Origin of the sequence: Tenacibaculum adriaticum, from assembly GCF_008124875.1 — a bacterium.
GTDB lineage: Bacteria > Bacteroidota > Bacteroidia > Flavobacteriales > Flavobacteriaceae > Polaribacter > Polaribacter adriaticus.
Genome location: NZ_VNIA01000003.1, coordinates 288356 through 346026 on the forward strand (window position 1 = coordinate 288356; position 57671 = coordinate 346026).

Annotated in this window: 50 protein-coding genes (2 of these 50 running past the window's edge); 24 read left to right on the forward strand and 26 right to left on the reverse strand. The window is 31.0% G+C overall.

All coding sequences use genetic code 11. From position 1 onward, the window contains the following. The 3 genes in view from C7447_RS10370 to C7447_RS10380 are tightly spaced (at most 15 nt apart) and all read left to right on the forward strand, a layout consistent with a single transcriptional unit that may run on beyond the window. A protein-coding gene (locus C7447_RS10370) for an o-succinylbenzoate synthase (protein ID WP_148870442.1) crosses the window boundary here: on the forward strand, nt 1-784 show its 3' portion. The gene continues 263 nt to the left of window position 1, outside the view; the window shows 784 of its 1047 coding nt (coding positions 264-1047); its start codon lies beyond the left edge, outside the window; it ends in the stop codon at nt 782-784. A 2-nt stretch (nt 785-786) separates the two neighbouring features. Then, nucleotides 787-1767, forward strand: a complete 981-nt coding sequence (locus C7447_RS10375; protein ID WP_148870443.1) for a CPBP family intramembrane glutamic endopeptidase — start codon at nt 787-789, stop codon at nt 1765-1767. A 15-nt stretch (nt 1768-1782) separates the two neighbouring features. Then, nucleotides 1783-2820: an AMP-binding protein gene (locus C7447_RS10380; protein WP_148870444.1), complete on the forward strand. Its 1038-nt coding sequence runs from the start codon at nt 1783-1785 to the stop codon at nt 2818-2820. Between the two features lie 10 nt (nt 2821-2830). Here C7447_RS10380 and C7447_RS10385 read toward each other — a convergent pair whose 3' ends face one another. From C7447_RS10385 to C7447_RS10400, 4 genes are all read right to left on the reverse strand, one after another. Then, the gene (locus C7447_RS10385) at nt 2831-3433 is read right to left on the reverse strand and encodes a hypothetical protein (protein WP_148870445.1); all 603 of its coding nucleotides are present in this window, start codon (nt 3431-3433) and stop codon (nt 2831-2833) included. 97 nt (nt 3434-3530) lie between these two features. Continuing rightward, nucleotides 3531-4247: a YebC/PmpR family DNA-binding transcriptional regulator gene (locus C7447_RS10390; RefSeq protein ID WP_148870446.1), complete on the reverse strand. Its 717-nt coding sequence runs from the start codon at nt 4245-4247 to the stop codon at nt 3531-3533. Between the two features lie 40 nt (nt 4248-4287). Next, complete coding sequence (locus C7447_RS10395) at nt 4288-5931, reverse strand: acyl-CoA carboxylase subunit beta (protein WP_148870447.1); 1644 nt, start codon at nt 5929-5931, stop codon at nt 4288-4290. Between the two features lie 55 nt (nt 5932-5986). Continuing rightward, nucleotides 5987-7468: a helix-turn-helix domain-containing protein gene (locus C7447_RS10400; protein ID WP_148870448.1), complete on the reverse strand. Its 1482-nt coding sequence runs from the start codon at nt 7466-7468 to the stop codon at nt 5987-5989. Nucleotides 7469-7595: 127 nt separating this feature from the next. Between C7447_RS10400 and aceB the strand changes: the two genes are divergently transcribed. From aceB to C7447_RS10445, 9 genes are all read left to right on the forward strand, one after another. After that, complete coding sequence (gene aceB, locus C7447_RS10405) at nt 7596-9191, forward strand: malate synthase A (RefSeq protein ID WP_148870449.1); 1596 nt, start codon at nt 7596-7598, stop codon at nt 9189-9191. Nucleotides 9192-9271: 80 nt separating this feature from the next. Next, nucleotides 9272-10906: an isocitrate lyase gene (locus C7447_RS10410; RefSeq protein ID WP_148870450.1), complete on the forward strand. Its 1635-nt coding sequence runs from the start codon at nt 9272-9274 to the stop codon at nt 10904-10906. A 242-nt stretch (nt 10907-11148) separates the two neighbouring features. Further along, nucleotides 11149-12492 (forward strand): coiled-coil domain-containing protein, encoded by a 1344-nt coding sequence (locus C7447_RS10415; protein ID WP_148870451.1) that lies wholly within the window; start codon nt 11149-11151, stop codon nt 12490-12492. Nucleotides 12493-12674: 182 nt separating this feature from the next. Then, complete coding sequence (locus C7447_RS10420; protein ID WP_148870452.1) at nt 12675-13733, forward strand: hypothetical protein; 1059 nt, start codon at nt 12675-12677, stop codon at nt 13731-13733. A gap of 6 nt (nt 13734-13739) precedes the next feature. Continuing rightward, nucleotides 13740-15704: an AAA family ATPase gene (locus tag C7447_RS10425; RefSeq protein WP_148870453.1), complete on the forward strand. Its 1965-nt coding sequence runs from the start codon at nt 13740-13742 to the stop codon at nt 15702-15704. A 15-nt stretch (nt 15705-15719) separates the two neighbouring features. Continuing rightward, entirely contained in the window at nt 15720-16355 is a 636-nt protein-coding gene (locus C7447_RS10430) for a hypothetical protein (RefSeq protein WP_148870454.1), read from the forward strand. A gap of 26 nt (nt 16356-16381) precedes the next feature. Continuing rightward, nucleotides 16382-17617: a DUF6638 family protein gene (locus C7447_RS10435; RefSeq protein ID WP_148870455.1), complete on the forward strand. Its 1236-nt coding sequence runs from the start codon at nt 16382-16384 to the stop codon at nt 17615-17617. A 3-nt stretch (nt 17618-17620) separates the two neighbouring features. Continuing rightward, nucleotides 17621-18142 carry a hypothetical protein gene (locus C7447_RS10440; protein WP_148870456.1) on the forward strand — a complete coding sequence of 174 codons (522 nt, stop codon included), beginning with the start codon at nt 17621-17623 and terminating at the stop codon, nt 18140-18142. Between the two features lie 64 nt (nt 18143-18206). After that, the gene (locus tag C7447_RS10445) at nt 18207-19898 is read left to right on the forward strand and encodes a DUF4199 domain-containing protein (protein ID WP_148870457.1); all 1692 of its coding nucleotides are present in this window, start codon (nt 18207-18209) and stop codon (nt 19896-19898) included. 62 nt (nt 19899-19960) lie between these two features. Here the strand turns inward: C7447_RS10445 and C7447_RS10450 are convergent, their stop codons facing one another. The 3 genes from C7447_RS10450 to C7447_RS15050 all read right to left on the reverse strand — a co-directional run bounded on the left by C7447_RS10450 (nt 19961) and on the right by C7447_RS15050 (nt 25222). Continuing rightward, nucleotides 19961-23818: a T9SS type B sorting domain-containing protein gene (locus C7447_RS10450; RefSeq protein ID WP_148870458.1), complete on the reverse strand. Its 3858-nt coding sequence runs from the start codon at nt 23816-23818 to the stop codon at nt 19961-19963. Next, nucleotides 23815-24171 (reverse strand): hypothetical protein, encoded by a 357-nt coding sequence (locus C7447_RS10455; RefSeq protein ID WP_148870459.1) that lies wholly within the window; start codon nt 24169-24171, stop codon nt 23815-23817. The genes C7447_RS10450 and C7447_RS10455 overlap by 4 nt, the downstream gene beginning before the upstream one ends. 94 nt (nt 24172-24265) lie before the next feature. After that, nucleotides 24266-25222 (reverse strand): bifunctional helix-turn-helix transcriptional regulator/GNAT family N-acetyltransferase, encoded by a 957-nt coding sequence (locus C7447_RS15050; RefSeq protein ID WP_148870460.1) that lies wholly within the window; start codon nt 25220-25222, stop codon nt 24266-24268. Between the two features lie 156 nt (nt 25223-25378). Here C7447_RS15050 and C7447_RS10465 point away from each other — a divergent pair, with 156 nt between their 5' ends. The 7 genes from C7447_RS10465 (at nt 25379) to C7447_RS10490 (ending at nt 31908) form a co-directional block, all read left to right on the forward strand. Further along, a complete protein-coding gene (locus C7447_RS10465; RefSeq protein ID WP_148870461.1) occupies nt 25379-25909 on the forward strand; it encodes an NADPH-dependent FMN reductase in 531 nt (176 codons plus the stop codon). 12 nt (nt 25910-25921) lie between these two features. Further along, nucleotides 25922-26359, forward strand: coding sequence for a MarR family winged helix-turn-helix transcriptional regulator (locus tag C7447_RS10470; protein WP_148870462.1), 438 nt, complete (start codon nt 25922-25924; stop codon nt 26357-26359). A gap of 1 nt (nt 26360) precedes the next feature. Then, a complete protein-coding gene (locus C7447_RS10475) occupies nt 26361-27083 on the forward strand; it encodes a pirin family protein (protein ID WP_148870463.1) in 723 nt (240 codons plus the stop codon). A gap of 103 nt (nt 27084-27186) precedes the next feature. Then, nucleotides 27187-29214 carry an NADPH-dependent 2,4-dienoyl-CoA reductase gene (locus tag C7447_RS10480; RefSeq protein WP_148870464.1) on the forward strand — a complete coding sequence of 676 codons (2028 nt, stop codon included), beginning with the start codon at nt 27187-27189 and terminating at the stop codon, nt 29212-29214. A gap of 210 nt (nt 29215-29424) precedes the next feature. Continuing rightward, nucleotides 29425-29601 carry a CAL67264 family membrane protein gene (locus C7447_RS14805; protein ID WP_170245985.1) on the forward strand — a complete coding sequence of 59 codons (177 nt, stop codon included), beginning with the start codon at nt 29425-29427 and terminating at the stop codon, nt 29599-29601. Between the two features lie 22 nt (nt 29602-29623). Further along, nucleotides 29624-31315 (forward strand): energy-dependent translational throttle protein EttA, encoded by a 1692-nt coding sequence (gene ettA / locus C7447_RS10485; protein ID WP_148870465.1) that lies wholly within the window; start codon nt 29624-29626, stop codon nt 31313-31315. 230 nt (nt 31316-31545) lie between these two features. Then, complete coding sequence (locus C7447_RS10490) at nt 31546-31908, forward strand: hypothetical protein (protein WP_148870466.1); 363 nt, start codon at nt 31546-31548, stop codon at nt 31906-31908. A 131-nt stretch (nt 31909-32039) separates the two neighbouring features. Here C7447_RS10490 and C7447_RS10495 read toward each other — a convergent pair whose 3' ends face one another. Continuing rightward, nucleotides 32040-33284, reverse strand: a complete 1245-nt coding sequence (locus tag C7447_RS10495; RefSeq protein ID WP_148870467.1) for an OmpP1/FadL family transporter — start codon at nt 33282-33284, stop codon at nt 32040-32042. A 5-nt stretch (nt 33285-33289) separates the two neighbouring features. Continuing rightward, nucleotides 33290-34612, reverse strand: a complete 1323-nt coding sequence (locus C7447_RS10500) for a DUF4270 family protein (RefSeq protein ID WP_148870468.1) — start codon at nt 34610-34612, stop codon at nt 33290-33292. Between the two features lie 286 nt (nt 34613-34898). On the opposite strand from C7447_RS10500, the gene C7447_RS10505 reads away from it, so the two are divergent. The 3 genes from C7447_RS10505 to C7447_RS10515 all read left to right on the forward strand — a co-directional run bounded on the left by C7447_RS10505 (nt 34899) and on the right by C7447_RS10515 (nt 37838). Continuing rightward, nucleotides 34899-35894 carry a Kelch repeat-containing protein gene (locus C7447_RS10505; RefSeq protein ID WP_148870469.1) on the forward strand — a complete coding sequence of 332 codons (996 nt, stop codon included), beginning with the start codon at nt 34899-34901 and terminating at the stop codon, nt 35892-35894. A gap of 154 nt (nt 35895-36048) precedes the next feature. Further along, nucleotides 36049-37134 carry a sensor histidine kinase gene (locus tag C7447_RS10510; protein WP_148870470.1) on the forward strand — a complete coding sequence of 362 codons (1086 nt, stop codon included), beginning with the start codon at nt 36049-36051 and terminating at the stop codon, nt 37132-37134. Beyond that, on the forward strand, nt 37131-37838 hold the full coding sequence (locus tag C7447_RS10515) for a LytR/AlgR family response regulator transcription factor (RefSeq protein WP_148870471.1): 708 nt from the start codon (nt 37131-37133) through the stop codon (nt 37836-37838). Before C7447_RS10510 ends, C7447_RS10515 begins: the two co-directional genes overlap by 4 nt. Nucleotides 37839-37845: 7 nt before the next feature. On the opposite strand, the gene C7447_RS10520 is transcribed toward C7447_RS10515, so the two are convergent. The 5 genes from C7447_RS10520 to C7447_RS10540 form a co-directional block, all read right to left on the reverse strand. Beyond that, nucleotides 37846-39399, reverse strand: a complete 1554-nt coding sequence (locus tag C7447_RS10520) for a PepSY-associated TM helix domain-containing protein (protein ID WP_148870472.1) — start codon at nt 39397-39399, stop codon at nt 37846-37848. A 2-nt stretch (nt 39400-39401) separates the two neighbouring features. Continuing rightward, nucleotides 39402-39701 (reverse strand): hypothetical protein, encoded by a 300-nt coding sequence (locus C7447_RS10525; protein ID WP_148870473.1) that lies wholly within the window; start codon nt 39699-39701, stop codon nt 39402-39404. A 2-nt stretch (nt 39702-39703) separates the two neighbouring features. Further along, a complete protein-coding gene (locus C7447_RS10530) occupies nt 39704-40036 on the reverse strand; it encodes a hypothetical protein (protein WP_148870474.1) in 333 nt (110 codons plus the stop codon). A gap of 78 nt (nt 40037-40114) precedes the next feature. Further along, nucleotides 40115-40834 (reverse strand): DUF4198 domain-containing protein, encoded by a 720-nt coding sequence (locus C7447_RS10535; protein WP_148870475.1) that lies wholly within the window; start codon nt 40832-40834, stop codon nt 40115-40117. Between the two features lie 58 nt (nt 40835-40892). Next, nucleotides 40893-43256, reverse strand: coding sequence for a TonB-dependent receptor (locus C7447_RS10540; protein ID WP_148870476.1), 2364 nt, complete (start codon nt 43254-43256; stop codon nt 40893-40895). Nucleotides 43257-43334: 78 nt separating this feature from the next. On the opposite strand from C7447_RS10540, the gene C7447_RS10545 reads away from it, so the two are divergent. Further along, a complete protein-coding gene (locus tag C7447_RS10545; RefSeq protein ID WP_148870477.1) occupies nt 43335-44324 on the forward strand; it encodes a helix-turn-helix domain-containing protein in 990 nt (329 codons plus the stop codon). Between the two features lie 87 nt (nt 44325-44411). Here the strand turns inward: C7447_RS10545 and C7447_RS10550 are convergent, their stop codons facing one another. The 9 genes from C7447_RS10550 to C7447_RS10590 all read right to left on the reverse strand — a co-directional run bounded on the left by C7447_RS10550 (nt 44412) and on the right by C7447_RS10590 (nt 54489). Continuing rightward, nucleotides 44412-44999, reverse strand: a complete 588-nt coding sequence (locus C7447_RS10550; protein ID WP_148870478.1) for a TetR/AcrR family transcriptional regulator — start codon at nt 44997-44999, stop codon at nt 44412-44414. 24 nt (nt 45000-45023) lie between these two features. Then, nucleotides 45024-46421, reverse strand: a complete 1398-nt coding sequence (locus C7447_RS10555; RefSeq protein WP_148870479.1) for an efflux transporter outer membrane subunit — start codon at nt 46419-46421, stop codon at nt 45024-45026. Nucleotides 46422-46425: 4 nt separating this feature from the next. After that, nucleotides 46426-49581, reverse strand: coding sequence for an efflux RND transporter permease subunit (locus C7447_RS10560; RefSeq protein ID WP_148870480.1), 3156 nt, complete (start codon nt 49579-49581; stop codon nt 46426-46428). Between the two features lie 13 nt (nt 49582-49594). Continuing rightward, the gene (locus C7447_RS10565) at nt 49595-50725 is read right to left on the reverse strand and encodes an efflux RND transporter periplasmic adaptor subunit (protein WP_394343760.1); all 1131 of its coding nucleotides are present in this window, start codon (nt 50723-50725) and stop codon (nt 49595-49597) included. Nucleotides 50726-50737: 12 nt separating this feature from the next. Then, nucleotides 50738-51238 carry a GbsR/MarR family transcriptional regulator gene (locus C7447_RS10570; RefSeq protein ID WP_148870482.1) on the reverse strand — a complete coding sequence of 167 codons (501 nt, stop codon included), beginning with the start codon at nt 51236-51238 and terminating at the stop codon, nt 50738-50740. 149 nt (nt 51239-51387) lie between these two features. Continuing rightward, complete coding sequence (ygiD, locus tag C7447_RS10575; protein ID WP_148870662.1) at nt 51388-52218, reverse strand: 4,5-DOPA-extradiol-dioxygenase; 831 nt, start codon at nt 52216-52218, stop codon at nt 51388-51390. Between the two features lie 157 nt (nt 52219-52375). Next, entirely contained in the window at nt 52376-52951 is a 576-nt protein-coding gene (locus C7447_RS10580; protein ID WP_148870483.1) for a YceI family protein, read from the reverse strand. Between the two features lie 14 nt (nt 52952-52965). Further along, on the reverse strand, nt 52966-53850 hold the full coding sequence (locus C7447_RS10585; RefSeq protein WP_148870484.1) for an SDR family oxidoreductase: 885 nt from the start codon (nt 53848-53850) through the stop codon (nt 52966-52968). A 6-nt stretch (nt 53851-53856) separates the two neighbouring features. Next, a complete protein-coding gene (locus tag C7447_RS10590; RefSeq protein ID WP_148870485.1) occupies nt 53857-54489 on the reverse strand; it encodes a nitroreductase family protein in 633 nt (210 codons plus the stop codon). A 110-nt stretch (nt 54490-54599) separates the two neighbouring features. Here C7447_RS10590 and C7447_RS10595 point away from each other — a divergent pair, with 110 nt between their 5' ends. Beyond that, a complete protein-coding gene (locus C7447_RS10595; protein ID WP_148870486.1) occupies nt 54600-54959 on the forward strand; it encodes a winged helix-turn-helix transcriptional regulator in 360 nt (119 codons plus the stop codon). A gap of 217 nt (nt 54960-55176) precedes the next feature. Here the strand turns inward: C7447_RS10595 and C7447_RS10600 are convergent, their stop codons facing one another. The 3 genes from C7447_RS10600 to C7447_RS10610 all read right to left on the reverse strand — a co-directional run. Beyond that, nucleotides 55177-55407 carry a hypothetical protein gene (locus C7447_RS10600; protein ID WP_148870487.1) on the reverse strand — a complete coding sequence of 77 codons (231 nt, stop codon included), beginning with the start codon at nt 55405-55407 and terminating at the stop codon, nt 55177-55179. 178 nt (nt 55408-55585) lie between these two features. Further along, nucleotides 55586-56395, reverse strand: coding sequence for a DUF4249 family protein (locus C7447_RS10605; RefSeq protein WP_148870488.1), 810 nt, complete (start codon nt 56393-56395; stop codon nt 55586-55588). Between the two features lie 12 nt (nt 56396-56407). Continuing rightward, on the reverse strand, nt 56408-57671 hold the final stretch of the coding sequence (locus tag C7447_RS10610; RefSeq protein ID WP_246143059.1) for a TonB-dependent receptor. It continues 1421 nt past the right edge of the window; the window shows 1264 of its 2685 coding nt (coding positions 1422-2685); its start codon lies beyond the right edge, outside the window — the gene reads right to left on this strand; the stop codon is at nt 56408-56410.

Below are 57671 nucleotides of genomic sequence, written 5' to 3' on the forward strand. Positions count from 1 at the left end.
ATTTGGTTTAGAACAAGCTTTTTTATCATTAAAAAGTAAAGATCAATTTTTATTATTTCCTTCAAATTTTACCTCAGGAAAAGATTCAATTTCTATCAATGGATTAATTTGGATGGGAGATCGAGATTTTATGAAATCTCAGATTAAACAAAAAATTAAAGAGGGGTTTTCATGCATAAAGATGAAAATAGGAGCGATTGATTTTGAGGAAGAAATTAATTTACTAAAATACATTCGGAACGAATTTTCATCAAAAGACATTGAGTTAAGAGTAGATGCAAATGGAGCTTTTCATCCATCAACAGCTTTAGGGAAACTATCTCGTTTATCAGAATTCGATTTACACTCTATAGAGCAACCTATAAAACAAGGTCAATGGCAAGAAATGGCTTTTTTATGTGAAAAAACACCGTTGCCAATTGCTTTAGATGAAGAATTAATTGGGGTTTTTTCTGTAACAAAAAAACAAGATTTACTACAAACAATACAACCACAATATATTATTTTGAAACCAAGTTTAGTAGGCGGTTTTAAGGGAAGTAGCGAGTGGATTCAATTAGCAGAACAGCAAAGTATTGGATGGTGGATTACATCGGCATTAGAAAGTAATGTTGGGTTGAATGCTATTGCACAATGGACGTATACATTGCAAAGTAAGATGCCGCAAGGACTCGGAACAGGAGGTTTGTTTACAAATAACTTCGAGAGTCCGTTAGAAGTTCAAAACGGTTGTTTGCAATATAGCACAACTAAAAAATGGAGTTTTAATTTAAATCAGAATTAAGAATGAATTTTATTCAACAAGCATATAAAGGAAGAAACGATTGGTATCATTATTTCGTAACAATTCTTATTGTTTTTGTAGGATGGCAAATAATAGGTGTTGTACCCTTAATTGTTACAGCAGTAATGCACTCTAAAGATACCAATGATTTTTTAAGAGCTGCTTCCGATAATTTTATGAGCTTAGGAATTGATAAAAATCTTTTTTTGTTTTTAATGATTCTAACTTTTGTTGGTGGATTATTGGCCTTATTTTTATCGGTAAAATATATTCATAAAAGAAGTGTTAAAACACTCATAACAAGTAGAAAAAAAGTAGATTGGAGTCGTTTTTGGACTGGATTTTTACTTTGGGGAGTAGTCGCTATTGTAGTTACATTGGCTGGGGTTTATTTTACTCCTGAAACCTATACTTGGAATTTTAAACCTGTTCCGTTTTTTACGCTTTTAGTAGTTTCATTATTGTTTTTGCCACTGCAAACAAGTTTTGAAGAATTATTATTTAGAGGATATTTTATGCAAGGTTTTGGTACTTGGTTTAAAAATAGATGGTTGCCGTTAATTTTAACTTCAGTAATTTTTGGCTTGTTGCATGGTGCAAATCCAGAAGTAGAAAAATTAGGATACATTTCTATGGTTTTTTACATAGGGACGGGTTTGTTTTATGGTATTGTTACGTTAATGGATGAAGGAACCGAATTAGCTTTAGGGTTGCATGCAATAAATAATATTGTAGCAGCCATTTTTGTAACTACTGATTGGACAGCTTTTCAAACGGATGCGTTGTATATAGACAGCGCAGATCCTTCTGTAGGTTTTGAAATGTTTTTTCCTGTTTTGGTTTTATATCCGCTGATGCTTTTGTTTTTTTCTAAGAAATATGGTTGGAAAAATTGGCAAGAAAAATTGTTAGGGAGAATTGAAAAACCTAAACTAGAATCTTCTTCAGATGATAGATTTAATCTTATCGAGGATAGTTACTAGAATTTGAAAAATCTGATGAGTAAGAACTTTCATAAAAATTTTCGTCTTAATGAGGTATCATTTTCTTCCTCAAAAGAAATAATAGAATTTGCATCGTCAATTTCTATTTCTGCTCAGAATTTTTTAACCGATTGGTTTACAGAAGATGAGTTTATAGTTGTTCAGACTTCTGGTTCTACTGGAAAACCGAAACCTATTCAGCTTAAAAAAGAGTTCATGAAAAACTCTGCGTTGGCTACAGGTGAGTTTTTCAATTTACCTGAAAAAACAACTGCACTTTTATGTTTGTCTATAGACTATATAGCAGGGAAAATGATGTTGGTTCGAGCGTTTACTTTAGGTTGGGATTTAGATGTTGTTGAACCAGTTTCTAACCCACTTTCATCTGTAGAGAAGCAATATGATTTTTGTGCAATGGTACCTATGCAGTTGCAAAATTCTTTATATGATTTAGATAAGGTAAAAAAACTCATTGTAGGTGGAGGAGTGGTTTCTAATGATCTTATCAATAAAATTCAAGATGTAAAAACCGAAATTTTTGCCACCTATGGTATGACCGAAACCATCACGCATATTGCGGTTAAAAAGCTAAATAACTTCGATTTTGCTCCTGTTTTTTATCAAACTTTACCTGATGTAACGATTTATAAAGATCAAAGAAATTGTTTACTTATTAAAGCTCCAAAAGTGGCAGATGAATTAATAATAACAAACGATGTAGTTGAATTAATTTCTGACACAGAATTTGAATGGTTAGGACGTTTTGATAATGTAATTAATTCAGGAGGGATAAAATTACACCCTGAAAAAATTGAAGAAAAATTATCCAAAATAATCAACAGTCGATTTTTTGTGGCAGGAGTTTCGGATGCTGTTTTGGGAGAAAAATTAATTTTGGTTATTGAGGGGGTTGAAACAAAAATTAACTTTTCAACTATTGATGATTTAACTAAATATGAAATCCCAAAAGCAATTTATTTTGTGGATGAATTTGTTGAAACAGAAACAAAAAAAATCCAACGTTTTTTTACGTTGGATTTGTTAAATTTATAAATGTTGATTTTTATCTATCAACTTCTAAGAACTTTTTATCGTCAAAAGCTTGTTGGTATTCTAGTAAAGAAATTCCGTATCTTTCAGCATTATAGTTAACTTCTTTATCAATTTTATAAAGCTTACTTTTTCTTTTAATTTCCATTGAATTTGCTATAACAAAAACAGAATCTGCGGTTACTTTGGTTATTTTTAGTGTAGAATATCCTTTTTCAGATGATTTATACTCTATAATATCATTAACTTTAGGTGAATTAATATAGCTAACTACATCTTTATCATGTTTTTTGGCAGAGTAAATTCCAAATGCAATTAATGCACCTATAACTAGAGACCCTATCCAATGTGTAATAGGAGTTTTGGTAGTTCTTTTTACATTATCATGAGCTAATTTAAGTTGTTCACTCATCTCTTTACGTTCGTAAGTGACTTTACAATGATTACATTCTGAAACCCCTTTTTTACCTAACGGAAAAATAGGGATCCAATAAATATAAAAATATCTCCCAAAAATACTTATGGTGTGAGAAGTTTGCTGTTCGCAGTGGTTACATTTTACTCCACTTACTTTATCGCTTTTTAAATGAGTGCCTTTAGTTCCGTAAAAAATCATAGTTTTAAATTCTTGGGTTAGTTATTGAAAGTTAAATGTATAAAAAAAATCCAAAGCACTAAAGCATTGGATTTAATTGATTTTATTAAATGAAAAATTACATTTCCATAGAATGATACACGTTTTGCACGTCATCATCTTCTTCTAATTTTTCCAATAGTTTTTCAACTTCTTCTTGCTGTTCTTCAGTAAGTTTAGTTGTTGTTGTAGGGATGCGTTCAAAACCAGAAGAAAGAATTTCTAAGTCATTTTCTTCTAAATATTTTTGAATGGCACCATATTGCTCAAACGGAGCATAAATCATTATTCCGTCTTCGTCTTTAAATACCTCTTCAACTTCAAACTCGATCATTTCTAATTCGAATTCTTCTAAATCCATCTTTAAAGTTTCTTCGTTAATTCTGAAGTTACAGGTATGGTCGAACATAAAAACTACCGAACCAGAGGTTCCTAAGTTTCCATTACACTTGTTAAAAGCAGCTCGAACATTAGCAACAGTCCTGTTGTTGTTATCGGTTGCAGTTTCTACAACAACGGCAATACCGTGAGGAGCATATCCTTCAAAAAGTGTTTCTTTATAGTTAGCAGTGTCTTTATCGGATGCTTTTTTTATGGCGCGTTCAACATTGTCTTTTGGCATGTTTGCGGCCTTTGCATTTTGTATTACCGCACGTAAACGTGCATTAGTTTCTGGGCTAGGTCCGCCTTCTTTTACAGCCATCACTATATCTTTACCAATTCTGGTAAAGGTTTTTGCCATTGCAGACCAACGTTTCATTTTTCTTGCTTTCCTAAATTCGAATGCTCTTCCCATTTCCTGAAATATGTTTTTTAAAAATTGATGTCAAAAATAATTAAACTTGAATAACTCCCAAATTAAATTGCTTTTCAATTGGAGCGTGATTTGCAGCTTCAATTCCCATAGAAATCCATGTTCTGGTATCTAACGGGTTGATAACTCCGTCTGTCCAAATTCTTGCGGCGGCGTAATATGGGGAAATTTGCTCGTCGTAACGAGACTTTATCTTGTTAAATAATTCTTCTTCTTTTTCTTTGGTAATTTCTTCGCCTTTCTTTTTTAAAGAAGCAGTTTCAATTTGTAGTAGTACTTTTGCTGCTGATGCTCCACTCATAACAGCTAACTCTGCACTTGGCCACGCGGCAATTAAACGGGGATCATATGCTTTACCACACATTGCATAGTTCCCTGCCCCATAAGAATTACCAATTACAATGGTAAATTTTGGTACAACAGAGTTGCTCACAGCATTCACCATTTTAGCTCCGTCTTTAATAATTCCTCCGTGTTCAGATTTACTTCCAACCATAAAACCTGTAACATCTTGTAAAAAGACTAACGGAATTTTCTTTTGGTTACAATTAGCTATAAAACGAGTAGCTTTATCAGCAGAATCAGAATAGATAACACCACCAAACTGCATTTCACTAGGTTTGGTTTTGGCTTTGGTAGTTTTTACAATTTTACGTTGATTAGCTACAATACCAACTGCCCAACCGTCAATACGAGCATAACCCGTAATAATAGTTTGTCCGTAGCCCGCTTTATATTCATCTAATTCAGAATTATCAACCATACGCTCTATGATTTCCATCATGTCATACTGTTCATTGCGAGCTTTTGGGAGTATGCCAAAAATCTCGTTCTCGTCCTTTTTGGGAGGCAATGCACTTGCCCGGTTATAACCAGCTTTGTCAAAATCACCGATTTTATCCATGACGCTTTTAATTCTGTCTAAAGCATCTTTATCGTCTTTTGCTTTATAATCAGTAACACCAGAGACTTCGCAATGTGTAGTTGCGCCACCTAACGTTTCATTGTCAATACTTTCTCCGATAGCGGCTTTTACTAAATAGCTTCCTGCTAAAAAAATACTTCCAGTTTTGTCAACAATTAAAGCTTCATCGCTCATAATTGGCAAATAGGCTCCACCTGCAACACAACTTCCCATCACAGCAGCAATTTGGGTAATTCCCATACTGCTCATCACTGCATTGTTTCTGAAAATTCTTCCGAAGTGTTCTTTATCTGGAAAAATTTCATCTTGCATTGGAAGGTAAACTCCAGCAGAATCCACTAAATAGATAATAGGTAATTTATTTTCAATCGCGATTTCTTGCGCGCGTAAATTCTTTTTTCCTGTGATAGGGAACCAAGCTCCAGCTTTTACAGTAGCATCGTTAGCAACAATAATACATTGTTTTCCTTTTACGTAACCTATTTTTACAACAACTCCGCCAGATGGACAACCTCCATGCTCTTTGTACATACCTTCGCCAGCAAAAGCACCGATTTCAATGGATTTTGATTTGCGATCTAATAAATAATCAATACGCTCACGAGCAGTCATTTTACCTTTCTCATGGTGTTTTTTAATCCGATTTTCACCACCTCCTAGTTTAACTTTTGCTAATTTTTGACGTAGTTCTGATAAAAGTAATTTATTATGATCTTCGTTTTTGTTGAAGTTAATATCCATGGTTGTTTGTTTGCGTTGGCTAAAATAAGAAATTAGCTTAAAATCTTCAATACTATTAGGTGTAGGTATTTATAATTTTATCAACTGAATTGGCAATTGATTCGTTTTGTTGTTCCTTTTGTATTCGCCAAGGTTCTGCAGCTCTATCGGAACAATTTTTCACAGAGCAGGTTTCGCAAGTGACCCCGACTATTTTTTTAGGAATATTTTTATCCTTAACAAACTGCAATCTCTTTTTTAAATTTGGAGAAATTAATAAGCCAATACTAACACTTCTATTTTGGTCTCTTTTAAAAGGATCAGATGTTGCAGAGGATAGCACTATATATTCATTATCAGAATTTTCATACGATGAAATCTGAATTCCGAAAGCAGATTCTTTTTTTAATTGCTCTAATTCTGTTATCGAATTCAGGGACACCCAACGTCTGCAATAATGTTCGTTACTTCTATTGCCATGTGGGGCTTGTTGCTGTGTAATATGCAACTCTTTGGTTAGCTTGTACTGTTCTGAGTTTAATTTATGAGTAAACCGTAAAAAAAACAAGTTTTTAATATAAAACTGCTTCGGAAGTATGTTGGTTAATCGTTGGTAAAAAGTTTCGGCCGAACAATTGTATTTATCAATTATATTTTGAAAAGTTGATGAATTCCATTTTTCTTGATCGAAGAATGTTTTAAGTTCTTCAACTAGGTTTTGTTTAGGAATAATAAGTGCTCCTGCAAAATAAGAGGCAATAAAATTGTTTAAAACTTGGTCAAAGCTTTCAAATTTTATCCAAGGAAATGTATATAATCTGTCTTCAATAGTTAAAAAATTATAAGCAATTTCTTTAGCATAAATAAATGTTTTTTGTGCTTCGGTAATATCTTTACTAATTAATAAGGTATTTTTCTTCGGAATAAAAATATTACGAAGCTCATTAAGGTTGTTGTGTTTTGCTAGTTCTTCAGTATCTATTTTATAATTAAATTCTTCAACTAAAATTTCTTCTAGGTCTGTTGAAGTTATTTTTTTGTTTAAATCTAGGTGATAAGCATTTGCAAACTTTTCAACATCCTCTTCAATGTCTTCAAAATAGTTGTTATGAGCTTCTTGGTAAGATCTAAGTGATGCTAAAAAGAAGCTTTCTCTTGTTAAATTATAATTCTGTGCAATTTTAATTATGGTACTTATAAATGCATTTACTTTTGCAGGAGCATTAGCTATAATGTCTATTAAGTTGTTTTCTTGAATTCCGAATAGGTCTAAAGGAATTTCTTTTAATATTTTTGATTGTAAAATTTCACCAATAGGGGCAAGGTTTTTATCAAGCTTAAGAGAAACCATATGATCATACGGAACTTCTAAACCTTCTGAAAGAAGAATAATTTTATCTGTCTTTGGATATTTTTTTCCTTTTTCAATTTCGTTCAAATACGATTTTGATAAACCTGTAAGTTTCGCTAAGCCAAATAAAGAAAGCTTCTTCTCGGTGCGTATTTGCTTCAATTTTAACCCGAAAATTAAGCGGATGTATTCGTCTTCTATCAACATAAATCAAATGTATAAATAATAAGCGAACAATAAAAAAATAATATTTTTACAAAAAATAGCGAACGTTCGCTTGTGGCGTTCAAAAATATTTTATACTATTGTAGTATAATTTTTAAAAATGATAATTATGGAAACAAATGTAATTTCAAAAAAAATAATATTTAAGAGCTTTGAACCAGCAATTTATGGTGAAGTTTTAACAAAAGAAGCTACATCCTTTTTAAATGCATTACATGAAAAGTTTGATGCTAAAAGATTATCATTATTAGAAGAAAGGAAAGTTTCACAAGCTTATTTTGATGCTGGTAATTTTCCGAATTTTCCAGCAGAAACTAAAGAGGTTCGAGAATCTAATTGGGTTTGTAAACCAATTCCACAAGATTTATTAGATAGAAGGGTGGAAATTACGGGTCCGGTTGAACGGAAAATGATTATTAATGCGTTGAATTCTGGAGCTAAAACGTTTATGGCGGATTTTGAAGATAGTAACTCGCCAACAATTCAAAATGTTTTAGACGGACAAGTAAATTTAAAAGACGCTGTAACGAAATCGATTTCGTTTTATAATGAACAGAAAGATAAAACATATCAATTGAATGAAAAAACAGCTGTTTTGTTGGTTCGACCTAGAGGCTTGCATTTAAATGAGAAACATTTTTTAATAGACGGAAGAGAAATGTCTGCTTCTTTAGTTGACTTTGGTTTGTATTTCTTTCATAACATTAAACCTTTACTAGAACAAGGTTCTGCAACTTATTTTTACTTGCCAAAATTAGAGCATTATTTCGAAGCACGTTGGTGGAATGATGTTTTTGTTTTTGCGCAAGACTATTTAAAAGTTCCTCAAAACACTATAAAAGCTACAGTTTTAATCGAGACGATTACAGCAAGTTTTCAATTAGATGAAATTATTTATGAATTAAGAAATCATATGGCAGGTTTAAATTGTGGCCGTTGGGATTATATTTTCTCATATATCAAAAAATTTAGAAATCATAAAAACTTTGTGGTTCCAAATCGAGATCAGGTTACGATGAGTTCACCTTTTATGAAAGCCTATTCGTTACTGGTAATTCAGCGTTGTCATAAACGAGGAGTTCATGCAATGGGAGGAATGGCTGCTCAAATTCCTGTTAAAAATGATGAAGAAGCAAATAAGATAGCATTTGCAAAAGTTTATAACGACAAATTACAAGAAGTAAAAAATGGTCATGACGGAACATGGGTGGCGCATCCTGGTTTGGTTAAAGTAGCAATAGATGTTTTTAATGAACACATGCCAAATGCAAATCAGATTAATAATAAAAGAGAAGAGCTTTCTATTACAGAAGAACAATTGGTTGAAGTGCCAAAAGGAACAATTACTGAAGAAGGGATTAGAAAAAACATCAATGTTGGAATTTTATATATAGAAAGCTGGTTATCTGGTAATGGAGCAGCAGCTTTGTACAATTTGATGGAAGATGCGGCAACAGCAGAGATTTCTAGAACTCAAATATGGCAGTGGTTAAAGAATATTGTAATGCTTGAAGACGGAAGAACTTTTACACAGTCAATGTACGAGGGCTATAAAAGTTCAGAAATAAACAAAATAAAGAATTTGGTAGGTGAAACTGCATATAAGAATGGAAAGTTTGAGTTAGCGATTCAATTATTTGATGATTTAGTTTTATCAGAAGGTTTCACTGAATTTTTAACCTTACCAGCATATAAATATCTATAAAAAAAGCCCTCTAAAATGCGGCAACATTTTAAAGGGCGAGTTATCAAAATACATTAATAACCTTTATCAATTACAAAATTATGAAAAATTTAACACAAGGTAATTATAGTTCTGCATTAGAAACTGTAAAAATGCTTAAAGAAAAGTATGGGAGCACATGGGGTGCTATAAATCCTCAAAATGCAGCTAGAATGGTGGCGCAAAATCGTTTTAAAACCGGTTTAGATATCGCTAAATATACAGCTTCTATTATGAGAAAAGACATGGCTGCGTATGATGCAGATTCTTCTCAATATACACAATCATTAGGCTGTTGGCATGGATTTGTAGCGCAACAAAAAATGATTTCTGTAAAAAAGCACTACAAAACCACCAATAAAAAATATTTGTATTTATCAGGTTGGATGGTTGCTGCGTTGCGTTCTGAGTTTGGACCGCTTCCAGATCAATCTATGCATGAAAAAACAGCTGTTCCTTCACTTATTGAAGAAATTTACGATTTCTTGCGTCAAGCAGATGCCATTGAGTTAAATGATTTATTCAGAAGACTTGAAAATGGAGAAGATGTGCAAGAAGAGATTGATAATTTTGAGACACATGTAGTACCAATTATTGCGGATATAGATGCAGGTTTTGGTAATGAAGAAGCTACGTACTTATTGGCTAAAAAAATGATTCAAGCAGGGGCTTGTGCTATTCAAATAGAAAATCAAGTGTCTGATGCAAAACAATGTGGACATCAAGACGGAAAAGTAACGGTACCACACGAAGATTTCATAGCAAAATTAAATGCAGTTAGATATGCCTTTTTAGAATTAGGAATAGATGATGGGATTATCGTAGCAAGAACAGATTCAGAAGGAGCGGGTCTTACTCAAAAATTACCTGTAAGTCAAGAACCGGGAGATTTGGCTTCTCAATATTTAAATTTTGTGGAGTGTGAAGAAGTTACTATAGAAAATGTTGCTGATAATGAAGTGTTGCTTAAAAGAGAAGGTAAATTAGTGCGACCTGTAAGATTAGCGAACGGTTTGTACAAATTCAATGAAGGATCTAATATTGATAGAGTCGTGTTAGATTGTGTTACAAGTCTACAAAACGGAGCTGATTTATTATGGATTGAAACTCCGACACCAAATGTAGATCAAATTGCTCATATGGTAAATAGAATAAGGCAGGTAATTCCTAATGCGAAGCTTGTTTATAATAATTCTCCATCTTTTAACTGGACCCTTAATTTCCGTAAACAAATGTATGATACAATGCTTGAGGCTGGAGAAGATGTGTCTGCTTATAATCGAGAAAATTTAATGGATGTTATGTATGATGGTTCTGAACTGTGTAACCGTGCCGATGAAAAAATTAGAACTTTCCAAGTAGATGGAGCAAGAGATGCGGGTATTTTTCATCATTTAATTACGCTTCCTACGTATCATACAACTGCGCTTCATATGAATGATCTTACAAAAGGTTATTTTGGAGAGGAAGGTATGCTGGCTTATGTAGAAGGTATACAAAGACAAGAGATTCGCAAAGGTGTGTCTTGTGTTAAACATCAAAGAATGGCGGGGTCTGACTTGGGAGATGATCACAAGACGTTCTTTGCAGGAGATAAAGCGCTAAAAGCAGGTGGGGGTAAAAACACTTCTAATCAATTTGTTATTAATGATAAAAATATTGAAGAAGAATTAGAAGAAAACTCAGTAGTAATTTAAAGTATACTAAAACTGTGCAGTTTTAGTTAGTTGTTTGTACATATTTTCTTTTTTGAAAAAGCCTCTACTGATTTTCCAGTAGAGGTTTTTAATTTTAAAAACATCAATCAAATAAAATGAAAAACTTGTAACAAAAGCAGTTTAAATGCTACATATATTTAAGAGATTCTTGTTTTAAATTAAAAATTTTTAACGAAATTGCCTATCCAAAAATTGTTCAACTAAAAAAAACACAAAACAATATGTCTGATGATTTTGATTTATTAGAAACTAGTTCTAACAAAAAAGCTGAAAAAGTAGATGTTAATTGGGGAAAAGCCATCGATACGATGAAATCCAAATTAGCACAAGAAGATGATCCAGAAACACGTCAAAAAATATTAAATGCAACATTAGACGATGTTGTACAGATGGCAGAAAAAGATAGAACTACGCTTTTAGATGCTATTAAAGACTTAACGGATTATCAAGATGAAGTTGGAATTATTTTCGAGAAATTTTCGACACTAAATGCTGAAGAGCAAAAAGTAATAGACGATGCACAAAAAGCTTTAGAGCGTGCAAAGATTGAATTAGAAGACGCTCAAAATAAACCAGATACTTGGTGGAATAATTTATGGGGAAGAAAAAGTAAAATTGGTAAAGCAGAAGAAGCATTAAAAGAAGCAGAGAAAGTTCGTAGCGGAGCAGATAACAAAGCAAAAGCGATGTTTCAAGAGCGAATAGAAAGTGCTGATATTCAGACTTTATTAGGGGAACTTTCATACAAGTCTCAAGCGGCAGTTACACGTTTAAAGAATCGTGAGGTAGAAATCAAAGAAGTTGAAGATAAATTACAAACGGCAATTGTAGAAGCAACTAAAAATCATACAAAAGCTTTAGAGAAAAAGAAAGAAGTAGAAAATAGTTTAGAAGAGCAATACGCATTGTTAAAGCAAGCGCGTCAAGAACTAGAAGAAATTGTAGATAAGCAATCTGCAGAATATGCTCAAGCGGTAGGTAAAGTAACTACGTTAGAACAAAAAGTTGAAGAATTAGAAGGGTTGAAAAATGCCTATACAACTTTGGCTGCAAGTAAAGATAGTTTTGTGCACAAACACAATTTAACAATTAAGGTATTAACCTCTTTACGTAGTAATTTACAGACCCACCGTGCAAAATTAAAGTCAGATACAGAAGAACGTTTAAAGTATTATGATGGTTATGTGGTTGCTTTAAAAGCGAGAACAGATCAAGAATTTGCGGCAATTTTAGAACATTTAGGTGTAAAAACTGACGAGCATATTGGTGAAACGTTAGCCTCTATGCATACAGCAAGTGCAAAAGCTCGTCAAGAAATGATGGATAACATTCCTGTCCATGAAAAAGTAATGAAAGGTGTTTATAGTACCTATGCAGAAGCTTTACAGGAAATAAGAGAAAAAGATATCGATATTCAAAAGAATTTTGCCGATCGTTACGGTATTGATATGAAAGAGATTTTTGAAGATTATTACAAAGCAGATGCAAATAAATCATCTGGTGATGATTCAGAACCTTCAAACAATCCAAAACCAGCAACAAACGAAGACGATTTATTGTCTTAAAATAACGAGGGCGTTACCTTCTTTCGAGAAAAACAAAAGAAGGTCAGGCTTTCGGTAGTCGCTCTCTTCGAGGAGCTCCAACAATACCTCAATCCTTAACGTGAGTGTATTTGTTGATGTTAGTAATAAAGCAAACAAAAATTACAGTTTACAAACTATTGTAAATTGAAGACAATTTTAAAATGTCCATAAATCAGATTGTAACACCTTTAGATTCGGCTGTTCTAGATTCAAAAGAGCAATATGTATTTTACCATAAAATGGTAGATTTTGTCTTAAAAGAATTGATAGTTAAAGTGCAACAACAGCAGTTGTGTAATCATCAAGAACTTACTTTTTTTAAGCAATACTGTGATTTACTTTTGTACTCTATTGAGGCAATGCGTATAAAATATATGTACGACGAAGAGGATAATATGAAAGTAGATTTAACCGATTCTGGTTTTCCAAATTACTTGGAATTTAGGTATTTGCACAACGACTTAGAATTGCGTAATGAATATATAGACAGGCTTCAAGACACTCATTCTTTAAAAGTAGAATTTCTGGATACTTTATTACGTAAAAAAGAGCCTGTTAAAAAGAGTAGATTATTTCAAGCATCTTCAGTTGTATATTATTCGTCAGTAAATCAGCAATACATATTCAACAGGTTTGTGCAAGGTAAAATTATAGAAGCGCCAGAAAATAGTAATGCTAACTTAATGACAAGTTGGAGTTTTTATGATGTAAGTAATAACCGACCTTACGTTTGTTATATGTATTTTGATTATGATGGTAAACGTATTGAAGATCAAAAAGAAGAATTATATCAGGTTTTAAAAGAAAGTGCAGATAGAGAAATGCCATTAGCTACAATGGCCTATAATATTGATAGAAAACTAACAAAAATTTTCCCAAAGCATATAAAAAGGATCGATTTGGGTCCGTTGCATAATGTGTTTGCAAAAGATGAAAATGAAATAACACATGCTGTTTTAAGCGGAATTGGGAAAAAAGAAATTCCATTAGAATCGTATGCTTTATCTCTTAAAATTGATGCCATTTTTTCTGGGGATACTTTTAAAGAAGGAGGTTTTTTTTCTAAACAGACGATGCAAAAATGGAGTGATGTAATTCCTCAAAAATATGTTTTTGCACCACATAGAATTATACAATTACTACACAATAAAACACCTGAGGTATTAAATAAATTAGCAAAACCACCAATACAAGTAGCAGATTTAAAAATTGATATTTAAAAAGATATGGAACACAACTCAACTTTTCCTATAAAGCAAAATGAATTAGATATGCTTCGTGATGAAGCTAGCGGATATTTAAAAAGCATTCAATGGGAACAAGGACAAAGAGCTAAGAATAAAGATAAAAATGCGAAAGATGAATCTATTTTGTTGTATTTGTCACGCGCAAATAATGGAGGAGGATCATCAGAAGTTACCTCAGTTTCTAAAACTATTTTAGCCTTAAAAAAACGATTATTACCTGATTCCATAGCTATTCCGGTGTATTTAAATCAAACTTTGTACGCAGTTCAAGAAGGGCTAACTTTAGGAATTTGGATTAAAGATAGTTTTTACGATGCGTCAGGTTTATCTGGTTTAAACGAACGTAAATCAGCATTAGATTCGAATGGGAAACGTGAGTTTGAAAGTAAAATGCAAACAGCTACTGCGTTTCAATTATTTGCTGCCTCCTATAAAATTTTACACGATTTAAAACCATATTCATCTGATGATTTATCTGTAATGAAGCAGAAGTTTGCAGGAATTCCAGAAGTGTCATTTATATCGCCATTAAAAGGAATAGCTTGTATTTTGTTTTATTATGATAAATATTTAGGACATCCAGATATTATAAAGTCAGATAAAGATGTTATTGATTTCACGGTTGTGTATTTTGAAGCGTTAATTGATGAAATTCAGTTGCGTAAAAGTAGTTTAGAGTATACCGAAACAATTTTAGATAGAACTTATAAATTAGAAAAAAGTGATTTTGCTGTTTCTGGTTGGGATAATGTTTTTGCAGGAACTGCAAAAAGTGTAGAATTTAATAAAATACAATTTGAGCAAATTGTAGGTAACCGAGATGCAAAGCATTTTGCACGTCGTTTAACAGAACGTATGTTAAGCTACGATTTTGAGGCAAAGAAAAATCCGTTTCAAGAATTAGGTGGGTTTATGCCTGTGTTTATGGGGTATGGAATTCCAGGAACAGGAAAAAGTATGTTGATTGCTGCGATTGCAACTCGATTAAAAGAGCATTGCGATAATTTAGATATTCCGTTTTTATTTCATCCAATGCCTGATACATTAATCTCTACATTTCAAGGAGGTTCTGCTGAAAAAATGGTAGAGTGGATGAAACCCATGCAAGATCCAACGAAACTAATTTTTGCACCGATTGATGATGCAGAAAACAATTTACAAGAGCGAACAACTCAAGGAGTTTCAGCAGGTGTAAAAGAAGTGATTGGAGTTTTCCTTCGATATACGGAAGGAGCGTACGCAGTAAATTACGGAAATAGTTCTATCGGATTATTCACCAACTTACCAGAAATGTTAGATAAGGCAGTGATTTCTCGTGTACAAGGTCGTTTTAAAATTGACGGAGCGAGAACGGAACACGATTTCTTAGACCAAGATCATTTATGGTGGCGAAAGTTAGATAAAACAATGCCTGATTTTGTAAATATGGCAAGTCCAGTAGACTATGAGTTTTTGAAAGATCAAGGTTTAGCTAAAAATATGGGAGACATTTTAAGTAGTGTTAATAAACCAACTGAAGAACGTGTTTTAGAAGCATATGATAAGGCAGAAAAACAACATAAAACCAATGATCATCTGTTCTATGCAGCCTTATATAAAGAAATTCAGAAAGTTTTTCCATTTTTCTCATCAAGAGATGTACGTAACATTCAGTCAGCTATTTCATTGCGTTTAACAGATTTCGATTTAGAGGAAGATTGGTTTGATAAACCAGAAATATATTTTAAACAGAATTACGAAACGAAGTTTAACATGTTGCAAGAATTGATGAAATCAAACATGAAAGGTTTAGATTTTTCTGAAATTAGACGACAGGAAGTAGTGCGTTACTTAGATAATGTGGCTACCATTGCCGATACTGTTTTTAAACGTAAAGTAGATGCGAGAGTAAGTCAATTAAATATTGATATGGAGGCTAGAGAACAGTTTGAGAAAAGAGATTAATTTTTTAAATTAAAAATGAAAGAGGTTCTACTTAAATATTATTTTCCTGTTTTTGGGTTAGCTTTAACAATGATTGCTCCAATTGCAATCTTAAATTATAAGTCTGAAGACCTTTTAGATATGATTATTGGTTTATCTATACTATTAACTCTTATAACTCTATTTGTAGGGACATTAAATTATAAGTTTGGAGATAAATTTAAAATAAAAGCACAAAAGAGTGCTTTAAAGAAAGAGTTGTTTAAACAATTTATTTATAATGGGTTTGAAGATAATGGAGTTTCAGTTTTTGGTTATATTGATGATTATTCAATAACTATTTCAGCAGAACAAGATTATCAACCGAGAAAATGGATAAAAATTATAATTTTGTTTAATCCTAAACTAGAAAATCAGTTTATTCCAAGATATGTTTTTAACAAACTATATAAAGAAGGTAAGAGAAATTATTCTTGGAACTCAAATAGTTTAATTATCGAAAAAGTTTATGGCTTTAAAATGCCAAAGTATACAAGTCTAAAAGATATAATTGAAGATGCTATTGGTATTTTAAAACAAAATAATATTTCTCCAATAAAAGTAGAAGATTGGAATTTATCAATAGAAGAAAGTGTAAAACATTACAATCAAATTTCAAGGTTAAAAAATTAGTGATAATTAGAGAAATTAGTGTCTAAATGCAAAAACTACAGCAAGCCAATTTATATAGAAGTGACTTAATTCCAATTAGTGGAAAACTTGTAGAACGTTACAATAAATGCTTGGTAAAATTGGGCTTTACGGAAACAAAACTACAATCATTTTCTATTGATGGAATTGGTTGGAGCCCAGAAATATCTGAAGAAAAAAACGATCCTCACTATTTAAACAATGGTGAAGCCAATCCACATTGTATTATTATAACTCCGCTTCAAAAAGGTTTACCAGTGTACAATCCGTTTCATTCTTATGATAGAGAATTGATGAAATTGGTGTTTAAGACGTATGAAGACAAAATTCAAGATATTACACGAGATTCAGCAATTTGTATTGATTTTGATCAAAATATAGATGTTTTTTACGATCCTTTAGATGTTTTAAAATACACAGATGTTGAGGTTAGTTTTCGTTTAATTGATGATTTAGACAAGGCAAAAGAGGAACAATTAAAGCTAATTGAAATTTTTAATAAAGAGAATAATTTCATAGATGAAAAGATTCATCAGCAATTGTTAGCTTCTGCTAAAAAGTATGGAGATTTAAGAGATAGAGATTTAGATTTAAAACCAATAATTTTCACTACAGATTCTTTTTATACAAAAGCATTTGGAGGTATTTATTTATTGCGTAACTTTCTAACACCCATCTTGGTTTTTGAAGATGAAAACACCTATAAAGATGCTATAGAGGATACAATTCATGATGTTTTAATGTATCAGGTGTCACATCCAGAATTAATGGCTAAATTAAAAGACCACTTAATTGTTGAATGTAATTTAAAAGATGAAATAACTTTAAAACGTTACGAGCGTATCAAAAAATATGTATTTTCTAAATATTTAAAAGAGGTAAATCATTCAATAAAAGATATTTTAGAAGACAAGATGTTGTTTAAGAGTTATTTAAATAAGATCGATATTAATGCTCGTAAACAAGTAATGAGTGTTGATCGTTATTTAGAAAAATCGAAAATTGATAGTCAAACTAAAATTAAAGATATTGTAGATAATGAAGTGTATTTCTCTTTACACAATCCGCATTCATCATTAAGAGCAAATCATCAGGATTTAATTTGGAAGTTATTGGTAAATGTAGCTCCGCAAGATGTGTTGTTTTTGTATTGGTACGATAAAGAAGAGTTTTACAAACAATACAAAACCTGGAATGACTCCATGAAAGATTGGGTTATTGAAACGATTAATAAAAATATTTAAACTATGACACTAGAACTTATGCTGTTTATTGCAGCTATACTATTTGGAATTTTACTGTATTGGAGAGAATCGACCGGAAATGTTTCTTATCGATTTTTTAATAAATTATTAAATTCTAAAGAATTACAGATGAAAGCGACTGATAAAAAAGGATTTGTTTATCAGCAGTCATTCTTATTACGTTTGGTGTTTATTTCAATACTATTTTTAGTTGGAATGGTAATTTTCCAATTTTTAATTCCAATAGAGATAGGAACCATTTCTCTTTTTGCTTCTATGATTGCTGGAACATTAATTGGAACCTATATAGCTGGCTTAATTTTTAAATCTAGTAAACTCATAGATGAACAAGCCGATTCTTTAGAAAACATTGTTCAAGATACTATAGAAAAAGGAAAAGATTTCATTGAAGATTTAAAAACAAATGATGTTGAGGTTAGAGAAAATAGTAAAAAGGTAGAAGAAGCCCCAAAAGAACAAGAAAAAAGTGCAAGAGAAAGATTAAAAGATAAGGGACTTTTATAACATCAAATTACACTTGATTCAGAATTTTAATACAACTATTTTAAGGAAATCAGAAATATAAAATATGATTAAAAGATATTGGCAAAAAGGAGCGAAGCAAAAAATCAGAGTAATTATTATTGCCATTGCTCTACTGGTTACATTACTTGTTCTAAGAGATGATTATCAACCAGGGTTATTATTTATTAGGAAGTATATTTTTATAATCTTGTTAAGTTTTTTAGTATTGTTTCTTGCAATAAGAAATTTTAGAAAAACAGCAAGTGCAGGAAAAAGGATAGGAATTTTTGTGTCACTAATAGTTTTCTTTGGTCTTTTATATGTTGTTGGTTGGCATTATAAGATGTACGATTATATGAAAACATTTAATGTTTATAATAATCTAAATCGCATTGAAATTAGTGAATTACCTTTAACGCAAAACGAAAGGATTCAACCGATGCGTAATATTTTTTCTATGGCAAATGAGTCTGTAGGAGAAACCAAAGATGTTTCCTTACCACATTTAGTGAGAGTAGATTCTGTAAATAAATGGACGATGGCCATTCAACCTACAGAAAAATATGTTTGGCAAGGAATTAACGACAATATAGAAGAAATTTTTGCAGTTTCTAGTACCACTCCCTTCCCAAGATTTTCTAGTGAAAATAGAATCCCTGTAACATTTTCTATCGGAGAGTCTTTAAAATTTAGTCGTAATACTTATAATGCAGTTGTACAACGTTTTAATATTTTTCAATTATTCACTTTGGAGCCGAGTGATACATTTTATATGAAAAATGATAAAGGAGCTTGGGTGGAAGTGGTGAGTTTAATAAAATGGAAAGGTTTTTTATTTCCATATCCAACTTTTGGAGGAGTGATGGTTGTTGAAAATGGAGAGCATGATTTTAATGATTATGTAGAACGTATATTAATAGGGAAAGGAACCTATATTTCTCCTGAAGAAATGAAAAATCATCCATATTTAACTAAGCAAAATACATTGTCTGAAAAAGTATCTCGTTTGCAAGCAGAATCATTGAAATTTATCGGAGGGTTTAGTGATCCGTTGCCATGGAATATGAAGACAGCAGTTAAAATTCCGAATTTACCAGATGATCAAAACCAGCAACCATTTGTTACTGATTTTGATTTTACTGATACGAATTTAGATGCGTATAGTGGTTTATATCACTGGTTTGGTTTAGAACCTGTTGGCGATGAAAGAACGAGTTTAACGTATAGTGTGTTCATTCCTGCTGATGGAACTGATAGGCTGTACTTTTATGATCATGGATCAAAAAAGCAAGGTTATGCAGGTGTTTCCGCTATGCCTTTAAAGATAATTGAATCTCGCAAAGAGTTTGATTGGAGTGTTAACAAGCCCGTAGAGTTTAGACCCTATATTAAAAATATTGCTGGTAGAAAGCGTATGTTCTTTTTAGGGACTATTTCGGCAGTTCGGGAAGGATCCGACAAGTTTGACGGGGCAGCGACACCTGATTTAGCTTTAATAGATAGTGAATATAGAGATGTGGTTTGGATAGATGCTAAACACCCAAGTCGATGGAATGATTTTGTATACGAACAATTGGGAGAAGCCTGGAAAGAAAGTGAAACAACAAATGATTATTTTAAAAAGAATCATTTTTCAATTATAGAAAAAAATAAAGTTCTATTAGATTCTATTCAGCTGTTAACTAAACAAAAAAAAGATATTGAAAAAATTAACAAACTTCAAAAACAAATAGACTCAATCAAAGGATTAGATTAATTGGGATGTATTCTCCTAAATAAAAACGACACCCAATTGGGTGTCGTTTTTATTTTATGAATCTATTTTCTGAGTAAAGAGAAATGGCCTTTTCTATTTCTGGTAATACCATTTCTATCGGTTATTTGGATGTTAAACCAATAATCGCTAGAAGGTAGGGCTTTACTTTTGTAAAGTCCGTTCCATCCTTCCCCATCCAAAGGTATTTCGGCAACTACTTTACCAAAACGGTTAAAAATATGGATTTTACTTTGTGGGTAAAATGTTGAATTAGCACCTTTAATTGTCCAAGTATCATTATAGCCGTCGTTGTTGGGGGTAAAGAACTTAGGGAATTCAATAATAGAGATGTCTATTTGAGCAACCCCACAGTCGTTTTTGTCGCGGACAAGAATTGTATAAACGCCACCTTCTAAGCCTTCGAAATTTGGTTCATCTTGGTAATTTCTAACAATAAAACCTTCTTCATTTAATAAAGCAAATTCATAGTTGCCAATGCCTAAATTATTGTCTTGATTGTTGATCGTGATAGTATTATTTTCAGAATCGTCTACTATGCTAATATCCTCTTCAATAATGGTTGCGATAATAGATTCTTCTACTATAATAGTTCTTGTACGAGTACACAAAGTGGTTGTATTTGTTGCGGTAACATGATAGTTTCCTCCTTGACTTACAATTAATTCAGATGTATTGCTTACCACTGTAGGATTAGTATCTTTTGTCCATTGGTAAGTATATACGCCATCTGGATTTTCAACTTCGAGAGTTATAGGGTCTAAATTTAAACATAGAATTTGAGGAGATGTTACTTGAAAACCAGGTAATGGGTTAATGATGATATCAAAGTACGTATCGTCATTTATACATCCTGTATCCTTGTTTTCTACACGAACAAAAATTCGTTGAGGGTTATTGATGTTTGTATAAGCCATTTTTTCAGTATCAGAAATAATATCAGTATTATTGATAGCTCCGTTTTGCGTAGTATGATAGGTGATGGTAAAATCATCATGTTGAGCAGCGGGATAATTGGTTAAAATATCAGGTTCTTGAATGGTAAGATCAATAGTTTGGATGATTCCATTAGTATCATCACTATCATCATCATTATCACAAGCAGATAAATTAGAGATATCAGTAACTAAGATATTAGGTTCTGGGTGAATTCTAATTAATAAGCTATTTAATCCGTATCTACATCCTGTAGTAGTATTTAACAGGCTAATCCATAAAGTTTCTTCTCCTAGGTTGTTTATAATTGTTGTTGTTGCAGGATTGTTGTCGTAACTAGTTTTATTAACAGCATTTACACCATCTAATGCGTCTTGTTGAGTTCTATGATAGCTTACTTCGAATTGAGCAGGATCTCTACTGTCTAAAATTTCGGCATCTTTCACACTTAAATCAATTTGTTGTTCGAGTCCGTTACGAGTATCATTATCTACCGCACCAGTATCGCAAACTTCTAAAGGCTCAATAGTATTGTTTATTATAGGTAATGGATTTATGACAACATTGAAAGATAAATGATCATTAAAACATGAAGTTGTGTTATTTTCAACGCGAACATAAATGGTTTGTGTACTTACATCTCCAGTGGTAAAACCAGATTGTGCAGTGTTTCTAAAATTAGTGTCGTTGGTAATTGGATTTGTACCTGCGTTAGCACCAGCAGCAGATGTGTAAAAAGTAACGGAATAGTCTGCTGGATTTTGAGTTCCCAAAATAGTTGGATTTTGAGTTGTTAAATCGATATTTAGATTCTCTCCATCCGTAAAACTGCCACTATCAAAATCATCACATAAAGTTATATCAGTAACCGTATTGGCTTCGGGTACTGTTTGTGTTAAAATATATAATTGTCCGATACCAGAACAATCGTTATTAATAGTATTAATAATTTTAATGTAAATAGGTTGTTGGGTAGTTGCAGGAACGTTCGTATTTCTATAGTTAACTAAATCTGTTATTTGATTGGTTACTGCATCTCTATCGGCCAATGTTTCAAAGAATAAAACATCTAAGTTAGGGCGAACCGCAATAGGAAACAATGCTTTTACTTCATCTTCAGCGTCACTAACATCAAAATTAGCAATGCCGTCGGTATCGTTATTATTAGCTGTGTCATTACCATCAGCATCAAGGAAATCATCACAGGTTTCAAACAATCGATCATAAGCAACATCTCCTGCAAAGGAAATAATAATATCTAATTGAGAAATACGGTAGCATCCTTTAGAAGAAATGGTTCTTACCCAAACAGAATCACCATCAGCGGCAGGATGGGAAATGGTATTGGTAATTTCATTAGTATCAGCAGTAGCATCTGCTAGAGTAGGGTAGTATTGAAATGTTTCGTTAGCATTATTTGCAGAGATATTGATTTCAGCTTGAGTTAAGTTAATATTTGTGTTAAGATCCGCATCGGTATCACATTGTGTTAACTGTGCAGGATTGTTAGAGATAATAGGTAGTGGGTTAACAATTAGGTTAAAGGGTTCAAAATTGGTTCCGTTTTCAGAAACAGCATTACAATCAACATTATCAACATTTTCAACACGAATGTAAATGGTTTGTTGATTTGCAATTGCGTTACGATAAGGGTTGTTTTTATCAATTACATCGGTAAGAGCATCTGTTTGTGCACCAGCCAGTGTGGTGTGATAGGATACGGAATATTGCGTAGGCGATAAGTTTCCTAAAATTTCATTGTCTTTACTTGATAAAATAAAGTTATTAAAAAAACCATCTGTATCTCCTCCACTAACAGTGTCATCACATTCAGGGTAATCTAATGGTTGAGAAGGTTCAGGAAACCCTGTTATAGAAAGTTTAAATTGAGTAGTGTCGAAACAAGCATTTGGTGCATCAATATTATGAATACGAACAAAAATGTCTTGTGAACTAAAGGCTGTTGGATTGGTATATGGATTTGATAAAGCGTTTGCGGTAGTATTATTATCAGCATCCGCTTGCGTTAAGAAATATACCACTTCAAACTGAGTAGGATCTTGAGTTCCTAATACTTGTGGGGTAACATCGGCTTGTAGATCGAAACTGTTGAAACCGTCGTTATCAACATCGCAAAATAAAAGATCATTAACAGTGTTCGCTATAGGAACTGGAAAATATGTGATAACGACTTCGTCGCTACCAGTATTGTTATTTACATCAGTAATAATTACTTTGTATATACCAGATAAATCATCATTAATTTCTAAAGTTGCATTTGTTTCACCAATAATTGTGTTAAAGCCAGAACCTGTATCTATTTGCCATTCGAAAGAAATGGCTGTTCCAGTTGTTGGTGTTGCATCTAAAGTTACAATAGTACCATTACAAACGTCTTGGTCTAATCCTAATTCTCCGGCAACAATAGAACAATCAGTAGAACCGCTAAATGGACCGCTTGGATCAGTGTTTTCCATTTTTATAAAACCTGTTGAGTTAGCATAATTTGTAATCAATAAAAGATAGTATTCTCCAGATTGTGCGCCATTTATTGAAAAATTTTCAATAGAATCAGTAGAATAACTACAGGCAATAGTATTAACAGCTGTTAAATTTCCACATACACCTGTGTTTATTTCGGTTTCTGTGAATGGTCCATAACATATAAAATCAACATCTAAGCCTGTTCCTGTAAAATCTGCACTAGAATTTTGTTCAATCCTTAGATCCAAATTACCAGATTGATCAATTTTAATATAATACCAAGCTGGATTTGGCTGTGTATCAAGGCAGCCATAATCAGGACCAAATTCTGATGATGCAACTCCGGTAGTGTTTTGAAAGTTTATTCCTGTATCTGAACAGAAAGGTTGTGCAATGTCACATGAAGTTCCTTGTGAATAGCTATTTGTATGATAAATAAATAATACAAGAAAGAAGGTCTTTATAAAATTTTTAAAAATCATATTTTATAATTTTTATAAGGTTCTATTTCTTTCTTTAATCTTTTATATTTATTTAATTGCTCTTTATTTAACAGATTATAAATTTTAATAAATTCCTCTTTTACGATTTTATTAAACTTAGATTCACCCTCTTTTGTTAAAGGCGTCTCAAATATAGAAAGCTCTTTATTGCTCACTAAAATAATTTTTTCAAAATTTTGATGCTGATTTTTTGTTAATTCTAGCTGTTTTGAGTAATTAATAAGAATGTTTTTTATATGATTTGGTTCAGAATATTTTTTATAACTTTCTTGTGCTTTTATTGATTTTATACTTAGTATAAAAAGAATTATAAGGAGTACTTTTTTTAGCATAATAAATTTTTACGCAATCTACATATTAAATGAAAAATATACACAAAATTATTTGTTTTTTACATGAACTAGCTCATAAAAATCAATAAAATTGTTATTGTATTTTCAGTTTCATTTTAATATCGCCACGTTTGTAAGGAGAATTTTTTTCCATAGGGATTTCAATAAAACCATATTTTCTGTATATATAAATGGCATTTTCTAAAATTTTGTTAGAGTATAGGATTAGTTTATCATAGTTTTTTTCTCTTGCAAAATCTATACAGTTTTGCATTAATTGTTGACCAATTTTATGACCTCTATGTTTTGGAGATACAGCCATTTTAGTTAATTCAAATTCATTGTTTTTATCCATAGGCATTAATGCTACGGTTCCAACAATTTCGTTGTTAAGCTTCGCAAAGAAGATATGTCCATCTTTATTTATTATATATTTATCTGGGTTACTTAAAACTTCTTCATCATAAGGTTCTACATAAAAATAGGTTTTTAACCACTCTATGTTTAAATCATAAAAATTCTTAGCATAAGAATCTTGATATGTTACAATTTCTAAGTTGTTTTTTTCTGTATTCATTTTTATATGTTCTATAATAGCGTCACTAAATCTTTTTTGATTAAACTTTTCTTCTAAGATGTTTAAATGTTCTATTAACGAATTTGAGGTTATTGTTGTGTATTCTTTTATTATCTGCTCTATACTATTCCAAATGGGAGAAATATTTTTTACAAGATCTTTTCCTTTTTTTGATAGGTAAACAATTTTCTTCCTTTTATCAGTTTTATCTTCTTTTAAAATAATCAGTTCTTTTTTTAATAATTTATTAATTACCTGGGTTGTTGCTGGTTGAGATGTTTTTAAACTGTTGTTTATTTCTGTGTTAGTAACTCCGTTTTTGTTTTTTATAATTTTAAATGTTGGAAATAGGTATGGGTCAAAATCAATATTAAACTCATCATAAACTAATTGACTTTCTCTCATCATATGTTCACTTAACCTTTTTAGTCGCGATCCCATACCAAGCTCTCCAAATCCTTGTAATGCATCCATAATTAAAATAAATATTTATATAAGTGCTTATGTAAAATTACTAACAACAAATTACTAAAACAAATTTAAATAGATTAAAAATGTTACCTAGAATGTATTTTCCATGGAAAATAAAATTATTTTTTATATCTTTGTATGGAATTTAAAAGATATATAATGAAAAAAATAGCTGTTTTTGGAGGGAGTACCAGTAAAACATCAATCAATAAAAAGTTAGCCACATTTGCCGGAAATTTATTGCAAGACACAGCTTTTATTGTATTAGATTTAAACAATTATGAAGTTCCTGTTTTTAGTGTAGATTTAGAGGAAGAAGAAGAATATCCTATTGGTGCAAAAAAGTTTAATGAACAATTAGATATCTACGATGGTTTTATTGTTTCGTTGGCAGAACATAATGGAACCTATACAGCTGCATTTAAAAATTTATTCGATTGGGCATCAAGAAAAAATAAAAAAGTATTTAGAGACAAGCCTGTTTTATTAATGGCTACGTCACCAGGAGCAAAAGGAGGAGCATCTGTACTAAATTTCGCTAAATTATCGTTTCCAATTTTAGGAGCAAAAATAGAATCGACTTTTTCATTACCAAGTTTTAATGAAAATTTTAAAAAGGAAGTTATTACGGATAAAGATTTTTTAAATCAATTAAAAGAAGCGGTAAAACAGTTTGAGAAATCTTTATAAAACTACAATATCATGGGGGATATAGCTAAAGACATTAATTCAAAATTTCCAAATCAAAAAGTTAAAGCGATAATTAATATAAGGTTTACAGCTAATTGGATTAATAATAAAGAAATTGTTTTTTTTAAGCAATACGGTCTTTCTCCACAGCAATATAATATTCTTAGAATTTTAAGAGGTGCTGGTGAGAAAATTAAAGTACAAATCGTTAAAGACAGAATGATTGAGCGTGCACCTAACGCAACACGTTTAATGGATAAATTGCTAGATAAGAATCTAATAGAGCGTATTCGTTGTGAGGAAGATAGAAGGGTGGTTTTTGTAAATATTACGGAAGAAGGATTACTATTATTATCAGAAATTGATAAAGCTTTTAATTTAAACTTATTAGATAATTTATCTGAAGAAGAAGCACGACAATTAAGTGATTTATTAGACAAAATTAGATAAAATGAAGTTAGAGAAACACACAGCAACCTCACGAGGGTATGCAAATCATGGTTGGTTGCAAGCAACACATTCTTTTAGTTTTGCCAATTATTACAATCCGAGTAGAATGCAATTCGGGGCATTACGTGTTTTAAATGATGATTTAATTGCTCCAAGCATGGGTTTTAGCACACATCCACATAAAGACATGGAAATTATAACCATTCCTTTAAAAGGAGAATTAAAGCATAAAGACAATATGGCGAATGATTGGTTATTTGTAAAGCCAAATGAAGTGCAAGTTATGTCTGCAGGAACTGGCGTTTTTCATTCTGAAGTAAACGGATCTTCAAATGAACATTTAAGCTTGTTTCAAATATGGATTGTGCCAAATAAAAATGGAGTAACACCAAGATATGATCAAAAGTTTTTTCCTTCGGAAGAAAGAAAAAACAAACAACAAATAGTAGTTAGTTCTTTTGATGATGAAAACGGCGGATTAAAAATTCATCAAGACGCATTAATATCAAGAATAGATGTAGACAAAGATAAAGAGTTTGTATATCATCTAAAATCCCAACATCATGGAGTTTATTTAATGAATATTGCAGGAAATATTTCTGTTGAAAATGATAATTTAAATTCTCGTGATGCCATTGCAATTTATGAAACTAATAGCTTTAATATTAAAGCAAATGAGTATTCAGAACTGTTAATGATTGAAGTTCCTTTAAAAGGACAGTAAGATTGAAAGAAACCTCGTAATTTTTACGAGGTTTTTATTTAGTAAATATTGTATCTTGCAAATTATTATGCATGCATAATAATTCTACAAAAACTAAGAAACGATGAGTAAATACAAACATATTTTTGAACCCTTAGATTTAGGTTTTACTACTTTGAAAAACAGAGTTTTAATGGGGTCTATGCATACAGGCCTTGAAGAAGAGAAAGGTGGATACGAAAAAATTGCAGCTTTTTATGCAGAACGAGCGCGCGGTGGTGTGGGCTTAATTGTTACTGGAGGAATATCTCCTAATGTGCAAGGTTGGACAGCCCCTTTCTCTGCAAGAATGAGTACTAAAAAGCATGCGCAGCATCATAAGGTAATTACAGATGCAGTACATAAAGAGGGGGGTAAAATATGTATGCAGATTTTACATGCAGGGCGTTACGGGTATCATCCGTTAAACGTTTCAGCATCAGCAATAAAATCTCCAATAACACCTTTTAAGCCATTCAAATTAAAAGAATCAGGAATTAAAAGAACTGTAAAAGATTTTGTGAATTCTGCTATACTTTCAAAGGAAGCGGGGTATGATGGTGTAGAAATTATGGGTTCTGAAGGATATTTAATCAATCAATTTATAGCAAAGAGAACCAATCATCGTGATGATGCTTGGGGAGGAAGTTATGAAAACAGAATGCGTTTGCCTATAGAATTGGTGAAACAAACCAGAGAAGCTGTTGGAAAGGATTTCATTATTATCTATCGTTTATCAATGTTAGATTTAGTAGAAAATGGAAGTTCATGGGAAGAAGTAGTTCAGTTAGGTAAGGAAATAGAAAAGGCAGGAGCAACGATTATTAATACAGGAATTGGTTGGCATGAAGCTAGAATCCCGACAATAGCAACTTCAGTACCGAGAGCAGCGTTTACTTGGGTAACACAAAAGATGAAAGAAGAAGTATCAATTCCGTTGGTAACTTCTAATAGAATTAATATGCCTGAAACTGCGGAAAAAGTGTTGGCAGATGGTCATGCAGATATGATTTCTATGGCGCGTCCGTTTTTAGCAGATCCAGAATGGGTTAACAAAGCAAAAGACGAAAAAGATGATGAAATTAATACTTGTATTGCTTGTAATCAGGCATGTTTAGACCATGTTTTTGAACAAAAAGTAGCTAGCTGTTTGGTAAACCCAAGAGCGTGTCATGAAACAGAATTAAATTACCTTCCAACAGAAAAGAAGAAAAAAATTGCAGTTGTTGGAGCTGGTCCAGCCGGATTAGCAGCTTCAACAGTAGCAGCACAAAGAGGACATATTGTTACTTTGTTTGATGGAAATAAAGAAGTAGGAGGTCAGTTTAACATAGCGAAACAAATTCCAGGGAAAGAAGAATTCTATGAAACTATTAGATACTTTAAGAAGCAATTAGAACTTCATAATGTAAAAGTGAAATTAAATACAATAGTTTCTGCAGATGAGTTGGCTATGGATAATTTTGATGAAATTATTTTAGCGACAGGAATAACCCCAAGAACTCCTAGAATTGAAGGGATAGAGAATGAAAAAGTATTAAGTTATATTGATGTTTTGAAATTAAAAAAACCAGTAGGAAAACGTGTAGCGGTCATAGGAGCTGGAGGAATTGGTTTTGATGTTTCTGAGTATTTAGCACACGAAGGCGAAAGTACTTCTCAAAATATTGATGCTTGGTTACAGGAATGGGGAATTGATAAATCTATGGAAGCAAGAAGTGGAATAGAAGGGATAAAATCGAAGATCCATCCATCACCAAGAGAAATTTTTATGTTTAAACGTAGTAAAGGAAAGTTTGGTGGAAACCTAGGAAAGACTACAGGCTGGATTCATAGAACGACTTTAAAGAAAAAAAACGTTCAGTTTATCAACGAAGTTCAATATACGAAGATAGATGATGAAGGGTTACATTATACTCAAAACGAAGAGCAAAAAGTATTGCCTGTTGATAATGTTGTAATATGTGCAGGGCAAATGCCTTTTAAAGAATTGTTTGAGCCTTTACAAGCTAAAGGACAAAATGTTCATGTAATTGGAGGTGCAGATGTTGCTGCAGAATTAGATGCTAAAAGAGCAATAGATCAAGGATGTAGGTTGGCGGCGACTTTATAAAGTCTTAAACAAAAGAATGAAAATAAAAAATCCTGTTTTTAACAGGATTTTTTTATGTGGTATTCTTAACCTTGATAAGTCTAAATAATTATCGATATTTGCAGTTCAATTTGCGCAAAGTATTGAGGCATTTTTTGGAGCTCTTAGAGTGCGATTGCCGAAAGACTGACCACCTTAGTGGGTGCGCCCAAAAACAATAATTATATGGCAATGAATAAAAATACAGTTTTAGGTTATGCAACTTTAGTAATGATCATAATGGGAGTGCTTCTTGTAGCATTAGCAGTATTTAAATACGATGAAATTGCGGGCTATGGATTTGGAGCTGTTGGATTAGGATTTTTTGCTAACGCCTGGGTTTTTAATGCGCTAAAAGGACGTGTGTAATTTTAAATAAACATAGATTAAAATGAGTGATGATAAGAAAGTAATTTTTTCCATGAATAAGGTTTCTAAAACCTATCAAAGTACTGGGAAACAGGTTTTAAAAGATATTTATTTAAGTTTTTTCTACGGAGCAAAAATTGGTATTTTAGGTCTTAACGGATCAGGTAAGTCTACCCTATTAAAGATTATTGCAGGTGTTGATAAAAATTTTCAGGGAGACGTTACTTTTTCTCCAGGATATAAAGTTGGGTATTTAGAACAAGAACCTCAATTAGATGAGAATAAAACAGTTTTAGAAGTTGTAAAAGAAGGAGCTGCAGAAACAGTTGCAATTTTAGATGAATACAACAAAATCAACGATATGTTTGGTTTAGAAGAAGTGTATTCTGATGCAGATAAAATGGATAAGTTAATGGCGCGTCAAGCTGAATTACAAGACCAAATAGATGCTTCTAATGCATGGGAATTAGACACCAAGTTAGAAATTGCCATGGATGCTTTGCGTACACCAGACTCTGAGAAAAAAATTGGTGTGCTTTCTGGAGGAGAGCGTCGTCGAGTAGCTTTATGTAGATTATTATTACAAGAACCAGAAATTTTATTATTAGATGAGCCTACTAACCATTTAGATGCTGAATCTGTACATTGGTTAGAACATCATTTAGCACAATATAAAGGAACTGTAATTGCCGTAACACACGATAGATATTTCTTAGACAATGTTGCAGGTTGGATTTTAGAGTTAGACAGAGGTGAAGGAATTCCATGGAAAGGAAACTATTCTTCTTGGTTAGACCAAAAATCTCAAAGAATGGCGCAAGAAAGCAAAACAGCATCGAAACGTCAAAAGACATTAGAACGAGAGTTAGAATGGGTGCGTCAAGGAGCGAAAGGTCGTCAAACAAAGCAAAAAGCACGTTTGAAGAACTATGACAAATTAATGAGTCAAGACCAAAAGCAAGTTGATGAAAAATTAGAAATCTATATTCCTAACGGACCTCGTTTAGGAACTAATGTTATTGAAGCAAAAGGTGTTTCGAAAGCTTTTGGAGATAAATTATTATATGAAAATTTAGAGTTTAATCTTCCGCAAGCGGGAATTGTGGGTATTATTGGTCCAAATGGTGCTGGTAAAACCACAATTTTTAAAATGATTATGGGAGAAGAAACACCTGACAGTGGAACATTTAAGGTGGGGGAAACTGCTAAAATTGCCTATGTAGATCAAAGTCATTCTAATATAGATCCTGAAAAATCTATTTGGGAAAACTTTTCAGACGGACAAGATTTAGTAATGATGGGCGGAAAGCAAGTAAATTCTCGTGCATATTTAAGTCGTTTTAATTTCTCTGGTAGCGAGCAAAATAAGAAAGTAAATACGTTGTCTGGTGGTGAACGTAACCGTTTACATTTGGCAATGACATTAAAAGAAGAAGGAAACGTTTTATTATTGGATGAGCCTACCAACGATTTAGATGTAAATACACTTCGTGCCTTAGAAGAAGGTTTAGAAAACTTTGCAGGTTGTGCAGTAGTAATTTCTCACGATAGATGGTTTTTAGATAGAATTTGTACGCACATTTTAGCTTTTGAAGGAAATAGTGAGGTGTATTTCTTTGAAGGAAGTTTCTCTGAATATGAAGAAAATAAAAAGAAACGACTTGGTGGAGATTTATTACCAAAACGTATTAAATACAAAAAATTAATAAGATAAAATTTTCAATTATAAAAAAAGGTTCACTAAATAGTGAACCTTTTTTTGTTTTCAAAATGTTAAAAATCAGTTAATTAAAAACATAAAAATAATTAGGACGTTATAATTTTGTAGAAAGGAAAAAATTGCGCAATTCATTTCTAGAATATACTACAATAGGAACTTACTTGATAAAAAAAGAAATGTATTTAAATGTAATTATTAGAAAAGAATTTTAAAAAGTAATCAAAATGAAAAACAACGTAAAAAAATTAGCTATCTTATTTATGCTTTTAAGCATAGGAAGTTTTGCTACAACATTAGAGCAAGATTTAAATGAAAATTTAAATTATAATGCAATTTTTAATCAACAACAGGATATAACTGCAACTTATAACGGTTATACGGAAAATGAAGGATATAAATTTATTTCGGAAGAAGGTAATGAAATAGTATTTCAATCGGCATCTTCTTCAATTTTAGAAGCCTTTGATTTAAGATCTGATTTACTAGCAGGTAAAAAATTTATTGTGAGATATACATCTTCTGAAGATGAAAAAGGAATAGTTTTTACCATCATTGAATTGCTTGAAGTGGATGAACCAAAAACGTAATTTAATCTAAAAAAGAACCCATAAAATATATTTTATGGGTTCTTTTTAATTAAAAATATACGCAATTTTTAGATTTTATATAATTTGTAACATGAAATATAAAATTATCTATAAAGAAATAGTTAGATATTCTAATCGATTTTTCTTTTATTAAACCAGTTACCAACAAAGTTTAAGTTTAATGTAATTTTATGAAAATTCTCTTGAATAAGATGGTTGTCAATAGTACCTTCTTTTCCATAAGAATAAGACAAGTTTAAAGTTGTTTTATTATTTTTTGCTAAAGGTAATCCTAAGCCTAATGAAAGAAAATAACTATCTATTTGTTGGTTAGAGATTTTTAAAAATCCACTATTATAATTAAAACCGGCCCTATATTTTACATTTTCCCAATAACTTAATTTTTTTTTTGATGATTTAAATTCTAGACCAAAAGCGTAAATAGATTGATTTACATAACGTTCATTGTTTTGTTGTTGATTAGTTTTATCCCAAAGTAATTTTCTATAATCTAAACTTGTTGTAAAGTTTTTATTTAGTTTAGAAGTAATTCCTAACCCGTAAGAAAAAGGAAGCTCGAAATCATCTAGGTCATTTTCAACTTCATTTTCAATACTTATTGAAGAACCTCCCGAAGAAGTTTTATAAGAAGTTCTTGTTTGTGTTCCGCTGAGCGATGTGGGTAATTCTAATGTTCCTCCAATTGTAGTTTCAGACCCTTTTATCGTAGGAAGTGTGTATTGAAAGCCTGTTTTAAACTTAACGCCACCATAATTATTTTGATCGCTAATAGAAACAAAAGAGCTTGTATATAAGTTACTTTCTTGATCTATTGAGCCAAAGAGAAAAGATAAATCTACACCAAGAGATAAGTTTTCAAGAACTTTAATTCCTGTTGATAAATAAAATTTACTCAACCCGCCAGTACCGGTTATTCTTGTAATATAGGTATCTGTAGATCCTTCAATTGGATTTTCTATATCTATAGTGTATCCTGTTTTTGTATAAGGTAAAAGACCAATTCCTACTCCCCAATCTTTTTTTATGGGAAAAGCAATAGCGATATGAGAAAAATTACCATTAGTGATATTTTCACTATTATTATTGGTTTTCAATGTTGAATATGTTCCGTTTAATCCAAATTCATATAGAAAGGATTTTTGTTCAATATTTCCTAAATTGGCAGGATTAAAAATATTTATTTCAAATTTATTTTTTTGAGCAATTCCTGTGTTTCCTAAACCTGTTAAACCACTTGTAGCTGTCTTATTTTCTACACCAAGACCAAATAAAGAATAAGGTGTGTTTGTATTGTTTTGTGCAACTAAAATATTTGCTGTACTAATTAATAGTAAAAATAATTTTTGTTTTAGCATTTTAATTAATAGTTTAAATATTTTACGGTTAATTTCACTTCGTTATTTGCATTTTTATCATTCTCAATAACCAAATCGTTAACTGTCTTATTATAATCACCAAACTGAATCATAAGGGCATAGTTTAAATCGTAATCTGAGTATAAAATTTCTTCTACATATCCACTTAAATCAATACTGTAATAGGTATTTTCATCAAATTCATCACTATTTTTGTTTAAAATGGCTGAACTAACATTACCATCTATATCTGTAAGTTCTTTTATAATTCTATTTTTATGATCTACGATATACACTAATAATGATTCTTCTAGCGGTTTGCTTTCATCGTAGCTGCCTTTTAAAGGAGTAAACGTTAATTCCGCACTTAAAACTGAACCAGTATCTGAAATATTTGAAAGTTTTTTTATTGAAGGAATTTCTATCCTAGATGAAATTCCTATTCCTGCTTGAGTAAAAATTAAATTGTTAGTATCTTCACTCAATTTAATTTCTTCTCCATTTTCAAACTCATCCACTATTGTAGTTGATAAATCTGTATCTATTGCGTTAAATTGTTTAGCGATACTAGAAATAACAAAATCCACATAATAACTATTATCTTCATCATCATCATCATGTATCGTATAATACAATCTCATACTAGAATTATTATCAGCACCTTTTGTTGAAGAAATATTAAAACCTAAAATGTGACTGTTTAATGTGGTATCTGGTATGATAGTTATACCTTTAAAATATTGAAGAAAATCATCAGAATTATTAATATCATTATCCATAATTTTGTTAAAAATATCTTCTCCTAATTCATTATTCATTGGTATGTATAAAGAATCTGTGGTTCTGTTGGGTCTTGGCGTAAAAGTAAGTTCTCCTAAAGATGCTGAATCGTAATCTAAGGTAGAAGTATTGTAAAAATCATCACCTTCTTCTGGTTTTACGGTTTCTATAATTCGATGTAATTTATAGGTTTGTATTTTTGTAGTATCACCATAATAATAAGTGTCATAATTTAAAATCATTCCAATAGAATCATAAACAGCATCAGAATCAATCGAAAAAGTAGAGGTTGTTAATTGAAGAAAAGATTTAGCTGTTAAATGCCCCAAATTTTCATCTGATAGACTTCCTAATAAAATACGGCTTGTACTAGATGTTACTAAAGAATCTAATTTAAAAGTGCCTGTTTTTATAGAAAATGTATCAATTACTCTTACTTGAATATCATTCTCTATAAAATCACTTCCAACAGAATAACTTTTAATTTCATCTGAAGAACAGGACATGCAACAAAAGGCACATAGAATGCCAAAAAATAGTAATCTCATTTTATTTTTTTTCAAAAATATCTAAGAGAGCACTTGCTTTCAATCGTAAAATATATAAACAACCTTATTTTATAGATAACCTTGTAAAAAAAATGTTAAATACTATAAAAGAAGCTTAATAAGCATTTGTCGACATTTTTAACTTGTAAATCTATATAAATAGATAGTTTGTCTATTTTGAGTTATTTTCTATTTGGGTGAAAATATATTTGACAAGCTTTAAAATAATTATGAGGTTAAATGCTTCATATGTAATTAGTTGTAATTAAATAAAACAAATAGAAAAATGAATTTAATAAAAAAAAGCAGTATTCAATTAATAATAATAATATTATTTATATCAATAACAGCATGTAATGGTGATGATGATGATGATGAATTTGGAAATTGGGTAGAAAGTTCAATTTTTGATGGTGATTCAAGGGCAAATGCCGTAAGTTTTACCATAGGAACCAATGGTTATCTTGTAACAGGTTATGATGGAGATGATTATTTGTCAGATACATGGGAGTATAATTCAGAAGATGATTATTGGACCAAAAAAGCCGATTTTCCAGGAATAGCAAGAAGTGGAGCGGTAGGGTTTTCAATAGATGGAAAAGGTTATTTAGGAACTGGATATGATGGTGAAGATGAGTTAAATGACTTTTGGGAGTATAATCCTGATACTGATAGCTGGACACAAAAAGCTGATTTTGGAGGAACAGCAAGATATGGAGCAATAGGGTTTTCGTTAAATAATGATGGATATATTGGTACCGGTTATGATGGTAGCGAGCAAAAAGATTTCTGGAAATATAATACGACTACAGATACTTGGGAACAAGTTGTTGGTTTTGGCGGTCAAAAACGTAAAGACGCTTCTGTTTTTACTATAGATAATATAGCTTATATAGGTTTAGGAATTCATAACGGTTCTTATGAGGAAGATTTTTATTCTTTTGATGGGAGTATATGGACAAGGTTGTCTGACTTAGACGACGACGATGATGATGATGACGATTATGAAATTTTATTAAGCAGTGGAGTAGGGTTTTCCATCAATGGTAAAGGATATATAACAACAGGAGTATCAGGTTCGATAACCACAGAAAGTTGGGAGTATACCCCATCAACCGATACATGGGAAGAACTACCAGCTTTTGAAGGCTCAGCAAGACAAAATGCATCAGCATTCACATTTGCTACTAGTGCATACGTTTTAATGGGTAGAAGTGGTAGTTATTATTTTGATGATGTATGGGAATTTAGACCAGATGAATTAGAAAACGAAGATGATTAATTTTTAAATATTAAGTATTATTTGTTATTTATATAAAAACAAGGTTAAGTTATTTAGGTGTCCTGAAGAATTTAAACCTTGTTTTTTTATGATAAAAACAACATTTTGTTAAGGTTCATTTAAGAACCTTCTCTTGTAATTTAGCCTTTAAATAATGAATAGATTGATTACTTTTTTTAAAAATACACCTGCTTTAATTATTCATATACTAATATGGGTAGTTTTTTCAGGAATTACTGCCACACATTTTTTTTTTAGGTTAGGTTTCGTACCTAATGATTTTTACATGAGAACCTCTATTTATATAGGAATTTTTTACATAAATTATTCTTTTTTTGTGCCAAAATTACTTCTTAATAAGAAGATTGTATCATACATTATTTTATCAATTGGTTTTATTTTAGTGTTTATTTATTTTATTGAACCATTAATTCCTCATCCCAAAGAATCTCCCTTTTTTCATAAAATACCAGATTTCAGAAAAATACCAAATACAATAGATATAGATTTAAAAAAAAGAAAACCAGGAATGGATTTTAAACTTTTTTTTCCTGCATTTCCATTATTATTATTGTTTTTTGCGTTAAGCACCAGTATTCGATTAGTCTCTGAGTGGTATAAAATGGAAAAACAAAAAGTTTTAGTTGAGTCACAAAAAATCACATCCGAATTGTCTTTTTTAAAAGCGCAACTTAATCCTCATTTTTTATTCAATTCATTAAATAGTATCTACTCCTTAGCAAATAAAAAATCAGACGATACTACTGTTGCAATTGTTACTCTTTCAGAATTAATGCGGTATATGATATATGAGGCCAATAAAAATACGGTTTCATTGCAAAGAGAAATTACACATATTAAAAACTATATTTCTCTACAGCTACTTAGGTTAAAAGACTCTAGTGGAGTAAGAGTTAACATTCATGGAGATTTAAATTATAAAATAGAACCTCTTTTATTAATATCATTTATAGAAAATGCATTTAAATACGGAACTGATTTTACAGGAAAAACCAATATAAGAATTAAGATAACTGTTGAAAACGAAAAATTAAATTTATATGTTTTTAATACTGTTTCCTACCAAAAGAAGGATGATGAAAACTCAGGAATTGGTTTAGAAAATATTAAAAACAGATTGAAATTATTATATCCAGACTCACATACATTAGAGATTCAGAGAGATAAAAAATCGTATGAAGTAAATTTAATTATAAAATTAAAAAAAGACCATGTATGAAGTGTATAATTATAGATGATGAGCCACTAGCAATTGAGTTATTAGAAGATTTTATATCTAAAATATCATTTTTAGACTTAGTAGCTTCTTGCTCTAGCGGATTTGATGCTACAACAGTACTTCAAAATCACAAAATTGATTTAATATTTACAGATATTGAAATGCCTGACTTTTCTGGAATTGATTTTATAAAATCTTTAGATTACAAGCCAATGTTTATTTTTACCACGGCCTATTCTCATTATGCAGTTGAAGGGTTTAATTTAAATGCGATAGATTATTTAGTAAAACCTATACCTTTTCACCGGTTTTTAAAAGCAACAACAAGAGCTCAAAATTTATTAAGCTTAAAACAAGAAGAACAACTTCCTGTTGTTAAAGAAGGAGTAACTCCTCAGTTTATTTTTGTTAAATCTGATTATGAAAACTTAAAAATAAATTTATCTGACATAAAATATATTGAAGGATTAAAAGATTACATCAAAATTTATACAGACAAAGACAAACCTATTTTAACCCTAAGTAGTTTGAAAAGTTTTGAAGAAAAATTAGGAAAATCAAACTTTATTAGAGTTCATAAATCGTATATAATTTCACTTAAATATATTCATTCGGTACAGCGTAATCGAATTATTATTGATAAAAAATGGATACCAATAGGATTGAATTATAAAGATGAGTTTATTAAGAAAATTGAAAGCTAGTAGAGTTTTAAACCTTATTATTATACTTTTTGGTTAACTTAAAATAAACATACAAAGTGGCTGAGGCTAAAAAAAGCCAAAATAGATCAACAAATAAAATTTGATGTTGTTGATTAGCAAATGTTTTCCAAATCCAATTTCCTGTAGTTAATCCGTTTGTGATAGGAACTAATAAGCCAAAAATGCTACCTAATAGCAAGTTGTATTTGTTCGTAAAATTATGGTCCTTTTTTAAGATAAAAAAAACAGTTAATAACAACCAACCAATAAAATAAAAACTATAAATAAATGACTGGCTCACAGGTTGAAAAACTTTTACAGCGATAAAAGATAAAGCCGTAATAGGATACATACTTAAGCAAATTGCTAAATAAATTCTTACCACCCGCTCATTAAAACGTCTTTTCCTTTCAGGAATATTCTTTTTATCTCTGGCTACCAACCAAATCATAACTCCAGAAATAATAACAAAGCAAGAAATAATACCTAATAAAAAACTAAATAATTTTAAAACATACCCACCATAATCTCCATAGTGAATTCGATATAAAATATTCTTTACACTCTCTAAATAAGAGATTTTTAGAGTTGGGTCTTTTTTAGAAACAAGTTCGCCATTACTCACTTTGTAAATAGCTTCTCCTGTTCCGTTAAATTTTGTTTTATAATTTAGATGACCGTTCACTAATACATGCATATTAGCATCTCCGTAGTTAAAAATATGTATTTCTATAACCTCAAAATCATTCCATAGGTCTTTGGTTTTATCCACAAACGAATTAACACTAAAATTAGAGGGGATTTTTTCGTTTGCAAAATCATAATGCGGATGCGTATAACCCAAATCTTCATAAAATTTTGTTTGATTTCCATCATAAAGGAATGAAACCGTTGGTGCAATTAAGATAATTTTTATCATAAAGAATGCCCCCGTAACAGCATATACAAATTGAAATGGAAGCTCAATCATACCTAATGAAGTATGTGCATCTGTCCATAACGTTTTGAGCTTAGCCATTGGTCGAAATAGATAAAAATTTGAGACTATTTTTTTCCAATGAACCAAAACTCCAGTAACAATAGCAAATAAGAAAAATAAAGCAATAAAACCAGATAAATAATATCCGATAGGATAGGGGACTTGTGCTAAAAAATGTAAACGATATAAAAATTCGCCTAATGTATATGAATTAATATATGTATGAGTTGTTAATTCTTTTGTATCTAAAGATAGGTAAGAGGAAGTATTAGATTCTTTAGGGGTCAAAGAATCTTTTGAAGCGGATAAATAAACACCAACTCGTTGTTCTATATTATATTTTTTAAGTTCTACATCTCTTCCATATAAATTATATTGCTTTCCAAGAGTATCTAAAGCACTGTCAAAGTCGAGTATCATATCGTCCGTAGTTTGTACGGTATGATTTCGCTCCCAATTCACAATTTCATCTCTAAAAAATGAAAAAGATCCGGCAAAAAAGATAATATATAATACAACACTAATAACAATTCCGCTAACAGTGTGCGTATGAAAAAGAATATTATAAGTTCTGTTTTTCATAGTTATAAGTTGATAGGATTATATAGTTTACCTAAATAAGTAATAATGGAAAATAAAATTGTTAATAAGAGGTACACCATCCAGATTTTCCAACCATTTTTTGAGAGAAAAGCGATAATCATTAATGCGATCCAAAGCATAAAACCAGTAAAAGAAGAAGTGATAATTACATTTACACGATCTATCCATATAGATAGCGCCAAGTGAAATGAAATAGTTACGAGATACGCTCCTAAAAAGCCAGCAGAAATTTTAGAAAAACGTTGCCAGTTAGATGATAAATATTTTTTGTTTGCAGGCATAATTAAAATAGTAAAAACTCGATACAAATTGATAATACAAAGAATAAAGCTAGATTTTTATAGGTAATGTATTTTAATGGAGCGAGTAAAATAATTATGCTTCCAATGGTCATTAAAGCAATAAAAAAAATGAGTGTTCCAGATGCTACTCCTAAAATTTGTATCATTAAATAAAGAGTAATTAACAAGAAAACTAAGCCTATTAATTTTGCTGTTTTTGTGTTTTGTTGAATTATATTCTCAATTCTAAAATGGGGATCAATAGTAACCTTTTTTGAAGTGCTATACAACACATAAAAGCCTAAAAATAATACAAGTAAAATTGTTGAAATCATGCTCTTTTTTTAACTGGAACAACTCTGAAGTTTTATTTCAGAGTTGTTTTTGAAAAATTCAAATTACTAATGAATTGGTTATTGATTAATGCTATAGGTTACACAATGCCAAATAAACTGATAATCTTCACCTTTATATTTTCCAGGAACTTCTTCTTTGATGGTTGTTTCAATAATATATTTTGTTTTCCAAGGGAGTTTAAAAGATACAAATCCGTTATCATCTGTATGCAATGTTTTAGACCAAAGATCTGAGATAAATACTTTAACTTCGTTTTTGGCTAAAGGTTTGTTTTTATATAAAACCTGAAGCTTAACTTCTTTAGGAGAATCAGAAACGTGCTTTACTGTAATTCCTTCATTGTTAGAAGCAACAGTATCTTGGTTTTTACCTCCAACCTGAATTTTTGTTACAGAATGATAATGAGTTTTAAAAATCCCGAAATCGTATTGGGTATAATCAACAACATCGATTTTATTGTTATTTAGAAGAACAGTGTACGTTCCTTTTTTGGTAGGCGTAAATTTTGTTGAATAATATTCTTCAAAAGCTGTTGTTTTTAACTCTGTTTTAGTGCCAGAAGGATCTACAACCCAAAGTGTGAAATCTTTCACTTTTGGAAAAGCCTCTCCATCCACTTTCTCAATAACATCATAATTATATTCACCAAAATAAACTCTAATTTCTTGCTCTCTATTTATTTTTCCTGTAGGACTGGTTTCAATCCATAAAAAATGAGCAAAAGTTTGCATGGTAGCAAACAGCGCTAATAAAATTGTTAAAATTGATTTCTTCATGATTCTTTATTTTAAAATCCTCACTGCTAATTAAAGCAGCAAGGATTTGCATTTAATATTAAAATTTATATGAAACAGATAATCTACCATTTATACCTGGTTCAGATTGCCAATATAAATAGCTACCATAATTTGCACCAGAGTATAAATATTCGTCTAAAATATTATTAATGTTAAGCCCAATTCTCCATGTGTCATTTTTCCAGTTGATTCCACCATCTAATCTAAAATAGTCTGGTAAATCGGTTTCATTGTCTGTCCCCCAAGCCCAAGAAGATCTGTCTATTTGATATTGGTATCCTAATGATAATCCAAAGCCTTTTAAAGCTGTATTTTTGTTAAAGTTGTAGTTTACCCAACCGTTTGTCATATGCTTAGCATGCCCAGCTATTTTGTTACCAATTAAATCAGGGTTAGTGTCTTCTGTAATTTCAACGTTAGTGTTTGCATAGTTTAATACTATACCTAACTCATCGGTAATTTGTCCTTGTAAGTCAAATTCAAATCCTTTTGATTGTACTTCTCCTAATTGTACTGAAAAAGGGTATGAAGTTATATTTCCATCTTCATCTGTTTGAGGATTGTCATAATCTGTGGTAGCAAGATTATTTTTGGTAATTAAATATGCTGATAAGGCTGCTTGAAGTTTACCATCAAAGAAACTTGTTTTAAAACCACCTTCATAAATAGTTCCTTCAACAGGTTTTGGAGTTTCTCCTGAAAACAAAGCCGCAGATTCAGCTAAGAATGATTGGTCATATAAACCATATACAGTAATTTGGTTTGTAATATCTGCACTTAAACCAACACGAGGAGTAAATTTATTCACAGTTTCACTGCCTTGTGGTGTTAATTGGGTATGACGACCTGCTAAAGTAAGTCTGATTTTATTATCTAAAAATTTTAACTCATCTTGTGCATAAAAAGAACGGATGTTGTTTCCGTAACCATATGATTTTCTTTGCTCTAGAGGAAGACTTCTGTCAAAAGTAGGATATACAGCGTTTCCATAAACAGGATCAAATGTGTTAAATGGAGTTATAACATCAATAGAAGCCGCCTGACTAAAATCTGCTATATATTCCTTTTCAGTAAAATCAAAACCAGCTAAAATATTATGTTCTACCCCACCTGTATTGAATTTACCATTTGTGTAGATTTGAAAATATTCTCCAGTGGAAATAGCATCCCCTATATTTATCCAACGATCTGCATTACCATTTTCATCAATAGAATAAGTCCAAGGAGTAGCTCCCTCTTGTTGGAAATTCATCGCAACATATTGAGCTTCAATAGACCAGTTTTCATTAAATTGATGTGAGAGTTTATTTAATATACTAACCTCTTTAATTTTAGTACTCGGAAAATTTTTATCAATCATGGTAAAGTTTCTATCTAAACTTGCATAACCTCTAGATACTGGAGCGAAAACATAGGCAGCCCCTTGAATCATGTCTAAGTTTTGGTATGAAAACTCAGTTAAGAAAGTTGTTTTATCGCTAATTTTATAAGATAAAGAAGGGGCTATACCGTATCTTTCTGAGTCTTCAAAGTCTCTGTGACTTCCAGTATGTTGATACATAACGTTTAAACGAGATAAAAAGCGCTTATCGTCTGTTAAGCTTCCACCTAAATCAACAGCTGCTCTATACGTATCATAGCTTCCAGCCATTAAAGAGATATTTGCTGTTTTTTGTTCAGTAGGCTTTTTAGTTACCACATTGTAAAAACCTCCAGGTTCACCTGCAGCCATCATAAATCCTGATGGACCTTTTACGAATTCAATGCGGTCAACCATAAACATATCTTCGGATAAAGGTCCCCAAGAATCTTGAATATTTACTCCGTTTCTGAAAGCTGGTAATCTAAAGCCTCTCATGTTAATTCTTGCAAAAGCTCCCCAGTGTTCAATATTACTAACTCCACTTACATTTCTAAAAGCACCTTCTAAAATATTAGTTACCATTTGATTTTCTAGTAATTCACTACTAACAATTTGTACGTTTTGTGGTAATTGTTTGATTGGTGTTTTTAAACGTAAACTTGAAGATGCTTTTTTTATAACATATGGATTTTTATGTCCATTAACCAACACTTCATTTAATTGTTCTTCATCTTCTTGTAAAGTGATTTGAGGTAAAGAAGTAGTTTCGTCAGCTTTAATTATAAAAGAAATTTCTTTTGTTAAATAACCTATAAAAGACACTTTTAAATTATAAGTTCCAGCTTTAATATTTTTAATTAAATATTCACCCGATGTGTTTGTAGTTGTTCCTTTACCTGTTTTTAAAATTGAAATATTCGCGCTTGTAATAGGTTCGTTATTTTTAGTAACAACACTTCCTTTTAAATCTCCTCTTTGTCCGAAAGTTATTCCAGAAGAGAATAATATAACTATAAATAATATTAAATTTTTAATCATTAGATTTGTTATTTGTATTTAGTCTAAATAAATTTGTTGCAAATTTAGAAAAGCTTATTACTAAAAAAATGACGTGATTTGGATAAAAAAAGACGTGATATCGAAAATTGTGGAATATTAGATTTAGCTCAGCTAAATCAGACATTTGTAGAGTGTATTTCAAAGAAAAAACAATCATCTATTGATGAAGGAGTTTTCTATAAAGAGTTTTGTTTATTACCAAAATTTGGAGAAGGAAATATAATAGAAATCACTTTTGAAGGAGTTGAGATAGCAATTTATAGATATACGCTAAGTAAAGATTATCTCGTTTATTTTAAAGGAGTAGAAGATGCAATTAAACTTTCTTTTTTATTAGAAGGAGAGAAAATCGCTTCGATGAATGAAGCAGCAGAGGACATTTTATACGAAAATCAAGAATCTTATATGGTAAGTTTAGATTCTTATAAAGGTGCTGTGAAAATTTCTGGAAATAAACCTTTAAATGAAATTCAAATTAAAATGACACGGGAATTTTTATATAAACAAGGTTTACCAGAAGATTTTAATTTTAAAAAATTTACGGATGATAGTCTTATAATACCCATTACAGATGAACTGTTATCTATTTTAAATAATTTACAAAATATTACTTTAAAAGGACTGTCTAGAAAAATATTTTTAGAAGCTAAAGTGTTAGAACTTTTAGCATTTCAAATTGATAATTATAAAAAGTTTAAAATAGACTTTGTAGAGGATTATAAAGACAAAACAATTAAAAAGCTGTATTTATTAAAACAATTTTTGAAAGACAATTTGCATGACAATTTTTCATTAAAACAATTGTCAAGAGAGTTTTTATTAAACGAACAGGTTTTGAAAAACGATTTTAAAAGAGTTTTTGGTAAAACAGTTTCTGAATATTTTTTCAACGAAAAGATGATTAAAGCAAAAGAATTATTAAGAAGTACTCAAATACCAGTATATGAAGTTGCAGAAGAAATAGGGTATAAAAATGCAACACATTTTAGTGCAGCATTTAAAAGAAGTTTTGGAGTAACACCCAAGAAATATAGGAGTATCTTATAAAAAAATTAAAACTTAAGTCAGTATGTAAATATACAAGTTATAAAAATATTTTAACTTCTAATTTTCTTCTGGTTAATTAAATAGTTGTTAAAAATAAGGGTTTGAATACTTTGAAGTTGTAATGCCTCTTAAATTATTTATTATTATATGCTGAAGTAATGTGTCTAAACTATGCTCATCAAAAAGATTTTTGTTTTGAAAGAGAACATTTTCCATTCTTAAAAAGTATAATTCACAGACCAATTTTAGATCAATGTTTTCTCTTATATATCCTATTTTCCGTGCTTCTATTAAAAATTGATGGACTGTTTCTAAAACAATTTCTGTTTTAAAATTTTCAAAAAGGGCATTGGCTTTGGGATAATATTTCTTTAAACCAAACAAAAAAGAAGGCTTAAAATATTCTAAATATTTTAAGCCTATTTTATAAATTACTATGATTTTTTCAATAGGATCTTCAATTTTATCAATTGCTTCTGTATATTCTTCTGTATAATTTTCTATTAAAAATAAAATACTATTTGAGACAAGATCTTCTTTGTTTTTAAAATATTTATAAATAGTCTTTTTAGAAATTCCCAAGTCTTTTGAAAGCTCATCCAAAGTAAAAGATTTACTTCCAAATTTTAAAAATTTAGTAATGGAGCATTCTAAAAGAAACCTTTTATTGATCATTTTTAATGTTTATAACGCTAAAAATTATTGCCAACCCCCACCTAGTGCTTTGTATAAATCCACAACAGATTTTAACTGATTGTATTTAATAGATATTAAACTTAACCTAGAGTTTAAAGCATTTTCTTGAGCAACTAAAACTTCTAAATAGTTAGCATATCCATTGTTTAATAATTCTGTTGAATATTCGCTGGCTAAATTATAAGCGTTATATTCCTTTTGTTTCACTTCAATTTTTTCGGTTACAGATTGATACGTAAACAAAGCATCTGAAACTTCTTTGCTTGCTACTAAAAAGGCTTGTTTAAATTGTAACCGCGCCTGTTCTTGCTGTGCTTGAGACACTTCGTATTGCGTTTTAATTTTTCTACCGTTAAAAATAGGCTGAGTTAAACCACCAACTAAAGTTGCAAATAGAGAATTTGTATTAAAAAAATTGTCAAAATCTAAACTTTGAAGTCCTCCTGAAGCAGATAAAGTAAGTGACGGATAAAAATTACTTCTAGCGACATTTGTTAGTTCAAAAGCTTGCATTAATTTATATTCTGCGGCCATAAGATCTGGTCTATTGCTCAATAATTGAGATGGCACACCGGTGTTTAAATCTGTTGCTATAACTTGACTTTCTAGAGTACTTCTATTTATATTTTCTGGCACTTTCCCCAACAAAATAGACATTGTGTTTTCAAGCAAACGCTCTTGAATTTTTAAATCGATTAAAATGGCCTGAGCAGTATACAATTGAGCTTCTGTTTGTTTTACACCAACTTCGGTAACATTTCCAGCATCTTTTAAAGCAGTTGTAGTCTCTAAACTTTTTTCTCTATTCCCTATGGTTTCTTCAGTGATTTTTATTTGCTCATCAGTAGAAAGTAATTGATAATAAATCGTTGATACTTGAGCTATGAGTTCAGTTTTAACTGCTTTATGTGCTGCAACAGTCTGTAAGTACGATGCATTATAAGCACGTTTATTGCTTCTTATTTTACCCCAAATATCTGCTTCCCAAGATAAATTACCTGCTAATTCGTAGGAATCTAACGAAGGGAAAGCGCTTCCAAACTGGCTGTTTTCAGAATTTTCTTGATGCGTATATTTTGCGCTTCCATTTAAAGTTGGAAAATACCCTGCTTTACCTTGTTTAAGATAAGCTTCGGCTGCTACTATTTGCTGTAAAGCGACTCTAATATCTATATTATTAGTCAATGCCTCTTCAATATAACCTTGCAATACAGGGTCTGTAAACATTTCTTTCCAAGGCACTTGAGCCATAGATAAACTGTCTTTAGAAATACTGCTTGTAAAATATTGCTCTTGATTTATTACTTCTGGTCTTACATATTCTTTTGCCGAAAAACAAGATGTTAATAGCATTGGAATACTTATAATTAGTAATAAACTATATATTTTATTTTTTTTCATTGTTCTAGTTTTCTAATGCGTTGTCTTCATTAATTATTTTTGGGACTGGAGCTCCAGTCATTTTTTCTTGTAGCCATTGGAATAGAATAAATAATATTGGAATTACAAATACTCCTAGAATAGTTCCTATTAACATTCCTCCAGCGGCACCTGTACCAATAGACCTGTTTCCTTCGGCACCAACTCCTTTTGCGAGCACAAGAGGCATTAATCCTAAAATAAAGGCAAAAGAGGTCATTAAAATAGGACGTAAACGTGCTTTTGCTCCGTCAATAGCTGCATTTACAATAGATTCACCTCTTCTACGACGTTGTGATGCGAATTCTACAATTAAAATTGCATTTTTAGCAAGCAAACCAATAAGCATAATCAGGGCAATTTGAAAATAAATATTGTTTTCCAGTCCTGAAAACTTCGTGCTTATATAGGCTCCAAAAACTCCAAAAGGAATTGAAAGCACAACTGCTAGTGGTAAAACATAACTTTCATATTGTGCACTTAATAAAAAGTAAACAAAAAGAATGCTAAGTATAAAAATAAAGGTTGTTTGGTTTCCTGCATTTACTTCCTCACGTGTTAAACCAGAATATGCAACTGTGTAGTTACTTGGTAATTTTGCGACTTCTTCTTCAATGACTCTAATGGCATCACCTGTACTAAAACCTGAATTTGTAGCACCTGTAATAGTTGTAGAATTAAATAGGTTAAAACGTGTTACCGACTGTGGACCATATACTCGTTTTAAGTTTACAAACTGTGTAATAGGTGTCATTTCCCCACTGTCTGTTCTAACATACATACTGTTTAACGCTTCTACGTCGGCTCTATCTTCTGGTAAAGATTGAATATACACACGGAATTGTTTTCCGAAGCGTGAAAAATCTGAGGCATAAACACCTCCTATATAACCTTGTAATGTAGAGAAAATACTGTTTATTGGCACTCCTTTCTCTTTCGCTAAAGGGACATTGACATCCATTTCATATTGTGGATATTTAGTGTTGAAAGAAGATTGTGCATATTGAATTTCAGGATGCTGCATTAAAGCTCCTGCAAACTCTTGATTCACTTTGTCTAAGTCTGTAAATTTACCTCCAAATTTATCCAATAAATTCACCTCAAAACCTGCAGAGTTACCAAACCCTCGAATACTTGGTGGCGAAAAGAAAATAATATTTGCTTTTGGAATAGAGCCAACAATACCAAATAACTTACCTGTAATAGCTTGAGTTGACAAAGATGGATCTTCACGATCTTTCCAATCGGCAAGTTTTATAATTCCAAAACCATAGTTTGTACCCGCACCACTAATTAAGCTTCGTCCTTTAATAAAAGATACACCTATAACTCCTGGTAAATTATTTACTTTTTCATATAACTCTTTTGTTACTTCGTTGGTTCTATCTAAAGACGCACCCACAGGTAATTCTATATTCGCAAAAATAATTCCTCTATCTTCATTAGGCACAAATCCAGTAGGAGTTGTTTTAGAAGCCCAAAAAATTCCCACAATAGCTAAAACTAATAATAAAGCTGGCACCCATTTTCTTTTGTATAAAAATTGAAGTGAGTTTCCATATTTCTCTATCGTTGCATTAAATCCGCGGTTAAAAAGTGTGTAAAAACGTTGTATTGGGCTTTTGCTTTTTAATTCCTCACCATCTGTATGTGTTTTTAACAATAATGCACATAAAGCAGGACTTAACGTTAGGGCGTTAACTGCCGATATTAAAATAGCGATAATTAAAGTAACTCCAAATTGTTTGTAAAACACACCTGTTGGCCCAGTTACAAAGGTTACTGGAATGAATACAGCAGCCATTACCAAAGTAATAGAAACAATAGCTCCTGATATTTCGCTCATTGCTTTTACCGTTGCACTTTTAGGGTTCTTTTCTCCTGCATCCATTTTGGAGTGTACTGCTTCTACAACCACAATGGCATCATCTACCACAATACCAATGGCAAGAACAAGCGCAAATAACGTTAGTAAGTTAATTGAATATCCGAATACATTTAGGAAGAAAAAGGTTCCTATGATAGAAACTGGAACTGCTATTGCAGGAATTAATGTAGAACGGAAATCTTGTAAGAAGATAAATACCACGATAAATACCAGTAAAAAGGCTTCTAATAATGTGCTAACTACTTTATCTATAGAGGCTGTTAAAAACAGACTTGTATCGTACGGAATAAAAATATCCAATCCTTTTGGTAAATCCTTTTTAACACTATCTAAAGTAATTTTAATGTTTTCTATAATTTCTTGTGCATTAGAGCCTTTTGTTTGGAAAACTCCCATAAATACAGCCGGATGCCCTAAACTCATAGCATTAGAAGAATACGATTGTGCATCCAGTTCAATAGTTGCAACATCGTTTAAACGTAAAAATTCTCCGTTTCCAAGTGCTTTTACAATAATATCACCGTATTGCTTTTCTTCTTTAAATCGGCCGCTATACTTTAAAACATATGAAAATGCTTCACCATTATTTTCACCAAGAGATCCTGCAGCAGCTTCTAAATTTTGCTCTTTAAGTGCAGCAGAAATATCAGAAGGAATTAAATTATATGCCGCTAATTTTTCTGGATTTAACCAAATACGCATAGCATAATCTTGCTGAGAAAACACACTAACATCTCCAACTCCGTTAATACGTTGCAAGGCAGGAATCACATTAATTCTTAAGTAATTTTGAATAAAAGTAGCATCATAATCTTTATTTTCTGAATACAGCGATAAGAACATTAAGGCGCTCGTTTCTTGTTTTTGTGTCGTTACTCCTGTTTGAATTACCTCTTGTGGCAATAATGGATTGGCACGTGCTACACGGTTTTGAACATTTACAGCCGCAACATCGGCATTCATATTTTGATCAAAATAAACAGTGATGTCAGCTGTACCATTATTAGAAGCTGTTGAAGTAATATAAGTCATTCCTTCTACACCATTGATTTGCTCTTCAATAGGAATGATAACACTTTCTAAAACCGTTTCAGCATTGGCTCCAGGATAATTTGCTGTAACCTTAATCGTAGGAGGTGCAATATCTGGATATTGTTCTATGGGTAAACTCGTAATACTTATAAACCCAAGTAGTAATATAATAATAGAAATAACTGTAGAAAGTACAGGTCTTTCAATGAATGTTTTTAACATAACTTATAGTTTTCTAATTCTTAAACAATACTTTAATAGGTTGAATAATGCTATCAAAAGCTACTTCTTGTGGGGTAATAGCTGTATCGTTACGTAGTTTTCCAACACCTTCCACAACAATTTTATCACCAGCTTTTAAGCCAGATTCTACGATGTAAAGATTGTCTACACTTGCTTTAACATTTATTATTGAAGAGCTTACTTTATTATCTTCTCCTAGTTTAAAAATAATTATTTTCCCTTGTTGTTCATATGTTGCTCCTTGAGGCACAACAAGCATATTTTCATAAGTAACAGGTATTTGAATTTTACCGCTGTTACCATTTGTAAGTAATTGGTTTGGGTTGTCAAAAACAGCCCTAAAACTTACAGTACCAGTGTTTTGATTTATTTGCCCAGTGCTCGTTTCAATTTTTCCTTTTTGAGGATACGTTTTTCCATTTGCTAGTATTAAATCGACTCTTGGGAAATTATTAATCTTCTCTTCTAAATTTTTTCCTTTAGTATTCTGGATAAAATCTAAGTACTTCGCTTCATTCATTGTGAAAAAAGCATAGACTTGTTTAATGTCACTCACTGTTGTTAAAGGAGTTTCATCACTTGGACTCACAAGCGACCCTTCTCTAAATGGAATAGCTCCCACATAACCATCTATAGGGCTTTTAACAGTGGCATACCCGATATTTGCTGCAACACTATTATAATTAGCTTTTGCTTGTGCCAGATTAGCTTTTGCTGTTTCTAGCTGAACATTGCTAATAATACCTTTTTCTACTAATGGAACCAGTTTGTCTATTTCTACCTGAGCTACATTTACTCTTGCTTTTGCTGCTCCTGCATCTTGACTTAATGATTGTGTTTCCAGTTTAAATAAAGTTTGACCTTTTCTAACTTTTTGACCTTCATCTACAAATACTTTTTGAATGTATCCAGATACTTTTGCTCTTACATCACTGTTAATAACACCTTCAATATTTGTAGGATAGGTTTCAAACCCTGTTACTGTTTTATTTTGTACATGAGAAACAGGGAAAGTGGCTGGTGGTCTTTGTGCTGCTTGTTTATTTTGTTGTTTATCAGCACAACTTGATATTAGTAAAATACTTAAGCTTAATACTAACATTACATATTGGTTAATCTTTATCATTATTTAAGGTTAAATTTTATTGTTGTTTTCTATGATTTTTGTTCTTAATTCTGAAATTGATTTGGTAGCTTCATTTAAAAATTTGATATAGTTATCGTGAAAATCTAAATCAAACTTTGAAGCTTCATCTTTCGCTACACTATTTGCATTTACTTTATAAGCCTTAATTTCTAAATGCAAATCTTTTTGATCCAACCAAGATTCCATCATATTATCAATGCTTTGAATAATATTATCTTGATTAATTGTGAAATATTTTTTTCTATCTCCAGGTTTTGTGAAATACAAAATCTTCTTTAAGTTTTGCAGATGATTTAAATGTGTAGAAATTGTGCTTTTACTTGCACATAAATGGGTTACTAAGTCTTCGAATGTAGTCCCTACTTTTCCTGTGAGTATAATATAAGATAAGATTCGTGCTGCAACAGGAGCTAATTGTTCTTTGTTTTCAAGCAAAACACCCAATCTTTCTACTAAATTTTGCTTTTGCTTACATATTGTGGCGCTCATTTTTTTTAAATTTATAGAACAAAAATAACTTTAGTTCGGAACAAACCGAACTAAACGAAGTTAATAAAATGTTAAATAAGATCAGTTTTATTAACAGTTATGAAATTAGATGATTACGAGTGCTTAAAAAGTAGCTGTTTTATTTTTAATTACTCTATTTTTAATGAAGTCATACTTAAAGAGCCCGCAAGTAATTTATCGTTAAAAAGGCGAATGCTTTCTTTATTTTGTTGCAGTCCTAAAGTGTAAATTAGAGGCAAATAGTGGTCTGGTGTTGGAATTGCTAATTGAAATGCTTTTGACTGGTTTTGATATTTAATTAAAGGCTTATAATCACCATTTATTAAATAATTATTAATAGTTTCTCTAGCTTCAATTGCCCAATCATAACCATAGTTATCTTTATTAAAATTTTTCCAATCTACTAAACCTAAATTATGAATAATGTTTCCACTACCAATAATTAAAATTCCTTTATCCCTTAAAGAATTTAATTGTTTAGCTAATTCAAAATGGTAATTTGTATCTTTAGTATAATCTATACTTAGCTGTATTACTGGAATATCAGCATTCGGAAACAAATGTTTTAACACCGTCCAACTACCATAATCTAAACCCCATTTTTCATCTAATTCTACAAGGGTAGGGTGCAGGAGGTTTTTAGTTTCTATTGCTAATTCAGGATTTCCTTTAGCAGGATATTGTTGTTCATATAATTCTTGAGGAAAACCTCCAAAATCGTGAATGGTTTTAGGCAATTTCATTGCTGTAACTTTTGTGCCTTTTGTAAACCAATGTGCAGAGATACAAATAATAGCATTTGGTTTTGGTAATGTTTTTGAAATGCTCTGAAAACCATTAGTAAATTGATTTTCTTCTATACCGTTCATTGGGCTTCCGTGTCCTAAAAAGAGTACAGGCATTCTTTGGGAAAGCGGAAATGTATCTGATATTTTTTTTAAATCGTTTAAAGAATTCATACTTATATTGATAGAAGCTAATCCTAATAAATTTAAAAACTGTGAACGCTTCATTTGGTTAAAATCATTATTAATTTACTGTCTTATCGAGCGTAATCTAGAACTATTGGTTAGATAGAATTTTAGAATAGACTCAATAAGACAGTAAAAATTGGTTTTAGAATTCTAAATCTGCAACTAAATCAAATTCATCATAAATGGCTTTATCTTTTAAGCCATCAAAAAAGCTAGTAGAACCATATTTTACATCATACTTTGTTCTGTCAACTTTTAAAGAGGTAGTTGCTTTGTTTCCATAAATAGAAATCTCAAAAGAAACAGGATTTGTTTTTCCTTTAATCGTTAAATCTGCAGTTATAGTATATGAATTCTTTCCTTTAGCTTTTACATTTGTAAAAATTAAAGTAGCAGTAGGAAATTTTTCTACACCAAAAAAATCGTCCGACTTTAAATGACCTTCTAGTTTTCCTTTGTATTCTCCAGATAAATCTGTGGAAGCAATAGTGGTCATATCTATTACAAATTCTCCTCCTGTTAGTTTTTCTTTTTCAAAAGATAACGAGCCAGATTTTAAAGTAATGGTGCCTTCGTGTGAGCCTGTTACTTTGTACCCTTTCCAAACTACCTTACTACTTTCTATTTTAATATTTTTTTTCTCTGTTTTCATTGTTGTAAATGATAATACTAATATTCCAATTACTCCAAATGCTAAGGTTTTTAATGTATTTTTCATGGTTGTTATTTTAATTATTTTTGATATACTTGAGTTAAAAATTCATTTATACTTGTTGGTTTTCTGCCTATTAATGATTGAATAGTTGTTCCTGTTTTTATAAATTCTTCTTGTTTAAAAGCTTCAGCAAAACCAGTAAACATGCCAATGTAGTCTTTAGGAACTCCAGATTTTGTTAATGTCTCTATATACTCTAGTTGTGTTGGTGAAATGTATTGAATTGGCTTACCAGTAATTTCAGATATTTGAGAGACTATATCTCTAAAACTAATGGTATTTTCATTTACTATATTGTATTCTTTATTTTTATGAGCTTCTAATGAAGTAAGAATTTTTGCACCAACTTCTGCCATATCATTACGAGTGACAAAAGAATTTTTTCCTTCTCCCGCTGGTAAATAAGCAATACCTGTTTCTAAAAAATTTTCACCTAAAAACATCGGAATAAAATCTGCGTAAATGGTATGTTTTAAAATGGTATAATCTATACCAGAATTTTTCAACCAATTTTCTGTTTTCAAATGTGAGTGTGCTATCCTAGCAATAGGAGAGGTTTCAGTTTCGTTTTCACGAATAAAACTAGTATAAACTACATGCTTTACACCTGCTTCTTTTGCCGCTCCTATTACATTTTCGTGTTGTTTTGTTCTGTTAACAATATCATTACCCGATACAAAATAAAGATTGTCAATATTTTTAAATGCTGATACTAAACTGTCGTAGTTATTATAATCGCCAACATAAACTGTTATTCCTATGTTTTTAAAATCGGTTGCTTTATTAATATCTCTAACTAATATAGATAGCTGCTGATCTGAAGAATATTCTTCTAGAAGGTTGTTTAGTACCAATCTACCTAAATTACCCGTTACACCTGTGATTAATGTATTTCCTTTCATAACTGTTTATTTAATTTCAGTAATAAATTGCTCTTTTGGTGTGCGTACCTTTTTCATATTTACTAACCAATCGTTTGCTTCATCTCTATAGCCTAAAGCAAGTATCAAACTACTTTTTAATCCTAATTTGTTTAAGCCTAATAATTCATCTAATTGTGGAGGTAAAAAACCTTCCATGGGTGTGGCATCTACTTTTTGTTCAGCAGCAGCAGCAATTGCCATTCCTAATGAAATATAGGTTTGTTTTGCTGCGTGGTTTGCATGCCATGCTTGTTCGAGAGGTTCGTACATGCTCCAAAGTTGTTTTTTGTAAGCATCCATTGTTTCATTAGGAAGACATCTTTCTTCCATAGTTCTATTGAAAACTTCTTCAATTTTTTCTAAAGTATAGCCATCCCAAGCAGCAAAAACCAGTAAATGTGAAGCATCTATGATTTGACTTTGATCGAAAGCAATAGATTTTATTTTTTCTTGTAAATCCTTATTAGATATTACAAATATTTGATATGGTTGTAATCCTGAAGAAGAAGGGGCTAATCTTGCTGCCTCTAATATGTATTCTAATTTTTCTTGAGGAATAATATTCCCGTTCATTTTTTTAGTAGCATAACGCCAATTTAGATCTTCTAATAAGCTCATTTTATTTGTTTTATAATTATTGTACAAAAATACGTATATTTGCTATATAAAAGTAAGTGATATACTTTTTGTTACTGATATACTTTAGTATAGTAATAATAAAAAACAAAATGGAAGCAATAACTCAAATAGAAGAGGTCAAAAGATGTTCGGTGCAATATATATTAGCACTTAATGATACATTAAACGTAATTAATGGAAAATGGAAATTACCTATAATTGGAAGTTTAATGTATGGAAAAAAGCGTTTTAAGGAATTAGAACGGAATATTGATAAAATTTCCCCAAGAATGTTGTCTAAAGAATTAAAAGATTTAGAAATCAACGGAATTGTAAAACGAACCGTTTATGATACAACTCCTGTTACAGTAGAGTATGAGTTAACTGAATCAGGAAATACATTTCATAGTGTGTTAGATGTTATGGTAGAATGGGCAGTTGAGCATAGAGAAAGAACTTTGGAGGACTAAAGAATTACATAGTTTTTTGAAGTTATCTTGGCTAAAATTTTATGCTTATCAAGATGCTAAGAACTTTTAGACTCTTAATAAATTTGTTTAAAATACATAGAAAGTAAAAAAACCGATAAACTGTAAGTCTATCGGTTTTTTGAAAGATTTTAAAACTCCTAAGCCGAAATTTTAGAATTCATGCTTAATGAAAAATATTAACTACTCTTCAAAATATTCAAGGATGTTGAATTTGATTATATTGGATTTGATTTTCAATAAAAATTGATTGAATTTGAGAAAATGACAAATTTGAGCTTATAATAGATAAAGGACTATGTGGTTTTTCAATGTTAAAATTTAACTCCACATCTGGAGATATAATTAATAGATCATATGTTATCCAAAATATTTGATAAATGGACTTTATATTGGTTTCAAATTGATAATTATTGAATTTTGAATTCATTTTTAAATTTTAAAAAGTGTATTATGTTTAGGTAAAATATTTTTATACTCAATTTTTTCAAAACATAATTCTGATTAATTTTAGCATTATTTAATAGTAATTTAATCAGCGATTAATCTAATTTTAATGCTGTTTATAGATGTACTCTAGTGTTTATAGTGTCTTTTGATGACAATTATTATTGAACTACATATGATTTAGTATCTACTTCAGAAAGTCTAAAATAACCTAACGCATAATTAGAACTATTTGTTTGGTTAATTATGTTCCCTCTAATAGTTGAAGATATGGTTCCAAAAAGCCCGCCACTATCTGCAGCTTCTAATAGTTTGGTCATATATTCATAGTATCTATTTGAAATACCATAGAGTTTTATAGCAATATTGTCTCCTACAGCAGTATCCTCATTGCTAAATAATCCAAACATTTGGTTTCCTTGAAATAATTCATCAGAAGCGGCAGAATATTCAGGAAAGGGAGTTATATCACTTTCAAAACTTTCTAGATAATAATTGTCTACTGATCCATCATCTTGATAAAAGAATTTTATTTCTATTTCATCTTGACTAAAACCACCATCGTTTTTCTGTTCAATATTATCTTCAATATTAGGCGCTGAAATTAATTTTTCTGTAGCTGTATAAAACTCTCCATTATTTTCTATGTTTAATGTATATGTTTCATTTAATACAGGAACAAAATTAGAGCAAACATATTCACCAGAATCCGGAGCTTCAATAAAATCAAAGACATCTCCAGTACTATTGGTTACGAAAACCGTAGCTCCTGAAACAACAGGGGAAGTAGTATTGTAATACTCTGAAGTTGTTATCAATTTTATAGTTTGTTCATTTCCAGCGGTTCCTTTTATCCAATCAATGGATGCTTCTATTACTAATCTTGGTGGTGCTGTATTTAAATCTACATCTACCACTTCTTCACAACTTGTTAATATAGATATGATAATTAAAAACAATATTTTTTTCATTATTTTTTACTTTTAAAATTTAAAATTATAAGATATACCTGGTACAATACCAAAAATGGAAAGCTTTGTCGCTTCATTTATACCAGTGTCTGTATTTTGTCCGAAAGAAATTGAAGCTGCATTTTTTCTAGCATATAGATTGTAGATACTAAAAACCCATTCACTTTGCCAACCTTTTTTCTTGTTAGGTTTTGGAGTATAGGTAGCTGATACATCTAAATGATGATATGCGGGTAAATTATTTTTATTTCTTGATCCGTAACTAGGAATGTTGATTCCTTGGTATTCATATTGTCCATTTGGAAAGGTGGCCGATTTTCCTGTTTGATAGGTGAAAATTCCTCCAAAAGACCATTTTGGATTAAACTCATAAGCTGCGGTAGCCGAAAGGTTATGTAACTTATCGTAACCAGCTTTATACCATTCTCCGTTATTAATTCCTGTTTCTAGAGGAGTTCTTCCAGGAGTTCTTTGTTCAGATCTTGAAAGTGTATAAGAAAGCCAACCATTTAATTTTCCTGTGTTTTTTTTCAAAAGCAATTCAAAACCATACGCTCTAGTTTCTCCATTTAAAATTACTTGTTCAATAGCGTCATTTGCAATTAGATCAGCACCATCAATATAATCAATTCTGTTTTTCCCTTTTTTAAAGTAAGTTTCAGCTTCTAATGAATAATCACCATCTTTGAAATTTCTAAAATACCCTAAAGCATATTGATCTAATAATTGTGGTTTAATAAATTTACCACTTGGAGCCCAAACATCAAGAGGAGTGGCAGACGACGTGTTCGATATTAAATGAATGTATTGAGACATTCTGTTATAACTAGCCTTTATAGATTGCTCTCTATTTAGTGCATAAGAAATTGCTAATCTTGGTTCTAAATTATTGAATTTTGATATGGTTTCATTTTTTCCATATTTTACCGTTCCAGTAGGGGTTGCGCTTTCATAAATTTGTAAATCATTATTAAAAACGACTGCTTGGTTATCAGCATACGTATTTATTTCTTGATTACCAAGCCTGTAAAACATACTGTAACGAAGTCCATAATTTATAGCCAGTTTATCAGAAAGTTTATGTTCAGCACTCACATATAGAGAAGGCTCAAAAGCATATTTTTTTGCTAACTGATCTGCATTTACACCCGATGAATCATCAGTTGGTTTTATAGTACCTGGATTAAAGTCATAATAGACACTATTGAACCCATAATTTAAAGTCAATTTATTTGATAAATAATGTTTTAAATCGTATTTAAAGTTGTAGTTTTTT

Excerpts from the sequence above, each read along its gene's own strand:
- C7447_RS10375 (WP_148870443.1), top strand. The coding sequence starts at position 787 with ATGAATTTTATTCAACAAGCATATAAAGGAAGAAACGATTGGTATCAT.
- C7447_RS10380 (WP_148870444.1), top strand. The coding sequence starts at position 1,783 with ATGAGTAAGAACTTTCATAAAAATTTTCGTCTTAATGAGGTATCATTT.
- C7447_RS10385 (WP_148870445.1), bottom strand. The coding sequence starts at position 3,433 with ATGATTTTTTACGGAACTAAAGGCACTCATTTAAAAAGCGATAAAGTA.
- C7447_RS10390 (WP_148870446.1), bottom strand. The coding sequence starts at position 4,247 with ATGGGAAGAGCATTCGAATTTAGGAAAGCAAGAAAAATGAAACGTTGG.
- C7447_RS10395 (WP_148870447.1), bottom strand. The coding sequence starts at position 5,931 with ATGGATATTAACTTCAACAAAAACGAAGATCATAATAAATTACTTTTA.
- C7447_RS10400 (WP_148870448.1), bottom strand. The coding sequence starts at position 7,468 with ATGTTGATAGAAGACGAATACATCCGCTTAATTTTCGGGTTAAAATTG.
- aceB (WP_148870449.1), top strand. The coding sequence starts at position 7,596 with ATGGAAACAAATGTAATTTCAAAAAAAATAATATTTAAGAGCTTTGAA.
- C7447_RS10410 (WP_148870450.1), top strand. The coding sequence starts at position 9,272 with ATGAAAAATTTAACACAAGGTAATTATAGTTCTGCATTAGAAACTGTA.
- C7447_RS10415 (WP_148870451.1), top strand. The coding sequence starts at position 11,149 with ATGTCTGATGATTTTGATTTATTAGAAACTAGTTCTAACAAAAAAGCT.
- C7447_RS10420 (WP_148870452.1), top strand. The coding sequence starts at position 12,675 with ATGTCCATAAATCAGATTGTAACACCTTTAGATTCGGCTGTTCTAGAT.
- C7447_RS10425 (WP_148870453.1), top strand. The coding sequence starts at position 13,740 with ATGGAACACAACTCAACTTTTCCTATAAAGCAAAATGAATTAGATATG.
- C7447_RS10430 (WP_148870454.1), top strand. The coding sequence starts at position 15,720 with ATGAAAGAGGTTCTACTTAAATATTATTTTCCTGTTTTTGGGTTAGCT.
- C7447_RS10435 (WP_148870455.1), top strand. The coding sequence starts at position 16,382 with ATGCAAAAACTACAGCAAGCCAATTTATATAGAAGTGACTTAATTCCA.
- C7447_RS10440 (WP_148870456.1), top strand. The coding sequence starts at position 17,621 with ATGACACTAGAACTTATGCTGTTTATTGCAGCTATACTATTTGGAATT.
- C7447_RS10445 (WP_148870457.1), top strand. The coding sequence starts at position 18,207 with ATGATTAAAAGATATTGGCAAAAAGGAGCGAAGCAAAAAATCAGAGTA.
- C7447_RS10450 (WP_148870458.1), bottom strand. The coding sequence starts at position 23,818 with ATGATTTTTAAAAATTTTATAAAGACCTTCTTTCTTGTATTATTTATT.
- C7447_RS10455 (WP_148870459.1), bottom strand. The coding sequence starts at position 24,171 with ATGCTAAAAAAAGTACTCCTTATAATTCTTTTTATACTAAGTATAAAA.
- C7447_RS15050 (WP_148870460.1), bottom strand. The coding sequence starts at position 25,222 with ATGGATGCATTACAAGGATTTGGAGAGCTTGGTATGGGATCGCGACTA.
- C7447_RS10465 (WP_148870461.1), top strand. The coding sequence starts at position 25,379 with ATGAAAAAAATAGCTGTTTTTGGAGGGAGTACCAGTAAAACATCAATC.
- C7447_RS10470 (WP_148870462.1), top strand. The coding sequence starts at position 25,922 with ATGGGGGATATAGCTAAAGACATTAATTCAAAATTTCCAAATCAAAAA.
- C7447_RS10475 (WP_148870463.1), top strand. The coding sequence starts at position 26,361 with ATGAAGTTAGAGAAACACACAGCAACCTCACGAGGGTATGCAAATCAT.
- C7447_RS10480 (WP_148870464.1), top strand. The coding sequence starts at position 27,187 with ATGAGTAAATACAAACATATTTTTGAACCCTTAGATTTAGGTTTTACT.
- C7447_RS14805 (WP_170245985.1), top strand. The coding sequence starts at position 29,425 with ATGAATAAAAATACAGTTTTAGGTTATGCAACTTTAGTAATGATCATA.
- ettA (WP_148870465.1), top strand. The coding sequence starts at position 29,624 with ATGAGTGATGATAAGAAAGTAATTTTTTCCATGAATAAGGTTTCTAAA.
- C7447_RS10490 (WP_148870466.1), top strand. The coding sequence starts at position 31,546 with ATGAAAAACAACGTAAAAAAATTAGCTATCTTATTTATGCTTTTAAGC.
- C7447_RS10495 (WP_148870467.1), bottom strand. The coding sequence starts at position 33,284 with ATGCTAAAACAAAAATTATTTTTACTATTAATTAGTACAGCAAATATT.
- C7447_RS10500 (WP_148870468.1), bottom strand. The coding sequence starts at position 34,612 with ATGAGATTACTATTTTTTGGCATTCTATGTGCCTTTTGTTGCATGTCC.
- C7447_RS10505 (WP_148870469.1), top strand. The coding sequence starts at position 34,899 with ATGAATTTAATAAAAAAAAGCAGTATTCAATTAATAATAATAATATTA.
- C7447_RS10510 (WP_148870470.1), top strand. The coding sequence starts at position 36,049 with ATGAATAGATTGATTACTTTTTTTAAAAATACACCTGCTTTAATTATT.
- C7447_RS10515 (WP_148870471.1), top strand. The coding sequence starts at position 37,131 with ATGAAGTGTATAATTATAGATGATGAGCCACTAGCAATTGAGTTATTA.
- C7447_RS10520 (WP_148870472.1), bottom strand. The coding sequence starts at position 39,399 with ATGAAAAACAGAACTTATAATATTCTTTTTCATACGCACACTGTTAGC.
- C7447_RS10525 (WP_148870473.1), bottom strand. The coding sequence starts at position 39,701 with ATGCCTGCAAACAAAAAATATTTATCATCTAACTGGCAACGTTTTTCT.
- C7447_RS10530 (WP_148870474.1), bottom strand. The coding sequence starts at position 40,036 with ATGATTTCAACAATTTTACTTGTATTATTTTTAGGCTTTTATGTGTTG.
- C7447_RS10535 (WP_148870475.1), bottom strand. The coding sequence starts at position 40,834 with ATGAAGAAATCAATTTTAACAATTTTATTAGCGCTGTTTGCTACCATG.
- C7447_RS10540 (WP_148870476.1), bottom strand. The coding sequence starts at position 43,256 with ATGATTAAAAATTTAATATTATTTATAGTTATATTATTCTCTTCTGGA.
- C7447_RS10550 (WP_148870478.1), bottom strand. The coding sequence starts at position 44,999 with ATGATCAATAAAAGGTTTCTTTTAGAATGCTCCATTACTAAATTTTTA.
- C7447_RS10555 (WP_148870479.1), bottom strand. The coding sequence starts at position 46,421 with ATGAAAAAAAATAAAATATATAGTTTATTACTAATTATAAGTATTCCA.
- C7447_RS10560 (WP_148870480.1), bottom strand. The coding sequence starts at position 49,581 with ATGTTAAAAACATTCATTGAAAGACCTGTACTTTCTACAGTTATTTCT.
- C7447_RS10570 (WP_148870482.1), bottom strand. The coding sequence starts at position 51,238 with ATGAGCGCCACAATATGTAAGCAAAAGCAAAATTTAGTAGAAAGATTG.
- ygiD (WP_148870662.1), bottom strand. The coding sequence starts at position 52,218 with ATGAATTCTTTAAACGATTTAAAAAAAATATCAGATACATTTCCGCTT.
- C7447_RS10580 (WP_148870483.1), bottom strand. The coding sequence starts at position 52,951 with ATGAAAAATACATTAAAAACCTTAGCATTTGGAGTAATTGGAATATTA.
- C7447_RS10585 (WP_148870484.1), bottom strand. The coding sequence starts at position 53,850 with ATGAAAGGAAATACATTAATCACAGGTGTAACGGGTAATTTAGGTAGA.
- C7447_RS10590 (WP_148870485.1), bottom strand. The coding sequence starts at position 54,489 with ATGAGCTTATTAGAAGATCTAAATTGGCGTTATGCTACTAAAAAAATG.
- C7447_RS10595 (WP_148870486.1), top strand. The coding sequence starts at position 54,600 with ATGGAAGCAATAACTCAAATAGAAGAGGTCAAAAGATGTTCGGTGCAA.
- C7447_RS10600 (WP_148870487.1), bottom strand. The coding sequence starts at position 55,407 with ATGAATTCAAAATTCAATAATTATCAATTTGAAACCAATATAAAGTCC.
- C7447_RS10605 (WP_148870488.1), bottom strand. The coding sequence starts at position 56,395 with ATGAAAAAAATATTGTTTTTAATTATCATATCTATATTAACAAGTTGT.